The sequence below is a fragment of the Streptomyces sp. SPB162 genome (assembly GCF_029504575.1).
Classification (GTDB): domain Bacteria; phylum Actinomycetota; class Actinomycetes; order Streptomycetales; family Streptomycetaceae; genus Actinacidiphila.
Window position 1 is genome coordinate 4,139,290 of the sequence record NZ_JAQFII010000001.1, and the last position, 56,328, is coordinate 4,195,617.

General features: G+C 70.9%; 55 protein-coding genes, 1 tRNA gene and 3 pseudogenes (2 of these 59 cut by a window edge). 29 read left to right on the plus strand and 30 right to left on the minus strand.

The genetic code is table 11. The features are described 5' to 3' along the window. Positions 1-142 carry the 5' end (the start) of a DUF5949 family protein gene (locus tag M2266_RS18870; protein ID WP_277439242.1) on the minus strand. 362 nt of this gene lie to the left of the window's left edge, so the window shows 142 of its 504 coding nt (coding positions 1-142); its start codon is at positions 140-142; its stop codon lies off the left edge, out of view. A gap of 375 nt (positions 143-517) precedes the next feature. On the opposite strand from M2266_RS18870, the gene M2266_RS18875 reads away from it, so the two are divergent. Then, positions 518-778: a chaplin gene (locus M2266_RS18875; protein WP_277441262.1), complete on the plus strand. Its 261-nt coding sequence runs from the start codon at positions 518-520 to the stop codon at positions 776-778. A 172-nt stretch (positions 779-950) separates the two neighbouring features. Here the strand turns inward: M2266_RS18875 and M2266_RS18880 are convergent. Beyond that, positions 951-1,821, minus strand: a pseudogene (locus M2266_RS18880) (tyrosinase family protein). Positions 1,822-1,840: 19 nt separating this feature from the next. Continuing rightward, positions 1,841-2,314: a tyrosinase family oxidase copper chaperone gene (locus tag M2266_RS18885; RefSeq protein WP_277439243.1), complete on the minus strand. Its 474-nt coding sequence runs from the start codon at positions 2,312-2,314 to the stop codon at positions 1,841-1,843. A gap of 608 nt (positions 2,315-2,922) precedes the next feature. Between M2266_RS18885 and M2266_RS18890 the strand changes: the two genes are divergently transcribed. The 3 genes from M2266_RS18890 to M2266_RS18900 all read left to right on the plus strand — a co-directional run bounded on the left by M2266_RS18890 (position 2,923) and on the right by M2266_RS18900 (position 5,852). Continuing rightward, positions 2,923-4,164: a glycosyl hydrolase gene (locus M2266_RS18890; protein WP_346780948.1), complete on the plus strand. Its 1,242-nt coding sequence runs from the start codon at positions 2,923-2,925 to the stop codon at positions 4,162-4,164. 150 nt (positions 4,165-4,314) lie between these two features. Then, entirely contained in the window at positions 4,315-4,728 is a 414-nt protein-coding gene (locus tag M2266_RS18895) for a rodlin (protein ID WP_277439245.1), read from the plus strand. 296 nt (positions 4,729-5,024) lie between these two features. Further along, positions 5,025-5,852, plus strand: coding sequence for a hypothetical protein (locus M2266_RS18900; RefSeq protein WP_277439246.1), 828 nt, complete (start codon positions 5,025-5,027; stop codon positions 5,850-5,852). 64 nt (positions 5,853-5,916) lie between these two features. Here M2266_RS18900 and M2266_RS18905 read toward each other — a convergent pair whose 3' ends face one another. From M2266_RS18905 to M2266_RS18940, 8 genes are all read right to left on the minus strand, one after another. Further along, on the minus strand, positions 5,917-7,074 hold the full coding sequence (locus M2266_RS18905; protein WP_346780906.1) for a GNAT family N-acetyltransferase: 1,158 nt from the start codon (positions 7,072-7,074) through the stop codon (positions 5,917-5,919). Beyond that, a complete protein-coding gene (locus M2266_RS18910) occupies positions 7,071-7,733 on the minus strand; it encodes a lipopolysaccharide biosynthesis protein (RefSeq protein WP_277439247.1) in 663 nt (220 codons plus the stop codon). The genes M2266_RS18905 and M2266_RS18910 overlap by 4 nt, the downstream gene beginning before the upstream one ends. Before the next feature lie 26 nt (positions 7,734-7,759). Further along, complete coding sequence (locus M2266_RS18915; RefSeq protein WP_277439248.1) at positions 7,760-8,875, minus strand: glycosyltransferase; 1,116 nt, start codon at positions 8,873-8,875, stop codon at positions 7,760-7,762. Continuing rightward, positions 8,872-9,684: a polysaccharide deacetylase family protein gene (locus M2266_RS18920; RefSeq protein ID WP_277441264.1), complete on the minus strand. Its 813-nt coding sequence runs from the start codon at positions 9,682-9,684 to the stop codon at positions 8,872-8,874. Before M2266_RS18920 ends, M2266_RS18915 begins: the two co-directional genes overlap by 4 nt. Before the next feature lie 85 nt (positions 9,685-9,769). Further along, positions 9,770-11,443, minus strand: a complete 1,674-nt coding sequence (locus M2266_RS18925; protein ID WP_277439249.1) for a lipid II flippase MurJ — start codon at positions 11,441-11,443, stop codon at positions 9,770-9,772. Then, complete coding sequence (locus tag M2266_RS18930) at positions 11,440-12,834, minus strand: O-antigen ligase family protein (RefSeq protein WP_277439250.1); 1,395 nt, start codon at positions 12,832-12,834, stop codon at positions 11,440-11,442. The genes M2266_RS18925 and M2266_RS18930 overlap by 4 nt, the downstream gene beginning before the upstream one ends. Before the next feature lie 2 nt (positions 12,835-12,836). Beyond that, positions 12,837-14,192: a sugar transferase gene (locus M2266_RS18935; RefSeq protein ID WP_277439251.1), complete on the minus strand. Its 1,356-nt coding sequence runs from the start codon at positions 14,190-14,192 to the stop codon at positions 12,837-12,839. 107 nt (positions 14,193-14,299) lie between these two features. Next, positions 14,300-15,484, minus strand: coding sequence for a glycosyltransferase family 4 protein (locus M2266_RS18940; protein WP_277439252.1), 1,185 nt, complete (start codon positions 15,482-15,484; stop codon positions 14,300-14,302). Between the two features lie 277 nt (positions 15,485-15,761). Between M2266_RS18940 and M2266_RS18945 the strand changes: the two genes are divergently transcribed. The 6 genes from M2266_RS18945 (at position 15,762) to M2266_RS18970 (ending at position 19,185) form a co-directional block, all read left to right on the plus strand. Further along, positions 15,762-16,001, plus strand: a complete 240-nt coding sequence (locus M2266_RS18945; protein ID WP_277439253.1) for a chaplin — start codon at positions 15,762-15,764, stop codon at positions 15,999-16,001. 113 nt (positions 16,002-16,114) lie between these two features. Then, positions 16,115-16,525: a rodlin gene (locus M2266_RS18950; RefSeq protein ID WP_277439254.1), complete on the plus strand. Its 411-nt coding sequence runs from the start codon at positions 16,115-16,117 to the stop codon at positions 16,523-16,525. 283 nt (positions 16,526-16,808) lie between these two features. Next, positions 16,809-17,045: a chaplin gene (locus M2266_RS18955; RefSeq protein WP_277439255.1), complete on the plus strand. Its 237-nt coding sequence runs from the start codon at positions 16,809-16,811 to the stop codon at positions 17,043-17,045. Positions 17,046-17,207: 162 nt separating this feature from the next. Then, positions 17,208-18,077 (plus strand): chaplin, encoded by an 870-nt coding sequence (locus M2266_RS18960; protein WP_346780907.1) that lies wholly within the window; start codon positions 17,208-17,210, stop codon positions 18,075-18,077. 245 nt (positions 18,078-18,322) lie between these two features. Beyond that, complete coding sequence (locus tag M2266_RS18965) at positions 18,323-18,661, plus strand: hypothetical protein (protein WP_277439257.1); 339 nt, start codon at positions 18,323-18,325, stop codon at positions 18,659-18,661. A 113-nt stretch (positions 18,662-18,774) separates the two neighbouring features. Next, positions 18,775-19,185: a rodlin gene (locus M2266_RS18970; RefSeq protein WP_277439258.1), complete on the plus strand. Its 411-nt coding sequence runs from the start codon at positions 18,775-18,777 to the stop codon at positions 19,183-19,185. Positions 19,186-19,260: 75 nt separating this feature from the next. Here M2266_RS18970 and M2266_RS18975 read toward each other — a convergent pair whose 3' ends face one another. Next, positions 19,261-19,713 (minus strand): hypothetical protein, encoded by a 453-nt coding sequence (locus M2266_RS18975; protein WP_277439259.1) that lies wholly within the window; start codon positions 19,711-19,713, stop codon positions 19,261-19,263. Continuing rightward, positions 19,710-20,189 (minus strand): hypothetical protein, encoded by a 480-nt coding sequence (locus M2266_RS18980; protein ID WP_277439260.1) that lies wholly within the window; start codon positions 20,187-20,189, stop codon positions 19,710-19,712. The genes M2266_RS18975 and M2266_RS18980 overlap by 4 nt, the downstream gene beginning before the upstream one ends. A gap of 39 nt (positions 20,190-20,228) precedes the next feature. Between M2266_RS18980 and M2266_RS18985 the strand changes: the two genes are divergently transcribed. From M2266_RS18985 to M2266_RS18995, 3 genes are all read left to right on the plus strand, one after another. Next, on the plus strand, positions 20,229-21,185 hold the full coding sequence (locus tag M2266_RS18985; RefSeq protein WP_277439261.1) for a WYL domain-containing protein: 957 nt from the start codon (positions 20,229-20,231) through the stop codon (positions 21,183-21,185). A 35-nt stretch (positions 21,186-21,220) separates the two neighbouring features. Then, positions 21,221-22,189 (plus strand): DUF389 domain-containing protein, encoded by a 969-nt coding sequence (locus tag M2266_RS18990; RefSeq protein WP_277439262.1) that lies wholly within the window; start codon positions 21,221-21,223, stop codon positions 22,187-22,189. Positions 22,190-22,369: 180 nt separating this feature from the next. After that, positions 22,370-24,421, plus strand: coding sequence for a glycosyl hydrolase family 28-related protein (locus M2266_RS18995; protein WP_277439263.1), 2,052 nt, complete (start codon positions 22,370-22,372; stop codon positions 24,419-24,421). 15 nt (positions 24,422-24,436) lie between these two features. On the opposite strand, the gene M2266_RS19000 is transcribed toward M2266_RS18995, so the two are convergent. Together M2266_RS19000 and M2266_RS19005 are read right to left on the minus strand one after the other, a co-directional pair. Next, positions 24,437-24,886, minus strand: coding sequence for a DUF4267 domain-containing protein (locus M2266_RS19000; protein WP_277439264.1), 450 nt, complete (start codon positions 24,884-24,886; stop codon positions 24,437-24,439). 28 nt (positions 24,887-24,914) lie between these two features. Next, complete coding sequence (locus tag M2266_RS19005; RefSeq protein ID WP_277439265.1) at positions 24,915-25,592, minus strand: hemerythrin domain-containing protein; 678 nt, start codon at positions 25,590-25,592, stop codon at positions 24,915-24,917. 119 nt (positions 25,593-25,711) lie between these two features. Between M2266_RS19005 and M2266_RS19010 the strand changes: the two genes are divergently transcribed. From M2266_RS19010 to M2266_RS19020, 3 genes are all read left to right on the plus strand, one after another. Next, entirely contained in the window at positions 25,712-29,059 is a 3,348-nt protein-coding gene (locus M2266_RS19010) for a BTAD domain-containing putative transcriptional regulator (RefSeq protein WP_277439266.1), read from the plus strand. Positions 29,060-29,110: 51 nt separating this feature from the next. Continuing rightward, positions 29,111-30,028, plus strand: coding sequence for a MurR/RpiR family transcriptional regulator (locus M2266_RS19015; RefSeq protein ID WP_277439267.1), 918 nt, complete (start codon positions 29,111-29,113; stop codon positions 30,026-30,028). Positions 30,029-30,314: 286 nt separating this feature from the next. Continuing rightward, positions 30,315-30,689, plus strand: coding sequence for a hypothetical protein (locus M2266_RS19020; RefSeq protein ID WP_277439268.1), 375 nt, complete (start codon positions 30,315-30,317; stop codon positions 30,687-30,689). 237 nt (positions 30,690-30,926) lie between these two features. Here M2266_RS19020 and M2266_RS19025 read toward each other — a convergent pair whose 3' ends face one another. Next, on the minus strand, positions 30,927-31,094 hold the full coding sequence (locus M2266_RS19025) for a hydrophobic protein (RefSeq protein WP_269274751.1): 168 nt from the start codon (positions 31,092-31,094) through the stop codon (positions 30,927-30,929). Between the two features lie 895 nt (positions 31,095-31,989). Between M2266_RS19025 and M2266_RS19030 the strand changes: the two genes are divergently transcribed. Then, positions 31,990-32,385 (plus strand): hypothetical protein, encoded by a 396-nt coding sequence (locus M2266_RS19030; protein WP_277439269.1) that lies wholly within the window; start codon positions 31,990-31,992, stop codon positions 32,383-32,385. Positions 32,386-32,491: 106 nt separating this feature from the next. Here the strand turns inward: M2266_RS19030 and M2266_RS19035 are convergent, their stop codons facing one another. Next, positions 32,492-32,911 (minus strand): hypothetical protein, encoded by a 420-nt coding sequence (locus M2266_RS19035; RefSeq protein WP_277439270.1) that lies wholly within the window; start codon positions 32,909-32,911, stop codon positions 32,492-32,494. Positions 32,912-33,287: 376 nt separating this feature from the next. Between M2266_RS19035 and M2266_RS19040 the strand changes: the two genes are divergently transcribed. Continuing rightward, the gene (locus M2266_RS19040; protein ID WP_277439271.1) at positions 33,288-35,570 is read left to right on the plus strand and encodes a hypothetical protein; all 2,283 of its coding nucleotides are present in this window, start codon (positions 33,288-33,290) and stop codon (positions 35,568-35,570) included. Between the two features lie 674 nt (positions 35,571-36,244). On the opposite strand, the gene M2266_RS19045 is transcribed toward M2266_RS19040, so the two are convergent. Next, positions 36,245-36,679: a hypothetical protein gene (locus M2266_RS19045; RefSeq protein WP_277439272.1), complete on the minus strand. Its 435-nt coding sequence runs from the start codon at positions 36,677-36,679 to the stop codon at positions 36,245-36,247. A 51-nt stretch (positions 36,680-36,730) separates the two neighbouring features. On the opposite strand from M2266_RS19045, the gene M2266_RS19050 reads away from it, so the two are divergent. Beyond that, positions 36,731-37,648, plus strand: coding sequence for a tyrosine-type recombinase/integrase (locus tag M2266_RS19050; protein ID WP_277439273.1), 918 nt, complete (start codon positions 36,731-36,733; stop codon positions 37,646-37,648). 51 nt (positions 37,649-37,699) lie between these two features. On the opposite strand, the gene M2266_RS19055 is transcribed toward M2266_RS19050, so the two are convergent. Next, positions 37,700-37,773: transfer RNA gene (locus M2266_RS19055), tRNA-Gly, on the minus strand. A 464-nt stretch (positions 37,774-38,237) separates the two neighbouring features. Here M2266_RS19055 and dcd point away from each other — a divergent pair. From dcd to M2266_RS32375, 4 genes and pseudogenes are all read left to right on the plus strand, one after another. Then, positions 38,238-38,813 carry a dCTP deaminase gene (dcd, locus tag M2266_RS19060; RefSeq protein ID WP_138351324.1) on the plus strand — a complete coding sequence of 192 codons (576 nt, stop codon included), beginning with the start codon at positions 38,238-38,240 and terminating at the stop codon, positions 38,811-38,813. 1 nt (position 38,814) lies between these two features. Continuing rightward, positions 38,815-38,907, plus strand: a pseudogene (locus M2266_RS19065) (phosphoribosyltransferase); the annotation flags it as partial. Between the two features lie 8 nt (positions 38,908-38,915). Continuing rightward, positions 38,916-39,301, plus strand: a pseudogene (locus M2266_RS19070) (NUDIX domain-containing protein). Between the two features lie 130 nt (positions 39,302-39,431). Continuing rightward, positions 39,432-39,794: a hypothetical protein gene (locus tag M2266_RS32375; protein WP_346780908.1), complete on the plus strand. Its 363-nt coding sequence runs from the start codon at positions 39,432-39,434 to the stop codon at positions 39,792-39,794. 420 nt (positions 39,795-40,214) lie between these two features. Here the strand turns inward: M2266_RS32375 and M2266_RS19080 are convergent, their stop codons facing one another. Then, positions 40,215-40,541 carry a hypothetical protein gene (locus M2266_RS19080; RefSeq protein ID WP_277441431.1) on the minus strand — a complete coding sequence of 109 codons (327 nt, stop codon included), beginning with the start codon at positions 40,539-40,541 and terminating at the stop codon, positions 40,215-40,217. Between M2266_RS19080 and M2266_RS19085 the strand changes: the two genes are divergently transcribed. Further along, positions 40,435-41,703 (plus strand): ice-binding family protein, encoded by a 1,269-nt coding sequence (locus M2266_RS19085; RefSeq protein ID WP_277441265.1) that lies wholly within the window; start codon positions 40,435-40,437, stop codon positions 41,701-41,703. The two genes, M2266_RS19080 and M2266_RS19085, sit on opposite strands and share 107 nt — an antisense overlap. A 159-nt stretch (positions 41,704-41,862) precedes the next feature. Here M2266_RS19085 and M2266_RS19090 read toward each other — a convergent pair whose 3' ends face one another. Then, positions 41,863-42,840 (minus strand): Yip1 family protein, encoded by a 978-nt coding sequence (locus tag M2266_RS19090; RefSeq protein WP_277439274.1) that lies wholly within the window; start codon positions 42,838-42,840, stop codon positions 41,863-41,865. A gap of 146 nt (positions 42,841-42,986) precedes the next feature. Here M2266_RS19090 and M2266_RS19095 point away from each other — a divergent pair, with 146 nt between their 5' ends. Next, entirely contained in the window at positions 42,987-43,775 is a 789-nt protein-coding gene (locus M2266_RS19095; protein WP_277439275.1) for a thioredoxin domain-containing protein, read from the plus strand. Positions 43,776-43,846: 71 nt separating this feature from the next. Here the strand turns inward: M2266_RS19095 and M2266_RS19100 are convergent, their stop codons facing one another. Continuing rightward, the gene (locus M2266_RS19100; protein ID WP_277439276.1) at positions 43,847-46,117 is read right to left on the minus strand and encodes a (Fe-S)-binding protein; all 2,271 of its coding nucleotides are present in this window, start codon (positions 46,115-46,117) and stop codon (positions 43,847-43,849) included. A 343-nt stretch (positions 46,118-46,460) separates the two neighbouring features. Between M2266_RS19100 and dnaK the strand changes: the two genes are divergently transcribed. From dnaK to M2266_RS19120, 4 genes are read left to right on the plus strand one after another with little or no spacing between them, the layout of a single operon-like run. Beyond that, positions 46,461-48,317 (plus strand): molecular chaperone DnaK, encoded by a 1,857-nt coding sequence (gene dnaK, locus M2266_RS19105; RefSeq protein WP_277439277.1) that lies wholly within the window; start codon positions 46,461-46,463, stop codon positions 48,315-48,317. Continuing rightward, positions 48,314-48,979: a nucleotide exchange factor GrpE gene (gene grpE, locus M2266_RS19110; protein ID WP_277439278.1), complete on the plus strand. Its 666-nt coding sequence runs from the start codon at positions 48,314-48,316 to the stop codon at positions 48,977-48,979. The genes dnaK and grpE overlap by 4 nt, the downstream gene beginning before the upstream one ends. Positions 48,980-49,009: 30 nt before the next feature. Next, positions 49,010-50,209: a molecular chaperone DnaJ gene (gene dnaJ, locus M2266_RS19115; protein ID WP_277439279.1), complete on the plus strand. Its 1,200-nt coding sequence runs from the start codon at positions 49,010-49,012 to the stop codon at positions 50,207-50,209. 1 nt (position 50,210) lies between these two features. Further along, positions 50,211-50,663: a helix-turn-helix transcriptional regulator gene (locus M2266_RS19120; RefSeq protein WP_277439280.1), complete on the plus strand. Its 453-nt coding sequence runs from the start codon at positions 50,211-50,213 to the stop codon at positions 50,661-50,663. Positions 50,664-50,723: 60 nt separating this feature from the next. Here M2266_RS19120 and M2266_RS19125 read toward each other — a convergent pair whose 3' ends face one another. The 8 genes in view from M2266_RS19125 to M2266_RS19160 are tightly spaced (at most 49 nt apart) and all read right to left on the minus strand, a layout consistent with a single transcriptional unit that may run on beyond the window. After that, complete coding sequence (locus M2266_RS19125; protein ID WP_269268973.1) at positions 50,724-50,981, minus strand: hypothetical protein; 258 nt, start codon at positions 50,979-50,981, stop codon at positions 50,724-50,726. Further along, on the minus strand, positions 50,978-51,193 hold the full coding sequence (locus M2266_RS19130; RefSeq protein ID WP_277439281.1) for a hypothetical protein: 216 nt from the start codon (positions 51,191-51,193) through the stop codon (positions 50,978-50,980). The genes M2266_RS19125 and M2266_RS19130 overlap by 4 nt, the downstream gene beginning before the upstream one ends. Before the next feature lie 49 nt (positions 51,194-51,242). Further along, positions 51,243-52,109, minus strand: coding sequence for a peptidoglycan-binding protein (locus M2266_RS19135; protein ID WP_277439282.1), 867 nt, complete (start codon positions 52,107-52,109; stop codon positions 51,243-51,245). A 12-nt stretch (positions 52,110-52,121) separates the two neighbouring features. Further along, positions 52,122-52,343, minus strand: coding sequence for a hypothetical protein (locus M2266_RS19140; RefSeq protein ID WP_277439283.1), 222 nt, complete (start codon positions 52,341-52,343; stop codon positions 52,122-52,124). 48 nt (positions 52,344-52,391) lie between these two features. Then, positions 52,392-53,006: a hypothetical protein gene (locus tag M2266_RS19145; protein ID WP_277439284.1), complete on the minus strand. Its 615-nt coding sequence runs from the start codon at positions 53,004-53,006 to the stop codon at positions 52,392-52,394. Further along, entirely contained in the window at positions 53,006-55,402 is a 2,397-nt protein-coding gene (locus tag M2266_RS19150; protein WP_277439285.1) for a hypothetical protein, read from the minus strand. Before M2266_RS19150 ends, M2266_RS19145 begins: the two co-directional genes overlap by 1 nt. After that, positions 55,389-56,240: a hypothetical protein gene (locus M2266_RS19155; RefSeq protein ID WP_277439286.1), complete on the minus strand. Its 852-nt coding sequence runs from the start codon at positions 56,238-56,240 to the stop codon at positions 55,389-55,391. The genes M2266_RS19150 and M2266_RS19155 overlap by 14 nt, the downstream gene beginning before the upstream one ends. Before the next feature lie 4 nt (positions 56,241-56,244). After that, positions 56,245-56,328, minus strand: partial view of a hypothetical protein gene (locus tag M2266_RS19160; protein ID WP_277439287.1) — the 3' portion only. The gene runs 1,035 nt beyond the window's last position; the window shows 84 of its 1,119 coding nt (coding positions 1,036-1,119); its start codon lies off the right edge, out of view; the stop codon is at positions 56,245-56,247.

Below are 56,328 nucleotides of genomic sequence, written 5' to 3' on the forward strand. Positions count from 1 at the left end.
CCGCGACGTCGCCGAGGGAGTAGGCCAGGAGGAACGCGATGTCCCGTTCGTCCTCGATGTGCACGCCGGCCCAGGGGATCACCGCGAGGGTGCCCATCTGGCTCTGACGCGTGATGTCCGGAGCGGTACTGGTCTGACTCATGGCAACGGACTGTAACGGCGGTCCGGCCCGACCCGTCCCGCATGTCACCTGACCGAGCGAGTCCGGGGCCGTAAACCCACCGAACGAGGTCTTGTCGATCGCACATGCGATACGACGGTATGTCGGAACAAAGGTGTCGTTACCGCTCCACCGCCCGTGTCCGGCCAGGACGGCGGTCGTTGGACAGGGCGCATCACCCCCGCGCAAAGGCTCCGGAGCGTCCAAGCTTCGGGGCCTTTGGCGTCGGGCCGTCCTCACCGGCGGTGACGTTCATCAGTTCAGCTCAACCTGCGTGACCATGCGGCGTTCACCCGCGTTGCGCAGGCGTCAATGCCGCAGGATCTGCGGCCGGGTTTCATCATCAAGGAGATTTCGATGTCGCGTATCGCCAAGGCAGCAGCCATCACCGCCGCGGCCGGTGCCGTTCTGGCCGGAGGCGCCGGCATTGCCGCCGCCGACGCCGACGCCCAGGGTGCTGCGATCGGTTCCCCCGGCGTTCTGTCCGGCAACCTCATCCAGGTCCCCGTTCACGTGCCGGTCAACATCTGCGGTAACACCATCAACGTGGTCGGTCTCCTGAACCCGGCGTTCGGCAACCACTGCGAGAACGTCTCGGGCGGCCACGAGGCCTGGTAGTCCCGGCTCCCCAGCTGAGGGGCCGCCGGACGGGCCGGGCGGGACGACGTACGACCGTCCTGACACCCGTCCGTCCAGCGGCTCGGGGCGAATGCCCCATCCAAGAGTGCGGCCTCCCGCGATGCTTTCGCGGGAGGCCGCAGTCGTCTGTCCGCTGCCGGTCCGGAGCGGGTCAGTTCTCCTCGTAGCGGTAGATGTTCTGCAGGTTCATGACCTCGGACGGCTTGGTCCGCCACGGCGGCATGGGCTCGTTGAAGCTGATGACGCGGCCGTGCTCCGGGTCGGAGGCGTTCAGCGGCCGGGTCGGCAGATAGCCCGACTTCGGGTGCAGGCGCTGCCAGCGCAGCCAGATGAGGTCGATGAAGGCGTGGTGCAGCCAGAAGACCGGGTCGTTGGGTGAGGTGGCGCCGGTCATGTGGCCGCCGATCCACTGGTGCACCCGGTTGTGCAGCGACCCGCCCTGCGCCTCGCCGACCGTCCACCCCTCCAGCCTGTTGCGGAACCCGCGGGTACTGGCGGTGGAGTTCCACGGGGCGGCGTCGTAGAGCGGGTCCGCGATCACCTTGGCGAGTTCCGCCTTCGTGGGCAGCCCGATCGGGCGGTCCGGGCGGCCGAACTGCCGTGTCAGGTACCTCTCCTCCGTCACACCGACGGAGATCCGCCAGTTGCCGCGGGAGTAGGCGAAGGGGCCGGTCATGACCTGGCCGTCGGACGTGCGGCCGTCGCCGCCCAGGACAGTCGGACGCCCAGATCGAGGAGGATTTCGAGTTGTCCCGCGTCCAGTCCCAGTAGGGCAGGGTGACGCTCGGCTCCACGGACTGCAGCCGGCGTTCGAACTCCAGGAGGAGCCGGCGGTGCCACGGGAAGAACGTGGGCGCCATGTGGCCGACCCGGAGCCCGGTGTCCCCGTCGGAGACGTAGTACTGACCGTGTATCCGGACGAATTCGTCGTAGATGCCCTTGCTCTTCAGTTTCAGGACCGCGCGGACGAAGTTCGCCCGCTGGGCGCTGGTCAGGTTCTTCTGGTTCTGGCGGATGTACACCGTCTCGGCCCTTTCGCGGTCAGTGCTGGTAGGAGCCGCCGGCGAGCGACAGCTTGGCCGCGCCGATCACGTCGACCGCGCCGCGGGCCGTGTCGAGCGGGGTGACGTACGGCTGGTAGTGGTTGGCCACGCTCACGTAAGTGCCGTCCGCGCGCCGCATGACGTGCAGGAGGCGGCCGTCGATGAGGATGACGACGGGCGATCCGTCGGCCTCGGACCCGTCGGCCGTGCCGGTGGGCACGCCCTGGATGCGACGCCCGCGGTAGATCTCGTCGAAGCCCCCGGCAGCCGGTCCGGCCGGGGCGTTGCCGGCGGCGGGCCGGCCCGCCTTGGACCGTTCGTCCCCCGGCTCGTCGGCCGTGACGATCGGGTACAGCACCGCGGTCGTGCCGGTGACGGCGACGGCGGCGGTGAACGCCGCCCGGAGCACCCGGCGGCGGGTGTGGGCGGACGGGGATGCTTTTCGGCCGCCGCTTTTCTCGGCCTCGTTCATACTCGGCTCCTTTCGGTATTGGCCGGTACGGCCGGACCTGTGAGGAGCGGCGGTATCGCGACGCGTTCGCCCGGAAGGGCGTTGCCGACTGTCCGTCAGCTATGCACCATCATCCTGGGCGCGGCGAGATGCGCTCGCTGATCTCGGCAGCCGGAGTACAGAACTCCATTCGTGCGAGTGGCGTTTGTCCCGGACCCGTGACGAACGGACGTCCGACGCACACCGGTGCACGTCAAGCGGTGACGCAGCATTCACCCGATCTGACGATCCGACGGATTCCGCGACGATCGCGCTCCCCGCCCGATTCCTAATGGACTATCAGAAGAGGCCCGCGCACCCGACTTCTCATACTTTCTGAATTACCGTCCGGAGATTGTGCTCCGTGAGGGAACGTCGCCAGAGGAGCAGCTATGGCCCACCGACGCCACGGGCTGACCGGTGCATGGGTCGGAGCGGTCACCGCCGGCCTGCTCATGCTCGGGATGCCTCACACCGCCGTCGACGAACTGAGCACCGCGGCCGCCGCCACCGATCCGGTTCCGCCGTCACCGGCGGCCGGACCGCCGGGGTCGGTGGCGCGTCCCGCGGCCACCACCGGACACACGCCGATGGGGGCCTTCACGTCCTCCGGCGCTGACGGCGTGCGGCGCATCGCCGACCTCCGGCAGTGGCTGGGCGGCACCGACCTCACGGTGGGCCACACGTACCTCCCCGGTGAGAGCTGGCGCGACATCGAGGGCGATCCGGGGCTCATCCAGCCGTGGGCCCAGTGGAAGAAGGAGCGACCGGACCGGCTCTTCGTCCTCAACGTGCCGATGCAGGAGCGCAACGAGCAGCACGTCTCCGACAGCCAGGTGCGGTCGCTGCTGCGCTCCGGTGCGGCGGGCCGGTTCGACGGCCACTTCACGGAGCTGGCGCGGCGGCTGGTCGCGCTGGGTGTTCCCGACACCGTCGTCGTGCTGGGCTGGGAGATGAACGGCACCACGTACACACACCGCTGCGGTCCGGATCCGGCGTCCTGGAAGACGTACTGGAACCGCGTCGTGACGGCGATGCGCAGCGTTCCCGGCCAGCGGTTCCGGTTCGACTTCGCGCCGAACCGCGGTCAGGACGCGATCGGCTGGACGTCGTGCTACCCGGGCGACGACGTCGTGGACATCATTGGCATGGACTCCTACGACCAGCCGCCGGGGGACTCCTTCTACGATCAGGTGGAGGAGCCGTTCGGCCTCCAGGCGCAGGTGGACTTCGCGGCCGCGCACAACAAGTCGATCTCGTATCCGGAGTGGGGGCTCTTCCGGAACGGCGACAACCCGGACTACATGCGGATGATGTTGCAGTGGATCACCGATCACCGGGCGGTCTACCAGACCCTCACCGACTACTGCCCGCACGGCGTGTGGCAGTGCGACGACAACCCCAAGTCGTCGAGGGTCTTCCGCTCGAAGAACTTCGCCCAGGTCGAGCCGGTGCCGGTGCCCTCTCCTGTGCCGACGCCGAGTGAGACGCCTGCGCCGGGCCAGGCGCCTGCGCCGGGCGAGACGCCGGCGCCCGCGCCGAGTGAGATGCCCACGCCTACGCCCACGCCGGGTGAGACGCCCGCGCCGGGCGGGACGCTCACCCCCGTGCCGGCTCCGAGTCCCGGCCCGGACACGGGCACCGCGGCCCCCGCCCCGACGGTCATGGTGCCGGTCCCGGTCGGATTCTTCCGGCCCGCTCCGACGCTCGGCTCCCCGCCGGCGCCTGTCGAGCGCTGCCTGCCGCTCGACCTGGGAGAGGAGTACAAGAGCCGGTTCGGCCTTTCGCAACTGTGTTTCCGTGTCGAATGGCAGGTCCCCAAGAAGAGTTGACCGGAAAGCGACGCGCCCGGCGGTACGCCGCCGGGCACCCGTATGGAAATCCGGTTGGGCCAGTGGAGTGAAATCGCGGAACCAAACCGGAGATGGACAGTTGATCAGTTCGATTCACTGACAGGAACATCGTTTCAAGAAGGGCGAACCGTGCTTAAGAAGTTCATGGCCAGCGCAGCAGTTGCCGTTTCCATCGTCGGTCTCTCCGCCATGGCTGCCCCGCAGGCGCTGGCCATCGGCGACGACGGCGCTGCCTCCACGGTGAACGGCAACGGCTCCGAGTCGAACTACGGCAACACCCACACCGACGGCACGATGAGCCCGCAGGTCGGTCTCGTCCAGGGCTCGCTCAACAAGCCCTGCATCGGTCTGCCGATCAAGGCCAACGTCGGTTCGCTCATCGGCCTCATCCCGATCACGGTCCAGGACGTCAACGTCCTGTCGTCGCCGCAGAACCAGCAGTGCACGGAGAACTCGTCCCAGATCAAGGGCGACGAGCCGCTGTCGCACATCCTGGACCAGATCCCGGTCCTCTCGGGCAACGGCGTCGGCAACGACAACTGACACCCGACACCTCATCGCACGACGGTGGCCGCGTACTCCGTACGCGGCCACCGTCGCGTTCTTCGCCGGCCCCCCGCCCTCCCAGGGCACCCGGTTGGCGCACGGGGCGCACAACGGTCCCCCGGCGGCGGCTGCCGGCGGTGACTGCGGTGCGGTCAGGGCCCGTTCGGACGCGCTCGCCGTCCCAACGGGGAGCACGACACGCGGGTGCGCTCAGTTGACAGGTTGCGGGGCCACCGTTCGCTTTCGACGGTTGGGGAGTACACCCGCCTGTTCAGCGAAGGGACACCCACTCCATGCCCACCCACCGGACGACCGGCGTAATCGTCTCGACCGCCCTCGTCGGCGCACTCGCATTCGGCACCACGGGAGCGGCGTTCGCGTCCTCCGACACCGATCCCAGCGGCGCCGGTCACAGCGCGCCGGTGGCGACCGACGCGACCACCCTCCTCGCCCAAGCCACGACCCTCGGCCGGCTGGGAGCGGTCCTGACGCCGGTGACAGACGCGGTCAAGGCCGTCCTCGTGGCACCCGGCAACAAGCTGTCGACCGCCGACGCCACGAAGGACGCCGACGCGGTCAAGGCGGCGATCACGGCCATGCTCGCGGCGATGCCGGCGATGCCGGCGATGCCGGGCGCCCCCGCCGCCCCCGCCGCGCCCGCCCTCCCGGCCGCCCCCGCCCTCCCGGCCGCCCCCGCAGCGCCCGGCGCGCCCGCCGCCCCGGTGCTGCCTGCCGCCCCCACGCTGCCCAAGGCTCCGGTGCTGCCCAAGGCCCCGGTGCTGCCCAAGGCTCCCGCGCGGCCCGGCATGCTGACGCGCGGCATCAGCGTCAGGGGCGCCTCCGCACGTGCCGACCTCACGGGCGACGCGCTGGCCGGTCTGCAGAAGACGGTCACCGATCTGCTGCAGTCCTCCTCGACGGGCGACGCGACGGGGGCTCTCGGGAAGGTGGTCAAGGTCGTGACCGACCTGGTCAACGTCCTGGTCTCGGCGCTGCTCGGCGGCGCGCTGCCGACCGCGGACATGGCGGGGCTGCCGCAGCTCCCGGCCCTCCCGGCGCAGGTCCCGGCTCCGGCGGCGCAGGCTCCGGCCCCGGCACCGGCCCACGGCCTCGCCGGCTGACGCGTTCGGGACCCTGACGACCTGCGGAGCGCGGATGGACGCGCGCCGCAGGTCGTGGTCGTTCTCAGACCCGCTTCGCCCGCCAGGTGTTCAGCCGGGAGCGCCAGGCCCGTACGGCCGGCAGATGGCGGCGTACGACCGCGGCCGCCCGGTCGCGGAGCGCGGTCCGCGCCAGCTGGAGCAACAGGGCGGGGGCGAACAGCGGCGACGTCATCAGCAGCCGCTGATTGGCGACGAGGTCGGGGCACCAGGGGAGCTTGTTCGCCTCGTTGCCGCGCAGCAGGCTCAGCGCACCGCCGCCGCCCGAAGCGGTCGCGTGGCCGGCGCCGTTCCTGATCAGCATGGTGGTGAGATCGGCCTTGGTGGCGCGTAGCCGGGGGTCGGCGCCGAAGAGGTAGCCGCCGACCAGTCGCGGCGAGAGCAGCTTGAGGTCCGACGCCAGCACCTCGCCGTTCAGCCGGTACTCGGTGATGACGGCGTCGCCGCCGGACACCATGTGCTGCCCGGCCCGCTTGAGGTGCGCGGCGAACCGCGGCCTCGCGTGCTCCGGGGTGACCCCGCGCCCCTCCCACTGCAGGATGTGCAGGCGCAGCAGGTTCTCGACGGCGGTGGGCACCTCGTGCACGGGGACGACGCGCTCCTCGATGCCCAGCGCGTCGAGTTTGCGCACGTAGGACCGGGTGCGCTGGCCGCGGGAGGTGGACATCCGGGTGATCAGTTCGGGCAGCGGGACGCCCGGCAGCTCCATGCAGACGGAGTCCTTCAGCCGCCGCTTCGGTCCCCGCCAGCTGTCGTAGAGGCGCTCGGCGGCAGCGCCGGGCCGCACCTCGCGCAGGTCGATCAGGGCGCCGCGGGCCGCCTGGCGCAGGCCCACGGCCATCGCTGTGACGGCGGCTTCGGTGGCGTGGTCGTCGAGCAGCACGTCGGAGAAGTCGGTGATCTCGCCGCCCAGCGGCACCAGGACGGGCAGCGGTCGGTGGGCGAGCATCAGCGGGGCGGCGCCGATGAGTTCCCCGTCCTTCCGGACCAGCAGGACCCGCAGGCGTCCGGTCCGCCCGTACGACGCCCACCAGGAGTGCAGCCAGGAGTGGCTCTGGAACGGCGTGGCCGTCCGGCAGTGCCGGTGCAGCCGCCCCCACTCCTCACGCAGGGCCTCGAACTGCCGCGGGTCGCGGCACATCGTCACCGAGCGGACGGACGCGAGGTCGCCGCCGGTCGTCACGCCATCTCCCTGACGGGCGGGTGGATGCCCTGGGCGGGCGCGGGCACGGCGGCGTGGCCGGCCGCCCGGCGACCGCGGTTGCCGGGGCGGACCAGCAGGACCAGCGCGCCGAGCAGGCCGCCCGCGCTGCCGCCCACGGCGCCGGACAGCGCCGTCGAGGACGAGGCCGGGGAGAGGGGAACGGCGGCCGGGGAGAACATCAGCAGCCGGACCCCGGTGTTGACGGCGTTCCGGTTGCCGGTGACCGTCAGGGAGTTCGCGACCGCGTTGGCGATGTCCGAGGCGTCGCGGGCCCGGGTCCCGGTGCCGGTGATCGAGATCATCGGAGCATCGGGCGAGGTGGCCACCTGCACACTCTCGCGCAGTTCGGCGAGGGGGACGCCCGCGTCCTTCTGCGCGTCGGCCAGCACCGTGGACGCGGTGACGACGCGGCCGTAGGCCTGCGCGAAGCCGAGTGCGGTGGCCGGGTCGGAATGCTGCGGGACGACGATGACGTAGCTGGTCGCGGAGTACTGCGGCGGGGTGGCCAGGCCGTAGCCCAGGCCGCCGGCCAGCCCGAGGCCGACGCACAGCGGCAGCGGCCACCAGCGCGGCAGCCGCCGCGCCGCGTCCCGCAGCCGGCTCGGCGCGCCGGGGGCGTGGGTTCGGGTCTCGTCCATGGATTCGCTCCTTCTGTGGGCTCTGGTCAGGGCCGGGCGGCCGCGAGGGCGTACAGCGCGGCCAGCCGGCCGGCGGTGCCGGCGATGTCGTAGTGGCCGACGGCGGCGGGCACCTCGAACCGGTGCTGCCCGGCCTCCTGGTGCTGGCGCAGCGCGGCGGTGAGCGCCTCGGCGGCGGTGCCGATCCGCCGGGCCCCGGGCGCGTCCGCCGCCGGCAGGTCGTCGATGGCCGGGCAGGTGACGTACAGGACGGGCAGTCCGGCCGCGAGGGCCTCCAGCACGGCGAGCCCGAAGGTCTCCTCGCGCGAGGCGGAGACGAAGAGGTCGACGGCGGCCAGCAGCGCGGGCAGCGCCGGCGCCGTGCCGGGACCGTCCCCGCCGCCGGTCTCGCCCAGCAGGTGGATCCGGTCGGCCGCGCCGAGCCCGGCGGCCAGCTCCAGCAGGGCGTCGCGTTCGGGTCCCGCGCCGGCCAGCAGCAGGTGGGCGCCGGGGCGCCCGGCGACCGCGCGCACCAGCAGGTCGAACCGCTTGCCGGGCACCAGCCGCCCCACGCCGCCCACGACGAAGGCGTCCCGCGGTAGTCCGAGGCGGCTCCTCGTGGCCGCCCGGACCGCCGCGTCGAACCGGAACGCCCCGGCGTCGATGCCGTTGGGCACCGTGTGGATCCGCGGCCCGGGGATGCCCCAGGCGCGTAGCCGCTCGGCGACGGTGTCCGAGACCGCGACGGTGGCGCTGCCGAGCTTCTCGGTGCCCCGGTACAGGGCACGGGTGCCGCGGGTGAGGGGGCGGCCCTCGATGGTGGTGGCGCCGAGGGAGTGCTCGGTGGCGACCACGGTGCGCACCCCGGCCAGCCGGGCGGCGATCCGGCCGTAGACGCAGGCCCGGTAGAGATGGGTGTGGACGAGGTCGTAGCGGCCGGCGCGGATCAGCCGGGTGAGCCGGGGCAGTGCGGTGAGGTCCCGGTTCCCGGTCATCCCCAGATGGGTGACGGGTGTGCCGTCGGCGCGGATGCCGTCGGCGACCGGACCGGGGTGGGTGAGGGTGATGACCTCGCAGGACACCGGCAGATGCCGCAGCAGCAGCCGCAACTGCTGCTCGGCCCCGCCGATGTCGAGCCCCGTGATGATGTGCAGGACCTTCATCGGCCGTCCTGCTCGCTCCGGGGCTCCGGGGGGACCGGTGAGCCCGCGGCGGGGCGGCCGGGCGCACGGCCCCCGGCGCCGGGGGCCGCCTCGCGGGCGTACGGCAGCGCGGCGTGGCCGGAGTCGAACGGCAGCGGGCGCCGGCGCAGCAGGTGCCGCAGGCGCTTGAGGTCCAGGCGCGCGTCGGTGTCCCGCTCCCCGACGTAGGCGCGGGGCAGTGCGTGCGTCCCGGTCAGCGGGCCGGCCGCCACCGCGCAGCCGTACCCGTATCCGGCCGCGGCCACGGCGTTGACGACGCGCGCGTCCACCTTGCCGTACGGATAGCAGAACCCCGCGGGGGCCTTCCCGGTGATCTCCTGGAGCCGGTCGCGGCTGCCGCGCACCTCGCCGGCCAGCACACCGTCGGCGGTCTGCGTCAGATCCTGGTGGACGAGGCCGTGGGAGCCGATCTCCATACCGGCGGCCGCCGCGGCGCGGATGCCCTCCTCGGTCAGCAGCGTCTTGCGCGGGCCGAGTTCGTCCCACTCGTTGTCGCCGCCGAGCCTGCCGGGCAGCACGAAGACGGTGGCGGAGTGCCCGTACCGGAGCAGCAGCGGCACCGCGTGTTCCACGAAGTCCGCGTAGCCGTCGTCGAAGGTCAGCCCGACCAGCCGGTTGCCGCGGCCGTCAGCGCGGGCGCGCAGCAGTTCCGCGACGCCCACCCCGGTCAGGCCGCGGCGGTTGAGCCACGTCAGCTGCCGTTCGAGCCGGTCGGGGCTGACTGTGACCAGGTACGGATCGTCGGCGCACGCCCCGACGGAGTGGTACATCAGCACCCACGGCGCTGTCCGGCCGCCCCGTCTGGACAGGGTGTCGCGGGCGGCCGGACGGCGCAGGACGCGGACGGGTGCGGTGTCAGCGGGCATGGGGCAGCTTCCGTTTCACGGTGGCGAGCAGGTGCGGGATTTCCGGCACCCGTACGGCGGCGGCGGTCGCGGTGGCGACCGCCGGCACCACGAGACAGCAGACGGTGAGGGACGGCACCGGTCCCGGCAGCAGGCGCGTGGTCGCCCAGCCGGCCGCGCACGCGGCCGTGGCGGCGATGACGAGCCGGCCGAGCCCCGCCGCGACCGTGCGGGCCCTGACGGCGATCACCTGCGTGCCGAGCCCGCGCAGCAGCAGCACGGCGGTGGCCGTGATGCCCGCGGCGTTGGCGCCGGCGATGCCGTAGATGCCCCAGTACCCGACGGTGACGGCCCCCGCGACGACGGTGATCAGCAGCCCCGCGCCCATGGCGGCGGCCGGGTACCAGGTGGGCCGGGCGGCCGAGAAGAACGGCCGGACCAGGGCGCCCACCATGCTCTGGCCGAGCAGGCCCAGCGCGTAGACCCGCATGACGGACGCGGTCGCGGCGGTGTCCACGGCGTCGAAGGCGCCGCGCTGGAACAGCACGTGGACGATCTGCGGCGCGCAGGCGATGACGAAGGCGGTGCCCAGCAGCACCACCATGCCGGCCAGTGTCAGATCGCGTTCGACCCGGAGCCGGGCCTTCTCCGGCTCGCCGTCGGCCAGCGCCCGCGCGACCACCGGGAAGGTGACCGTGACGATCATCAAGGAGAGCACCATCGGCAGTTGGGCGACCTTCTGCGCGTAGTTCAGGTGCGAGATGGCGCCCGCGGGGAGCGGGGCGGCGAGGAAGCGCTCGATCAACACTTGCGCCTGGCGGCAGAGGGTGAAGACGATGACAGGGGCGAGCAGCGCGAGGCCGAGGGGCGCCGGGGCGCCGGCCGGTTCGGCGGATCGTCGCGGACCGGTGCCGCACGGGGGCACCCGGCGCAGGAACGACGGGAGTTGGACGAGCACCATCAGCAGGCCGCCGACCGCCACGCCCGCGGCGGCGGCGCGCACGCCCCAGCGGGCGTGGAGCAGCAGCAGGGTGGCCACGATGCCGATGTTGTAGACGACGTAGACGGCCGCCGGAGGGACGAACCGGCGGTGGGCGCGCAGCGCGGCGCTGAAGTACCCGGTGAGGCCGAACGTCAGGACGGTGGCGGCGGTCAGCCGGGTGCAGTCGACCGCGAGCGCGGAGTCCCGCAGGCCGGGGGCCAGGACGCCGACGATCGCGGGCGCTCCCAGTTCGAGCAGCACCATCACGGTGGCCAGGGCGAGCAGCAACCGGGGCAGCGTGGCCGCCAGCAGCGCCCGCACGGGGTCGGGACCCTGTCCCGCCCCGGTGCCGCGCCGGGCCAGGGCCAGGCTGAACGCCGGGATCAGCAGCAGGGCCATCGCGTCCTCGATGAGGACGGTGGCGGACAGTTCCGGCACGGTCCAGGCGACCAGGAACGCGTCGGTGGCGGGCCCCGCGCCGAAGAGGTGGGCGATCGTCTGGTCGCGCACCAGGCCCAGCAGCGAGCCGAGCGCGGTGAGCGCGGCGGTGACTGCCGCCGCCCGCGCCAGCACCCGCCCCAGGCCGGATGGTCGGGGTTGCTCCGCCGGCCGGGCATCGTCCGGCGCGGCGGAAGGAGCGGGGACGACGGCGGACCGCTCGGGTCGAACCGGCGGTTCCGGCGGCGCGGAGGTGTCCGTCATCGGGCGACCTCCGGCCCGCCCGCGGTGCCGTCCGCCGGGCGCAGCGCCCAGGCGGCGGCCAGCCCGAAGAGCATGGCCGTCAGCACGGTCGACGGGCCGCCGATGTCCGCGTACAGGAAGTCGACGCACTGCCAGAGCAGCAGCCCGGTCGCGATCAGCCCGCACTCGGCGCCGCGGCCCGCGCGCCGGGCGCCGGCCAGCCGGCCCAGCCCGCACGCCAGCAGCGCCGCCCAGCTGCCGACGATCAGGGTGATCCCGATCAGCCCCTGTTCGCTGAGGATGAGCAGGTACATGTTGTGCGGTGACAGCAGGGGTTCGCGCGCGAATCCCTGGCCGGCGCCGTCGGTGTCGCTGCCGGACGACAGGTCGAGCGCGGCGTGGCCGTCACGGTGCGCCGGGAAGCCTTTGAGGCCGACGCCGGTGGCCGGCCGTTCGCGCCACATCCCGGTGGCGGCGGCCCACAGGCCGTACCGGTCGGTGACCGACGAGTCGGGCGCGTCGGTCACCTGGGTGATGCTGGCGACCCGGTCGCTGATCAGCTGCGAGCCCACCCCCGCGCCGCCGACCAGCACCACGCCCGCGGCCGCCGTCACCGCGAAGATCCGTACCGCCTGTCGCCGCCCGGCCAGCACGGTCATCACCGAGCACGCCAGCACGGTGGCGATCCAGGTGCCGCGGCTGAAGGACAGCACCAGCGGGACCACGAGCGCGGCCGCGCAGCCCAGCGCGGCCGGCCGCAGCAGCCGGGGGGCGCCGGGCGCGGCCGGCGCGAGAGCCAGCCCGACGGCGATCACCAGCCCGTAGGCGACGACGGTGGCCATGCCCATCACGTCCGAAGGACCGAACGTGCCGACGGCGCGGATGTTCTCGCCGACGTACGAGGCGCCGGTGCCCGTCGCGTACTGGTAGACCCCGATCGCGCCCTGCACCAGGGCGAGCAGGACGACGGATCCGGCCACCACCAGGAAGTCCCGCCGGGTGCGCAGCAGCAGCACCAGCGCGGTCGGCACGAGGACGAAGACCTGCAGGTACCGCACGAATCCGGCGACAGCCTCCGCCGGGTCCGCGGCGGTCACCGTGGCCACCGCGATCGCGACGACGGGCGCGCCCAGGACGAGGGCGGCCGCCGCGGTCAGCGGGCGCGTCCGCGCGCGCAGCGCCCGCAGCGCGCAGAAGGCGACCAGTACGGCGGAGGCCGCGTCGGCGGGGGTCAGCTTCCCGGAGGCGCTCACGTCCCCCGCGCCGATGGGGGCCGCGAGCAGCAGCACCGTCGCCACCGCCGGCAGCAGCGGGGCCGCCCGGACCCATCGGCGGGTGGCGCGGCCGGCCGGCGGACGGGTGGCGTGTGCGTGCCGTACGGGGCGGGGGGCGGTGTCCGGCAGGACGGTCATGGTCAGCTCCCCCCGAACCGGAAGAGGGCCGTCGCGGTGCGCAGCAGGATGCGGACGTCCTGCCAGAGCGTCCAGCTCTCGATGTAGTGGTTGTCGAAGCGGGCCCGGTCCTCGATGGAGGTGTCGCCGCGCAGCCCGTGGATCTGCGCGAGTCCCGTGATGCCCACGGGCATCCGGTGTCGGTCCTTGTATCCGGGGTAGGTCTGGGCGAACTGGTGGACGAAGTAGGGGCGTTCGGGCCGGGGGCCGACCAGGCTCATGTCACCGCGCAGGACGTTCCACAGCTGCGGCAACTCGTCCAGCGAGGTACGGCGCAGGAAGTGGCCGACGGCGCTCATCCGCCGGTCGTGTGAGACGTTCCACCGGGTGGCCGACTCGCGCTCGTCGCTCGGCCGCAGGGTGCGGAACTTCAGCAGCGTGAACGGCCGGCCGTCCAGCCCGACGCGCTCCTGCCGGAAGAGCACCCCGGGCCCGTCGGACAACCGGACGGCCAGCGCGCTGAGCGCCAGGATCGGCGCCGCGGGGAGCAGTGCGAGGAAGGCGAGCAGGGCGTCCAGCACGCGCTTGGCCACCAGTCCGGCGCCGGGGCGCGGGTAGGGGTCGAGGCGGGCGCAGGCGAAGCCCCACAGATGGCCGGCCGCCGGCCGCCCCGCGGTCCTGGAGCCCGGCCCCGACGTCACCTGCCACAGGCAGCAGCCCCGTGCGGCGAGCAGCCGGACCAGTTCCGCGGCCGCCGGATTGCCCGCGGGCGCGCCGGCGAACACGGCGTAGCGCACCGAGTTCTGGATGATCGCCCGGTGGATGTCGCCGATGGAGCGGAGCACGGGCAGCGACGAGTCCGCGCCCGGGGTGTCGTACGGGAGCACCACGCCGATCGGCCGCATCCCGTACTCGGGGTGCTCGTACAGCACTTCGGCCACGTCCCGGACGACGGGACCGGCGCCGATCAGCAGGGTCGAGCACGGGTGGCGCCCCGCCGACCAGCGCTGGAACCGGTAGACCACCGCGCGGGCGGCGCAGGCCAGCAGGCCGGTCGCGGCGATCGTGGTGAGCAGCACGGGCCAGCCGGGGGAGTGCGCCGGGCGGACGGCGGCGAGGGTGGTGGCCGAGGCGCACCAGGCGAGGGCCGAGCAGCCCAGCAGGCCGGGCAGTTCGTCGAGCGCCGCCGGGTCGAGGCCCGTGCGGTAGAGCCCGGCGTAGGCGTGCAGGAGCGTCAGGCACACCAGGAGCGGGCCGAGCAGCGGCAGCGGGCAACCCGGGCGGACGGCCAGCACTCCGGCGGCGGCCAGGCAGTCGGTGGCGAGGAGGGGGACGACCGCGCGGTGGCGGACCGCGACCCGCGCGCGGTGTCGCCCCACGACGGCTCTGGAGGGCCCCCGGGGCCGCGAGATCGGGGCGGTGGCGGGCGCGACCGTGGTCTGTCGCACGTTCCGGGCTGGGTGGGGCGCGCTTGCGCTCTCCGTCGTCATCGCGTGATGCGTTCCCTGCACTCGGGTCGCGACGGATCGAGCAGGTCGCGGTAGAGGTCCGCGACCGATGCCGTCGTCCGCCGCACGTCGTATGTCGTGCGCACGTGGTCCACGGCCCGGCGGGCGGCGGTGGCGCGGACAACGGGGTCGGTGAGCAGGCCGAGGAGGGCGTGGGCGAGGGCGTCCGGGTCCTCCGGTGGCACCAGGCAGAGGCCCTCCTGACCGGGCGGCAGGCTCTCCCGGGCGCCGTCGACGTCGGTCATCACCACGGGGCGGCCGCACGCCATCGCCTCCAGCGGGGCCAGCGCCATCCCCTCCCACCGGGACGGCTGGACCACCACGTCGGCGGCCCGGTACCAGGGGACGGCGTCGCGGGTGGCCCCGGCGAACAGCACCCCCTCCGGGGCGCCCCGCAGGAGCCGGTCGCGGTCGGGTCCTTCCCCGACCAGGACCAACCGGGCGCCGGGCAGCCGGGCGGTGACCTTGGGCCAGGACCGCAGCAGCAGGTCCTGGCCCTTCTGCGGGCAGAGCCGGCCCACGCAGACCACCAGGCGGTCGGCGGGACCCAGGTCGGAGAGGGCGGGCAGTGAGCCGCGCGGATCGCCTGGCGGGTCCGACGGGCCGCCGTCCGGAGTGAAACGGTCCAGGTCGACGCCGTTGGGGATGACGGCCCAGCGGGCATCGATCCCGGCGCGCTCCCCGGTCCGCCGTTCGCTCTCGCTGACACAGAGCACCCGCGTGGCCCAGCGCGCGGCCCACCGCTCCCAGCGCAGGGCGGCGTACGCGGTCGCGCCGTCGACCGCCTCGAAGGACCAGGCGTGCGGCTGGAACACCGTCGGGACCCGGCCGCGCACGGCCAGCCGTCCGGCCAGTCCCGCCTTGGCGCTGTGGGCGTGGAGCAGGTCGGGACGCACCTCGCGGACCACCCGGCGGGCGCGCCGGGTCTCGCCCGGCAGGTCCGGACCGGGGGAACGGCCGGCCGCCCAGGGCACCACCTCGGCGCCGACCTCGGCCGCGTCGCCGGCCAGGACGCCGCCGGGAGGGCAGGCCACGACCGCGCGGACCCCGTCACGTACCTGGGCCCGCACCAGGTCGGTGACGACGCGGGCGACCCCGCCGTCGACGGGCTGAACCAGGTGAAGCACCGTCAGCCGGCCCGGGTCCTGCTGGTGTTGCGGCATCGCGCGCCGTTACCTCTCTCCGCGAATGAAGAATCGGATGTGTGCTGCCTGCCGTGCCCGCCGCCGCAGCGGTCTGTCCCGCTATAACGAGGGGTATGCCGGGCAGGTAATCCTTGATTAACCAACGCGCTGTGTTGACGCACGGGTGTTGACGTACAGATGACCGGTGCTTCACCCCCCGGTGGAGACACCCTCCGGTGCACTCATGCGTTGATAGTTCCGTTGGCCCATCCGGGCTAACGCCGACGCATATCCGCCACCAGGAAAAGGTGCTCCCTTGTCACGTTTCGCCAAAGCCACTGTTCTCGCCGCTTTCGCCGGTGCCGCTGTCGTCGGCGCGTCCGGTATCGCTTTCGCGGACTCCGGTGCCGAGGGTTCCGCCGTGGAGTCGCCCGGCATCGGTTCCGGAAATCAGATCCAGGTTCCGGTCGACGTGCCCATCAACCTGTGCGGCAACTCCGTCAACGTGATCGGCCTGCTCAACCCGGTATTCGGAAATTCCTGCGACAACTGCTGACCGACCGGCCCCGCCGTCACCATTCGGGTGAACGGCCATAACCCGAGCCCGCACCGAACGGTTGGTCAGTCCGACCCGGTACCTGGGGCAATCTCGCACAAGAAGGAATACTCGTGATCAAGAAGTTCCTCGCCACGGCTGCGGTGGCTGTCTCCGTCGTCGGCGTCTCCGCCGCGGTGGCCGCGCCCGCGATGGCGATCGGCGACTCGGGTGGCGCCAGTACCACCAACGGCAACGGTGCCCGCCAGTCCTACGGCAACACCTACACCAGCGGCTACATGAGCCCGTCGTTCGCGCTCGTCCAGGGTTCCCTGAACAAGCCGTGCATCGCCCTTCCGGCGAAGGCCAACGTCGGTTCGCTCATCGGCCTGGTGCCGATCACGGTCCAGGACATCAACGTCCTGTCGTCGCCGCAGAACCAGCAGTGCACCGAGAACTCCTCCCAGATCAAGGGCGACGAGCCGCTGTCGCACATCCTGGACCAGATCCCGGTCCTCTCCGGCAACGGCGCCCACAACGGCTGACCCGTATCGCCCGAGGCCCTGGCCGCCGGTGACCACCGGCGGCCAGGGCCGTTTTGTGCTGCCGTAATTCAGGCCCGGAGCCCTATTCAGTACAGCAATTGTGAATTGCGGGGCCGCAGTTACGGCATTCGAGTGGATGATCACGGCGGGTGCGTACGGAGGGTTTCTCCGGGCATCGGCGGTCGTTACCCCGGTGGTAGCGGTGTCACGAGGGGCAGGAATTCCCCCGGGCAGCACGAACGTCGTGACTGCGATCGGCGCCGCTGCGGAAAGGGAGTTCAACGTGAAGTACTCGAAGATCGCCGCACTCGCCGCGGGAACGCTGATGATCACGGGTGGTGCCGTTGCCCCCGCTTTCGCCGACGCCGGGGCCCAGGCCGAGGTCTCACACTCCCCGGGTGTCCTGTCGGGCAACAGCATTCAGATCCCGATCCACATCCCCGTCAACGTGTGCGGCAACACGATCGACATCATCGCTCTGCTGAACCCGGCGTTCGGCAACGCCTGCACCAACGAATGACGTTGGTCATCGGCCCGTGAGGGCGCCCGTCGCGGCCTCGGAGCGCTCGCCTGTGCTCCGGGGCCGCTCACGGTTTCGGCGCGCGGGAGACCTTCCGCGCGTTTCGTGCACCACCCATGGCAGGGAAGAGAGTCGATGCGACAGGCCTTGAGCAGGAGTCTGATGACCGTCGCCGCGGCGAGCGGAGTGCTCGCCATGGCCGGCGGCTACGCGCACGCGGACGCGGAAGCCGGGACGACCACGTCGAACTCGCCGGGCGTGCTGTCCGGCGACAGCGTCCAGGTTCCGGTGGACGTGCCGGTGAACCTCTGCGGCAACTCGGTGAACGCCGTCGCGCTGCTGAACCCGGCGATGGGGAACGGCTGCGCCAACGAGTCCGCGCCGGAACACCAGCGGCACGCCCCGGCGCGGGAGCGGCACCTTCCGGCACCCGCGCGGCACGCGGGGGCTTCCGGGCACGGGGGCGGCCACCACGAAGGCGGCCACCAGGAGAACGGCCACCACGAAGGCGGCCCCCAGGAGAACGGCCACTACGGGACCAGCCACCAGAGCGCGCAGCACGTTGGGCAGCACAGCGGCGGCCACCAGGGCATGCGGCACGACGCCGACGCCACGACCGCGGGCTCGCCCGGTGTGGGGTCGGGCAACAACGTCCGGGTCCCTGTCGAGACCCCGGTCAACGTCTGCGGCAACACCGCGGACCTGGTGGGGCTGCTGAACCCGGCCATGGGCAACGACTGTGGCGGGGAGCCGGTTGCAGCGCCGCCGACGGGCCCGACGCCGCCGCCGGTCCACCACACCCCGCCGCCGTCGACGCACGTCACTCCGCCGCCGCTGGAGCACGTCACTCCGCCGCCGGTGGAGCACGTCGCACCGCCGCAGCACGCGGCCGCGGTCCGGCCCGTCCTCTCGGAGGGCGTGCAACTCGCCCGTACGGGTGCGGAGGGCCTCGGAACGGCGGGGGCCGTCAGTGCCGGGCTGCTGCTGAGTGGAGCGATGCTCTACCGCCGATCGCGCGCCGCACGGGTCTGATCGAATTGTTCTGTTGACGCGGTGGGAAAGGGGGCCCACCGCGGGCAGGCCGCACATTTCGCCTGGCGCAAAAAAGCTCCGCTGTTTCCGCTTTCGGGTGATTGCCGATGAAGAATCATTCCGCGGAGTTTCCGTTGCGCGGTGGAGTCGTTATCCAGAGGACTACGGCGTCATGAGCCACTCCTCGCTCACCCGGCCGCAATCCCCGTGCCCGGGTGCCGACGCCGCTATTGAAAGGGTTGACAGTGAAGTACTCCAAGGTTGCTGTGGTCGTCGCCGGTTCCGTGATGGCCATGGGTGCCGCCGCGCCGGCCTTCGCCGCCGACGCGGCCCCGGCGATGCCGACCAGCATCAACGGCGGCGTCGACCAGCTCTTCGCGGCGCAGCCGGTGGCGCAGGCGGGCAACGCCTACCTCGGCCCCGTGGTGGACGTGGCGAAGCGGGTCAGCGACAAGCTCAAGACGGACACCACCGCGGGCACGCTGCTGGGCCAGGTGACCGACGCCACCAAGGACCTGACGCCGACGCTGGCCGGCGTCGCCAAGGGGACGTCGCTGCTCGGTGGTCTGCCCATCGGGCACTGAACTTCACTGTCCGGGCGATTTCCGCCAATGGGATGAAGCACCGGAACCAAACCCGCCCTCGACGGTTGATCCCTCGCCCCACCCAGGGCATCCCCGCACTCGAAGGACTGATCATGATCAAGAAGTTCCTGGCCGGTGCCGCCCTGGCGGCTTCCGTCGTCGCGGTCGGCGCCGCCTCGGCCCCGCAGGCCATGGCCATCGGTGACGACTCGGGCTTCGACACCGTGAACGGCAACGGGTCGGAGCAGTCCTTCGGCAACACGCACACCGGTGGCACGCAGAGCGCGCAGATCGGCCTCGTCCAGGGCACGCTCAACAAGCTGTGCGTCGGCCTTCCGGCGAAGGCCAACGTCGGTTCGCTCGTCGGCCTCGTCCCGATCACGGTCCAGGACATCAACGTCCTGTCGTCGCCGCAGAACCAGCAGTGCACCGAGAACTCCACCCAGGGCAAGGGCGACGAGCCGCTGTCGCACATCCTGGACCAGATCCCGGTCCTCTCCGGCAACGGCGCCGACAACGGCTGACGTGCCACTCCGGGTCGCCGGGACCTCTCCTTCCGGCGACCCGGCCCCCACGTTCGGGAGCCGTCGTCACAGCTGTCAGCGGCGGGTGAACTCCATGATCCAGTTGGTCACCCAGGTCTTCTCCCCGTCCACCGAGAAGGCCTGCTCCCAGCGCGCGGAGTCCTCCGTGATCCCCGACCAGACGAACCGGGCCCTGATCTCCCTACCGGCGTGGGTGTCGTCCCCGTAGAACTCGCCGACGCCGTCCTGCCCGAACCTCCCGATGACCGGCGGGAAGAGCGTCCCGGTGCGCTTGCTCGCCCAGTACAGCGACCACTCCTCGCGCTCCGGGTCGTACAGGCGCAGGGTCAGCCCGGCGAACTCCTTGGTCGGGAAGATGATCTCGTCGAGGTTCGCGCCGCCCTCGAAGTGCCGCGAGGCGTGGCTGACGGCAGGGAACTCCTCCCACTCGCTGGTCCCGTCGAGGAAGTCCGTCCGCCACCGGTTGGCGACGTCCCAGCTGCCGACGAGGAAGTCGAAGTCGTTCATGAGCGGTCTCCTGTGGTGCCCTCGGGGAGCGAGTCGGCGAGATAGGCGGCGAGGTCAGGGCGGTCGGGCGCGAGCATGTGGCGTACCCAGGCGTCCCGTTCGTGCAGGATCGGCGGCAGCTCCCAGACGCAGCCGATCAGCTTCGGCTCCAGCCGGACGAAGTGCGCGGGGTCGTCGTCCGGGCAGCCCAGCACCGGCTGGCCGCCCGCGGCCCCGGCGAAGTACAGGGCGTTGTCCCAGGCCCAGCTGTACGCGTTGAGGTACGCCCCGTCGTCCCCACCCCTGTGGAGGACGACGAAGGTCGCCCCGGGCGTGCCGTCCGGCTCGGGCAGCAACTCGGGGAGGATCGCGTACGCGGCCTTCTCGACCTCGGGCTCGATCCCCGCGGGGTCGGCGGTGACGTGGTAGCGCTTGACGGAACGGCCCGCCACCTCGACCGGTGGCAGCACCCTCAGCAGTTTCTCCTGGAAAGCCATGGCTGGACCGTAGGACCGCTTCACTGACACCTTGTGTCAGTGAAGTCCAGCCGTCTGCTCTCCGTCCTCCTGCTGCTCCAGACCCGGGGCCGGATGACCGCCGCCCAGCTCGCGCGGGAGCTGGAGGTGTCGGTGCGCACCGTCTACCGGGACGTCGACGCGCTGCACGCGGCGGGCGTCCCGCTCTACGGCGACGCCGGGCACGCCGGCGGCTACCAGCTCCTCGCCGGCTACCGCACCCGGCTGACCGGACTGAGCGCGGGCGAGGCGGAGGCGCTCTTCCTCTCCGGCATCCCGGGACCCGCCGCCGAGCTGGGGCTGGGCTCCGCCCTCGCGGGCGCCCAGCTCAAACTGCGCGCGGCGCTCCCGCCCGAGCTGCGCGCCCAGGCCGAACGCATGCGGTCCAGATTCCATCTCGACGCGCCCGGCTGGTACGCGGACGACGACGAGATCCCGCACCTGCCGCAGGTCGCGGACGCGGTGTGGCACAGCCGGGTGCTCGACGTCCGCTACCGCCGCTGGAAGGCGCCGACCGATGTCGACCGACGGCTGGAGCCGTACGGACTGGTGCTCAAGGCGGGCCGCTGGTACCTCGTCGCCGGACCGGGACCGTACACCTACCGCGTCGACCAGATCCTCGGACTCACCGCGCTCGACGAGGAGTTCCAGCCGCCGGAGGACTTCGACCTGGCGGGGTACTGGCAGCGCTACCAGGCGGACTTCCATGCCCGCCTGCATCAGGGCGAGGCGCTGGTCCGGCTCGCACCGGGCGCCGCGGCCCGGCTCACCGGGGCCGCCGCCCGTGCCCTGGCCGTCAACGGGACCCCGGAACCGGACGGCTGGACCCGCGCGGTGCTGCCGATCGAATCCCTCGACCACGCCCACGGCACGTTCCTCGCCCTCGGCGCCGACATCGAGGTCCTCGGCCCCCCGGAGCTGCGCTCCCGCCTGGCCGGGACCGTTCGCACACTGGCGGCCCGCTACGCCTCCGCCTGACGGGAACCCGGCGGGAGCGCGGGCACAATGACCTCGTGCTGCATGTACGAGTGATCTGTCCCGCGGAACGCACCGACGAGGTGCTGAGGATCGCCACCGACTGCCCCGCGGTCGTCAATGTGATCCGACTGCCCGGCGCCGCGTACGAGCCCCGGGGTGACTTCGTCGAGTTCGACGTGGCCAGGGAGGCGGCCAACGGCGTGCTCGAGCAGTTGCGGGCGCTGGGGTTGAAGGACAGCGGCGGGATCACCGTCGAGGAGCTCTACCTGTCGATCTCCACCGCCGCGGAGAAGGCCGAGGAGATCGCGCCGGGAGATTCCGACGACGCCGTCGTCTGGGAACAACTGGCCGCGCGCACCTCCGCCGAGGCCCGGCTCACCTGGGCGTTCCTGGCCTTCCTCGCGCTCGCGACGCAGATCGCGGCGATCGGCGCACTGCTCGACCAGCCGATCCTGATCGTCGGCGCGATGGTGCTGGGTCCCGAGTTCGGGCCGGTGGCGGCCGTCTGTTTCGGTGTACTGCGGGGCAACCTGCGGTTGATCGGCGCGGCCGTGCGCACGCTCGCCATCGGGTTCACCGTCGCCATCGGAATCACTCTGGGCTGTGCGGTCGCGGGCCGGCTGCTGGGCTGGATCACTCCGGACATGCTGGACGACCGACCGCTGACGAACTTCATCGTCCACCCCGACAAGTGGTCGTTCATCGTCGCGCTCCTCGCCGGCGTCGCGGGAATCCTGTCGATGACCGCCGGCAAGTCCTCGGCCCTGGTGGGCGTCTTCATCTCGGTCACCACCGTGCCGGCGGCGGGCAACATCGCGGTCGCGATCGCCCTCGCCCACTGGCACGAGGTCGCCGCCTCGTTCCAGCAGCTCGGGCTGAACCTCGCCGGGATGCTCCTCGCCGGCATCGTCACGCTCTTCCTGCAGCGCTTCCTCTGGAACCGCTACGGCCTGCACACCAGCGGTCGTCCCGGCGGCGTGAACGCAATGAAGCGTGCTGACTGACGCAAGACAGCGACGAACTGCCGCATCTGGAGGGCACGTCAGCGGAAATATTCTGTAGGAACCTTGTGGAACGGGGAGTGCGGTCCTACTGTCGCCTCACCCTCATGGCACCGCTTCGCCTTGCGGGTCTCAGGCGCGCCCTCCCGAGCGGCGCGCCCTCCCGAGAGAAACGAGCTGGCGATGTCACCGAACATCACAGGTGCTGGGGCGAAGTGGTCGCTCGGACCGCGGCGAAGAGCCGCGGTCGCGGTCGCGTCGGTGACCGCGGCGGCCCTCGGGCTCGGCGTCCTGGCCGGTGGGACAGCGTCGGCGCGACCCGCCGCGAGCAGTGGTCCCGGCCCGGTGGTGACGCGTGCCGCGCTCGATCCGGCGCTGGTCGCCGGCCGGGGCGCGAACGTGGGATTCGCCGAGCAGGAGGCGGAGAACGCCGCGACGAACGGCACGGTCATCGGCCCTGACCGCACCGCGTACACGCTGCCGGCGGAGGCCTCGGGTCGTAAAGCGGTCTCGCTGACGCCCGGCCAGTACGTCGAGTTCACGCTGCCGGCCGCCGCCGACGCGATCACCGTGCGCTACAGCATCCCGGACGCCCCCGGAGGCGGCGGGATCACGGCGCCGCTCGATGTCACGGTGAACGGCGGGAACCGGAGGACGGCCACCCTGACGTCGCAATACGCCTGGCTGTACAACCAGTATCCGTTCTCGAACGACCCGAACGCCGGGCTGCTGCACCCCGACTACTGGGTCACCGAGTGCGCCTGCGTGCCCGCCGCCACGACGCCCGCCCCGGTGTTCGCGACGCCTTTCCGCCCGAACCACTTCTACGATGAGCGGCGCCTGCCGCTCGGCGGGAAGTACCGCGCGGGCGACAAGGTGCGGCTCACCGTTCCGGCCGGGAGCAGGGCCTCGGCCACCACCATCGACCTGCTCGACTCCCAACTCGTCGGCGCGCCGCACGTCGCCGTCGTCGCGGCGAACGTGCTGGCGTTCGGCGCGGACCCGTCGGGCCGGCGTGACGCGGCCGACGCGATCGACCGGGCGATCGCCTTCGCGAAGCGGACGCACCTCAAGGTGTACATCCCGCAGGGCACGTACCAGGTGAACCGCCACATCATCGTCGACGACGTGACGATCGAGGGCGCGGGCAGCTGGTACACGATCATCAAGGGCCACCAGGTGGACCCGGGCCGGTCCCACACCGGCGTCGGCTTCTACGGCAAGGACGCGGCCGCCGGCGGCAGCACCGGCGTCCACCTCTCCGGCTTCGCCATCGAGGGCGACGTGCGGGACCGGGTCGACACCGACCAGGTCAACGGCATCGGCGGAGCGCTCAGCGACTCAACGATCGACGGGCTCTACGTCCACCACACCAAGGTGGGCATGTGGTTCGACGGGCCGATGACGAACCTGCGGATCACGAACAACGTCATCGCCGACCAGATCGCCGACGGCCTCAACTTCCACACGGGCGTCACGCACTCGCTCGTGGCGAACAACGTCGTCCGCAACTCGGGTGACGACGGCCTCGCCATGTGGTCGGAGAAGACCGGGAACGCGGACAACACGTTCGACCACAACACGGTCCAGACCCCGGTGCTCGCCAACGGCATCGCGATCTACGGCGGTACCGACAACACGGTCTCGAACAACCTGATCGCGGACCCGATCCGCGAGGGCAGCGCCCTCCAGGTCGGTTCGCGCTTCGGTTCCGAGGCGTTCACCGGGCATCTGTGGATCACCGACAACACCACGGTCCGCGCCGGCACGTACGAGCTGAACTGGAACATCGGGCTCGGGGCGATCTGGTTCTTCGCGCTGGAGAAGAACATCGACGCGGACGTCCGGGTGACCGGGGACCACTTCCTCGACAACACCTACAACGCGATCATGCTGGTCTCGGACTGGCCGGTGAAGGACCTGTACTCGATCACGAACGTCCACTTCAAGGACGTCAGGGTCGACGGCACGGGCACGTCGGTGGTCAGTGGACGAGCGGCGGGGTCCTCGACCTTCGAGAACGTCGACGCCCGCAACGTCGGCGCGGTCGGCGTCAACAACTGCGGCTCGTTCCACTTCACCCCCGCGGGCTCGGAGTTCGCCCTGACCGATCTCGGTGGCAACGACGGTGGTGGCACGACCGGCCCCTGGCTCGCCCCCTGGGAGCTGCCCAACACCATCACCTGCGACGACCGTCCGCCGGTGGTGACGCCGCCGGCGCCGTCCGCGTGGTGACGGGTCCACCGCGAGTCACCGCTTGAGGGCCGGGTCGGCCGGCCGGGAAGCCTCCCGGCCGGCCGACCCGGCGACCGTCGGGGCGCGGCGCTCGCCGAGCAGCAGCCCGGCGGTCACGGCGACCCCGACGGCGGTGAGGCCGTGGATCCCGTACGCGGTGCCGGCCGGGCCGCCGTGGCTCAGCACGATCACCATGTCGCCCACGGGGATGAACGCCATCGCCAGCATCGCCCAGCCCAGCGCCTTGCGGTGCCCGGTCAGCAGCAGTGCGAAGAGGATCAGCCCCGTGCCGATGTCCCGCACGCCCTTGACGGCGAGGAACGCCGTGCCCTCCTCCCGCGGCCAGGTCGGGACGCCGAACGCGGCCGCCGACGCCTGGGGGGCGAGCAGGAAGCGGAGCCCGATGAAGAGGATGAACAGGCCGCCCACGAAGGCGAGGCCGGTGGTGAAGTTCTTGCGGTTCATGGCAGATCTCCTCTGAGAGTGGCTGTCTTCAGCGGTCGGTGCTGCGGATGCGGCGCATCCTGCGGGTGTACGCGGGGCGGCCGACGGCGTACCAGAGCAGCCGGGCCGGCAGCGGCATCGCGTCGAGGATGGTGGCGCGCTCGGTCGTGTCGGCCTCTTCGAGGACCATGCCGAGGAAGAACAGCAGCTTGGGCTTGGGGGTGCTCTCCAGGAAGTGCTCGCCCAGCAGGTTCCACTCCGCCACGGACAGGTGCCGCTCCGCGAGCGGGAGCAGTGACTCCTCCTCCTCGTCCAGGTGCTCGACGAGGACCACGCGGTGCTCGGTGAGCGCGGCCACCAGCGCGTCGCGCTCCGCCTCGCCCGCCGCGGCCTCCCAGCCGGGCAGTGCCGCCTCGGCCCGTGCCAGCGTCGAGGCGACCCCTTCGTGCTGGGCCTCCATCCGCAGGACGAGGTCCGTCTCGAGGTCGACCCGGGCCAGCAGCGGCGGCCAGAGGTGGTCGTCCTCGCCGTGGTGGTGGTTGGACAGACCGAGCAGGTAGTCGCGGAAGTGCCCGGCGAGCACCCGGGCCCGTGCGGTGTCGCCCGGGGTGACGGCCGCGATGAGCTCCGCGAGGAGCCGTGACTCCCGGCGCAGTCCGCGGTGGATGACCACCATTCCGTGGGTGTCGGGGCGGGCGCCGGCTTGGGGTGATGCGTTCGTCGTCATGGGGGGAAGCCTCGTCGGGGGCTCCTGGAGGGGACTTGGAACGGGACTTGGAACGGGACGTGGAACGGACTTGGAATTCCCGTACGGCAAGATCGGCGGCCGTTTACGATGTGCGCGACATGGTGTGCGTACGCGTGCTCGGTTCCTTCGGAGCCGAGCGGGACGGGGAGCCCGTTCCGCTCGGCGGCCGCAGGCAGCGGTCGGTCCTCGCGCTGCTGGTGGCGGCGCGCGGGCAGGTCGTCCCCGTGGACCGGATGGTCGAGGACCTCTGGCAGGACGCGGCGCCCGCCCAGGCGGTGACCTCGCTGCAGGCATACGTGTCGAACCTGCGCCGGCTCCTCGAGCCCGGCCGGGCCCCGCGTACCCCGGCGAAGCTGCTGGTCAGCGCCCCGCCCGGCTATGCGTTACGGCTGCCGGAGCACGCGGTCGACGCCTGGCGCTTCGAGCGGCTGCTGCACGACGCCCGCGAACTGCTCACCACTGGGCCGCGGGACGCGAACCGGCTGCTGGACGAGGCGCTGTCCCTCTGGCAGGGCCCGGCGTACGCCGAGACGGCCGACGAACCGTGGGCCCGGGCCGAGACCGCGCGCCTGGAGGAGCTCCGCAGGAGCGCCCGTGAACTCCGCGTCGCCGCGGGGCTGCGCTCCGGCGCCGCCGCGAAGGCCGTCCCCGAGGCCGAACTGCTCACCCGTGAAGAGCCGTTGCGCGAGGAGGGCTGGCGGCTGCACGCGCTGGCGCTCTGGGCGGTGGGCCGGCAGGCCGACGCGCTGGCCACCCTCCGGCGGGCCCGCGCGGTCCTCGCCGCCGAGGTGGGCCTGGATCCCGGTGTGGCCCTGACCGCGCTCGAGGAGGCCGTCCTCGCGCAGCGGGTGGAGGTGCTGCGCGCCGCGACGGACACGCCGCCGAGTGCGCTCGGCGGGCCGCGTCCGCCGGCGGCCACGGGGCAACGCGCACCTGAAGCGGACCTGTTCGTCGGTCGCGACTCCGAACTGATGCTGCTCACAGCCGCCGCGGAGCGGGCGATCAGCGCTGGTCCGGGCATCGCGCTGGTAACCGGTGAGGCCGGTATGGGCAAGTCGGCGCTGCTGGAACGGTTGGGGCACCGGCTGCGCCGCGACGGCTGGCTCGTCGCACTCGGCCGCACCACCGACGCCGAGGGCGCGCCGCCCGCCTGGGCCTGGGTCGAAGCGCTGCGGTACGTCGCCGCCGAGCTCCCGCCGCCTCCCGGGACGGCCGCCGCGCTGGCCCCGCTGCTGTCGGACGCACCGGTCACCGGACCCGTCGCCCAGGAGGACGCCGCCGTGGGCCGGTTCCGGCTGCACCGGGCGGTCCGTACGTGGCTGGCGACGGTGGCGGCCGTGCGGCCGGTGGCCGTCCTGCTGGACGACCTGCACTGGGCCGACGCCGAGACGCTCGCGATGCTGGCGGGCCTGGTCGACCTGGAGCAGGGCACCAGCGTCCTGTTCGTGGCCGCTTACCGGCCGGACGAGGCCGGAGGGCCGCTCGCCGACGGTCTGGCCGCGCTGGCGCGGCGGTCGCCGCTGCGGATCCCGCTGCGCGGACTGCCCGGACCGGCCGTCGCGGAGGTGGTCGGGGCGGTGACCGGCGCCGCGGGCGGGGGGCCGGTGGACGCCGAAACGGTCGCGGCGCTCGCCGAACGCACCGGAGGCAACCCCTTCTACGTCCGCGAGAGCGCCCGGCTGCTGGGGAGCGAGGGCGCGCTGGTGGCGCTGTCCGACGTACCGGAAGGGGTGCGGGACGTGCTGCGTCGCCGGCTGGGACGTCTTCCCGAGGCGGCGGTGGCCCTGCTGCGGCTGGCCGCCGTGGCGGGGCGCGAAGCGGACGTCGAGGTACTGGTCGCCGCCGCGGACGCCGGCGAGGACGGCGTTCTGGGCGCGTTGGAGACCGGACTCGTCGCGGGGCTCCTCACCGAACCCGCCCCGGGACGCGTCCGGTTCGTGCACGCGCTGGTCAGGGACACACTGTTGGCCGACCTGAGCCGGCTGCGCGCCACCCGCATGCACGGCAGGATCGCGGCGAGCCTGGAGCTGCTCGCCCCGGACGACGTCTCCGCGCTGGCCCACCACTACGCGCGAGCGGCGTCCTCGACCACGGCGGCGAAGGCCGTCGACTTCTGCGTGCGCGCGGCCGTTCTCGCCGAGGACCGTTACGCCCACGACGTCGCCGCCGTCCTGCTCGGGCAGGCGTTGGAGTGCCTCGAGCGCGTGCCCGCGGGCGGCACCGGGGACCGGGACGGCGAGCGGGTCGAGCTGCTCGGCAGGCTGCTGCGCGCCCAGGTACGGGCCGGGGCGATCATGGAAGCGCGAGCGATCCGCCGGACGGCCGTCGATCTCGCCACCGCCGCGGACCGCGACGACCTGCTGATCCGCGCGTTCACCGCGTGGACCGAGCCGACGCCCTGGCAGAGCCGCCCGTACGGCATGGTCGACGAACCGGTCATCGCCGGGCTCGGCCGGTTGCTGGAGCGGTCCGACCTGGAGCCCGCGGTGCGCTGCCGGCTGCTGGACGCGTACTGCGCCGAGCTCTCCGACGGCCAGGACCCCCGGGCGCGGGCCGCGGCCGAGGAGGCGGCGGTGATCGCGGAGGGCCTGACGGACCCCGTGCTGCTGGCGCAGGCCCTCGGGACGCTCGCCCGCGAGCTGGACACCGAGCTGGAGTGGCGGGAACGGGCGGCGCTGGGAGAGCGGATCGAGCGGATCGGCGGTGCGCACGACCTGCCGATCCACCGCTGGTACGGGCTGTGCCTCCGGTCGATCGCGGCGGCGGTCGAGGGCGACGTCGCCGGCGCGTACCGGCTCACCGAGCAGTGCCTGGAAGTGGCGCGCGCCTACCGGATGCCGGAAGCCGTCGCGGTCGGCGAGACCGTGCAGGCGACGTTCGCGCACATCGAGGGCAGAGTGGCGGACGCCGAACGGCTGTACGCCGAGGCGGCCGCCTCGATGGGCCGCCAGGGCTCCCCGCACGCTGCCGGCTACCTGCTGATCGCCATCGCGACGATCAGGGCGGGCCAGGGGCGGCTGGGTGAGTGCGTAGAGCAGGCGCGCCGGATGTACGACGACTACGGCCCGATGGCCTGCGACCTGCTCGCCGCGGCCCTGGCCGCCGCCGGGCTGCCGGCCGAGGCCCGGCAGGTGCTGGCGCAGGCCCCGCCGATCCGGCGGGACTACTTCTTCAAGCTCTTCGCGACCTTCCGGGTGACGGCGATGGTGGCGCTCGGCGAGAAGGAGGGCGCGGAGGAGCTGTACGCGGCGCTGCTCCCGTACCGCCACGCACCCCCGCCCACCGCGGGCTGCACCGTGGCGATCCAACCCGTCGCGTACACGCTCGGCGAACTCGCCGGGCTCCTCGGCCGCGAGGAGGAGGCCGCCGGGCACTTCGCCCGCGCGGACGCCATCGCGGATCGGTGGAACACCACGTTGGGGCGGTTTCGCCCGCCCGATCGATGACGGGAGGTGGGCTATGTTGAGCGGGAGCGGCAGGAAAAAGGAGGCGCACCGGTGCCATCGGGGCAGCAGGCACGGGCACAGGCGGCTGCGATCACGCCGGGTGGGCAGCCCCAGGACCAGGAGCGCGCCCCCGCGGACCGCGTCCACGCGCTGTTCAACGGCCACCGCCTCTCACCCGGGCAGCGCCGTATCGCCCAGTACCTGATCGACCACCTCACCGAAGCGGCCTTCCTCTCCATCACGGAGTTGGCCGAGCGGGTGGGCGTCAGCCAGCCGTCGGTGACCCGCTTCGCCGCCTCCCTCGGCTTCAGCGGCTACCCCGCCCTGCGGGACGTCCTGCAGCCGATCGCGCTGAGCGCGGTCGCGGCGTCTCCGGAGAGCCGCGAGCAGGTCCGCCGGAACGAACTGCAGGCGGCGGTCGACGCCGAGATCGAGAACCTGGAGAACGTCCGCCGGCTGCTCGCCGACACCGACCAGGTGCTGGACATCGGCCGTGAGCTGGCCCACTCCGTCCCGCTGACCGTTCTCGGCCTGCGGATCTCGGCGCCGCTGGTGGAGTACTTCGCCTACGCCGCCCGGCGGATCCACCCCGATGTGCGGGTGGTGACCCGTGGCGGCAGCGTCGCCTTCGACGCGCTGCTGCAGTCGCGGGCGGCGGGCGGGGCGTGGGTGCTGGCGTTCGCCATGCCCCGGCACGCGAAGGAGACCCTCGCGGCGCTGCGGGCCGCCCGCAGCGCCGGGCTGCGCATCGCGCTGATCACGGATCTCACCCTGGGGCCGCTCGTCGACGAGGCGGACGTGGTGCTGACCGCGGGCACCGGATCCCGGCTGGTCTTCGACTCGTACGCGGCGCCGGGCATGCTGTCCGCGGCCCTGCTGCAGGCCATGGCCGACGCCGATCCCGGGCGGACGCAGGCACGGCTCGAGGGGTACGAGCAGGTAGCGGATCAGCACGGCTTCTTCCTCTAGGAGCCGGCCCCGCAAGGGTATGAAACTTTTCATACCCTTGCGTACTCGACGGTATATATGTTTACTGCAAGCGGCGCCTGAGCCCACCGGACGCCATTGGAGAGTGTGACCCGCCCTCCCGACGGAACACCCGGGCCGACGCTCCCTCCTCGTGGCGCGCCCGGGGTGTTCAGCAAACCGGGCGCTCGCTTGCTGCGGCGCGCCCTCGGCAGCCTCGGTCAACCCCTGGGCCGGGGCTGCCAACACCCTCTCGATCAGAGTTCGGCACTTCTCGGAAGCGATGAGCATGTCCCAGACGACCCTCACCACGCTCAGCCCGGACTGGCCCTGCCAGGTCAAGTCACCCGGGAACCCCGACTGGGAACGCACGGCCACCCGCTGGCTGCGCGACCTGCTGCCGGCGCGCTACTCGGCGTACTCCACCCTCACCCGCCACCCGGCCATCCTCGCCCGCCACGCACAGCTCCAGCTGCAGTACAAGATGCGCGCGGTCCAGGTGGCGATGTGCACCAGCCGGGCGGAGCTGCCCACGATGGGCATGGTGGAGGCGGTCATCGAGAACACGATCCGGCTGTACGCCGTAGAGCTGGAACAGCTCAGCCGCCTCGCCCGCGGAGTCCGCCTCGTCACGGAGGCGCTCACCAACCAGCGCCGCCGCTGACCCTCGGAGGCGCTCCCCGGTCGCGCGGAGGCGTCCGGGGGCGGGGCGGGGAACTGGAGGTTCGCGTGCATGGGTCACGCGCCCGCGCTGCCCCCGGACACCAGCCCCCTACCCACCCTGTTCTCGGCTGACCCATCAGGGGGGCCCGCCGGCGGGCGGGCGTGCCTGAGGCCCGGCGGGTTTCCCGCCGGGCCTCAGTTCTGACGTATTCAGCTGTGTGTCGCGTGTGTGTCGCGGCTACCAGCGATACCAGCGGTTGCGGCCGCCGGAATGCGTGCCCCGCATGACGAAGCCGAGCAGCCAGACGACCAGCACCACGACCGCGACCCACCAAAGGATCTTGAGCGCGAAGCCGGCGCCGAACAGAATCAGCGCGAGCAGTAGAACCAGAAGCAGTGGACCCATGGTTATCAACCTCCTGACCAGCGGATGCCCGGTCATGCGCGGGTCATGCATCCCACATCCGAACCTGGTCAGGAAGCGGGTCGGGTCGGTCCCGTGGTCGGTGGCGCGGCCGGTGCCATGGTCAGGGGGAAACGCGTGGAGGGGCCCCGGAGCCGTACCTGGCTTCCGGGGCCCCTTGGGGCGGATTCAAACACCATCTACATCTACCGGCTTCTGCGTGCCGGTCCTGCCGTGTTCGCACTGCCACGTCGGGGGATCGCGGCGTGCGGGGATCTTGAATGCTTGACCGGGGACCACCTTCCAATCCGGGGCCTTGCGAGTGCCCGCACACACCTGCTGTGCGGACGATCCTGATGGTGTTGCTCCGAACCTTTCCTGCTCGTACCTGAACGAAGAGAAGTACTGACCTGCTGGTACTTCAGATACTGCGGTCCTGCCACTACGACCTGCGCGGCGGCCCCTTCCGGGCCACCCGACCCGGCAATCAACCCTGCGGCCCTCCCGCGTGAAGCGGCCGCCGAATTCCACTGCCGTGCCGTACCGACCTCCTGGTGCGCGCGCCCGCAGCCGGCGCCTTCACCGAGAGACCTGCTCTCGCTGCTGCCCTTCCGTCACGGCGGCCCCTGTGCGGGCCACCCGGCCCGGCAATCAACCCTGCGGCCCTCGTGCACTTGACCGGCCGCCGGATTCCATCACCGTGCCTACACGCTGCGCGGCAGTTCGTGTCTGCCGCGCCCTGCTGTCTTCTTGGCTACGACAGGAACACTACCCACACCCCGGGGCGAATGTCTACTGCACTCAAGATAGATTTTCGTGACAGGGAGAGGAAGGCATACTGCTCCCGTCCAGAACGGCCAGAGAGTGCGTCAGAGCCCGGAAGGGGCAGGAGAAGGGCATGCGAACCGACCGTTCCCGGGTCCCGGAGACCGATATCTGCGACCTGTGCGCCCGACGGCTCACCGACGGATGCCGGCTCGGCCTGGTCCAGGACTCCTCCGCGATCCACACCCGCACCCCGGCGCGCGACGGCAGGCGACTGGTCGTCGCCTGCTCCCCCGAGCACCTGGCCGTTCTGCAACAGGAGTACCGAGCCCGCCCGTACGTGCCCGAGGAACTGTGGGCCGGCCAGATCGACCGCGCCCAGGCGCTCCAGCCCCCACCGCCCACCCGCGAGGCACTGGCGGCGGCCACCGGCCTGAGCCCCCTGGAGATCCAGCGCGCCCTGGCCTGGAAGAAACACCGCAACTGGCAACTACGGGACGAGGACCCACGGACCCCGGAAGTCGGCTGAAGGTCCCCGAGGGGGCAGTGGCGTCGTGGTCAGGAGCTGCCGGCGGTGCCGCGCCGCCAGTCGTCGAACTCCGCCACGACGTTCCGAAGGCGCCACTGGGGGCTCTTCACGAACATGCCGCGGAGTTCGAGGACACGGGGACCGTGGCCGGAAGGTAGTCGTCGTCCTCGTAGAGGTCCTCATGGTCCGGATCCTCCATGGGATCACCGGGAACCCCCACGAAGGGGCCCTCCCACACGTCGGGGTCGGTCGGGGAGCCGGGGTTGTGCTTCCAGACGCCGCCGGCGCGCACGCAGACCTCGCCGAGGTACCACGCGGGTACGGTCACCCGCGGGGTGCGCTGAGCGGCTTGCACGTCATCCCAGGAGGAGAACTGAGCCCTGATCACCGTCTCGAGGCTGTCCACCGAGTCCGGGGAGAAGTCCCAGACGCCGGGGTGGGCGGCGGCCCACTGAGGGAACGCCGCTTCCTGCTCCTGTAGCCAGGCCGTGAGCCGGGGGTGGTTCGTCCATTGCCGCTCGGTCATGGTCCAAACCCTAAAGGGTGTTGCGCAAGTCCCGCCTGGCCCGCGACGCCTGGCCCGCACGCCTGCTGCGTTGTCGGGCTCGTCCAGGTACGTCCGGTACGAGGACGACCCTCCGCCGTGCAGTCGCCCGCACCCGACGCCGCGGACCCCGCCCTCACGGGCGACGGCGCTCCTTTCGCAACACCCTTTAGGTGAGTGCGTAAGGGTCCTGTGGAGAACGGGAGTTGGGGGACGGCGCGCCGGGAAATCTGTGGGGCTCCTGTGCGTCGGGGGGCTAGCGTGGGCCACTTGTGCGGCGCCACTGACCACGGGGGCCCCTGGCGTCGCCGCGCTCTCTTCCTCACCGGATCTGGGCTCCCTGGGAAGACACATTCACGTGAATCATCCGATAACCACACGCCACCGCGTATGGGCACGGGCCGCGGTCGCTCTCGCGACCGTCGGCATCCTCTCCGTCAGCGGCCTGCCGCAACTTCAGGGCACCGCCGACGCGGCGGGCAAGGCGCAGCGATGCGACGAGAAGTTCAACCTGACCGGCAAGCCGACGGATGCGGGCAAGTTGCCCTGGGCGAACGGGGACGCGAAACGTCCCGAGGCCGACTGGGACTCCTACGACTTCCCGAATCAGCGCCAGGCGATGGACGGCCTCACCCTGCCGGACGATCCGGCGGAGCAGGCAAAGATCCTCAACAAGCTCGAAGGGTCCTACAAGAACTACCCGGAGGGCACCCCCGACCGGGTCTTCGCCACCTACAAGGACTATCTGGGGCGCAACGGCGGAACGGACACCAAGTACGGGGGCTTCAGCAACTGGCTGAACGAGGCGTACATCGAGGTCTACGGGCGCAACCCGCGTGGCGAGGCCTATCACGCCAAGGTCGTCAAGGACCTGGGACTGACCGGACCTGACTGGATCTGCGAGGAGACGGTCAAGGTTCGCGACCCGCAGACCGGCAAGCCCTACGAGCGGCGCTTCGACGCGTTCAACCGGCGGACCAAAGAGGCGGTGGAGATCAAGTCCGGCGGCAATCACGACACCACCCAGGCCCCGAAGGACCGCGCGTTCCTGAGGGACCCGCAGTACAAGGACTACAAGCTCCGGTACGCCTTCGGCCAGCCGCAGACCAAGGACACCCTCCGGTACACGCAGAGCCTCAAGGAGATCGGCGGGGCGGGCCGGGTGACGACGTACGAGCACGTCGCCACCCCGACGGCGAAGTTCGAGCCGGGCAAGTACACCGCCCAGGACACCAGGAACAGCATCGGCCGCGGTTCCGACGTCATCCGGCAGTCGCCCGCGACGCCCGGCGACATGAAGCGTCAGTTGGACCGCATCCGCGCGGGCGACCCCAACGGCCTGCGCGTACGCGGCCCCGGTGGCGTCGACTTCTCCACCCTCGAACTCCGCTACGTGGGCAAGCCGGTCAAGGGCCAAGGCCTGAACTACTCGTTCGCCGCGAACAAGGTCGACGAGTCCGACGGCCTCGGCTACGGCGGCCGGGAGAAGGCCGAGCTCATCTCCGACAGCTTCTTCACCTGGCTCGCTCTGACGCCGGACAAGTTCTGGGTCAACCTCAACCCGGACCAGCCCGACAGGATCATGGACAAGACGTTCGGCGCGACCGACGCCGGCCGCGTCCTGCTCCAGGCGGACCTGGAGATGAAGCACGACTACGCCAAGGACATGGACCCCCGCACCGGGGTCGGCAAGCAGCTCTGGGACAAGCTCCAGTCGGAGAACATCCCCTGCACCCACGGCGTACGGAACTGGATCGTCCCCAAGCCGGCGGAGGTCCGTGAACAGGACGGCGGCCTCTACATCCTCGACGCCCCGCTGAAGGTCAACTCGGTCCCGCAGGACTTCACGACCCCGAGCCCGAACGGCCAGTGCAACCTCACCGAGGCCCAGCACAAGCGGGTGCAGCAGCTCATGGACTCGGTGATCGTCCCGGACATCGAGAAGAAGGTGAACACGGACGCCAAGTACGCCGACCTGCGCAGCGTCTACAACGCGCGCGTCGCGGCCGAGTGGATCCGCCAGCAGGACGCGAAGTCGCCGACGGACTACCACGCGACCGTCAACAGCAACAAGGTGGGCAACTGGCCGCTGCGCGGGAAGAACGCTTCCTGGACCCCGGAGCAGACCTACAAGGACTACGTGAAGTCCTTCACCCAGGGCGACTACAGCTACCCGTGCGAGAAGGCCGGCCAGAACTCCGTCTGCGTCATGGGAGGCGTCGACTTCTCCAAGTCGCCGAAGCAGAACATCAGCCCGGCCCGGTTCACCGCCGAGCACAAGAACCTGCCCCGCACCACCGACATCTCGGTGAAGTCGATGACGGACGACGCCGAGAACAAGGCCCTGCTCGCCCTCGGCGGCAACACGGCCGCCCACACCGGCACCGGCCCGACGCCGACGCCCACCCCGACGCCGACCCACACCGGTCAGCCGTCCACCCCTCCGGCCGGCCACACTCCCAGCCCCGGGCACACCGCCCAGGGAGGCAACGCCGCGCCGCCGAGTGACCACCACGGCGGAGGCGGCCTGGCGAACACCGGCACCCAAATCGCCGGGATCGCCGGCACGGCCCTCGCGCTCCTCACGGCCGGCGCAGGCCTCGTCTGGTGGCGCCGCCACAAGACCGCCACCGCCGGCTAAGAGCTGTCCCGTCATCCCTGGTGGATCAGCGCGCGGCGTCAGATGCGGTGCATCAGACGGCGGAGGGGCGCCCGCATACTGGATGTATTCGGGCATTCCGACAACGAAGCGAGGTGCCGTAGCTGACGTCGGGCGCCCGCCAGGGAATACGGGACAGCCTTAGCACCATCTGACGGCTGACACGGCCCGAGGCCGAAAGGGCGCCCCCTGACAGGGGCGCCCTTTTGCTGCTGCGGCCTGCCGGCCGGCACGGCCGTGGTGCGAAACCCAACACGGTCCCGCTGTCAGTGCGAGCGGCTAGGGTCGACGTCGCACGGTCGGTGGCGAGGAATCCAGCTCTGGAGAACAGCTTCATCCCTGACACTGTCTGGGGGCGGCCCGGGTATCCAGCCCGTGGCCCAACCAACGATCAGGCTTCGTTGATGGCTCAGCGTGACCTGACTGCGCCGACCGCCGCGCACAGCACTACTCCATGTTCACCACGGAGGTCTTGAAAACCGTCGTGGCAGCGATGTCACCGTGAGTTCGAATCTCACATCCTCCGCAGCCAGAGGTATTACGAGGTCCCCGGACCAGGACATCGGTCGGGGACCGCTCTCATGCGCGCTCTCTGCTGGTGACCGTGGTTCCCCGTTCTGTCGGGCACGGATCGGGCACGGCGCCTTCTGATCAGCTCACGGCTGCGGCGAGCTGGCAGCGATCTCAAATCCGGAGGACTCGTCCCACGGAACCGCCTTCCAGATGCTGACCGCTGCGGCCCATATTCGATTCACCAGGGGCCAGTCGGGGTTGTCTCCGCCGAGGGTGACGCTGGCCAGCAGGTCGCATCCCCAGATGCCCTGCTCATCGTTGGGCGACGCGGCGATCACCGACTCTGCGATCTCTGCAACGCCCACGTGTACTTCAAGCATGAGCAAGTCCGAGACGGACCAGTCGCTGGTACTGCTCTTAGTGCCGAGTTTGAACGCGGCCACCGAATCATCGAAGGGGCCCAGTGACTCGCCTACCAGAGGTTCGCCGGTCTCGAGCAGATAGTCCAGCAGGCGATCAAGTGCCTCGTCTCCTCTCGCTTCTCCCGAGCGGCAGAAAAAGCTGAGCTGGTAGGCCATGATTCCCCCGTCGTCCGACGATTGCCCGCGCATCGTAGTCTCAGCTCCATAGTGCTGAACGACCGGTGGCGAGAGCTGTACGGCCGACTGCTGCGGCTGCACATCCTGCCGACCTTCCAGGCCTGGGAACCGGACGAGATCACGCCGCCCTGGATCCGGACCTGGAGGGCCGAACGGCTGGAGGTCACGGGGGCAACGACGGTGGCCACGTCGTACCGGCTGGTGAAAGCCATCCTGGAGACGGCGACCGAAGACGAACTGATTCGCCGTAATCCCCGCCGCATCCGGGGTGCGGGCAAGGAGTCGGCGCAGGAACGACCGATCGCGACCGTTGACCAGGTCGATGCCCTGGCCGAGGCGATCGGGCCGCGCTGGCGGCTGATGGTCTACCTCGCGGCCTACAGCCCTTTGCGTCCGGAGGAACAAGCACCCTTGCGCCGGCCGGACGCGGATCCCGAGACGATGACACTCACGGTGAAGCAGGCCGCACCGGAGCTGACGACCGGACGGCGGGTGCTGGGCGACACGAAGTCGGACGCGGGTCGGCGCGTCGTGGTCCTGCCGCGGTTCCTGCTTGGCGACCTGGTGCGGCATCTGGAGTGGTTCGCCGAGAAGGGACCGAACGGGCTGCTGTTCGTCGGCGAGAAGGGGAAGCCGTTCCGCCGCTCCTCCTTCGGCCGGAAGTGGCGCAAGGCGCGGACTGCGGTCGGCCTGCCGGACACCTTCCGGTTCTACGACCTGCGCCACACCGGGCACACGCTCTTGACACAGTCGGACGCCACGCTGAAAGACACGATGGTGCGCGCCGGCCAGTCCTCCGAGCGGGCAGCGATGATCTACCAGCATTCGGACCGGGAACGTCGGATCGAGGTGGCGGACGGGATCGACGCTCGGGTGCGAGCCAAGAGGAGAGCCGCCGCGGCTGATCCCGAGCGGCCATCGGGCACGCAACGGGCACGAAACGCCTAGCGCGGTCTAGACAACAAAGAAGGCCCCGGTTGATGACCTGGGCCTTTGTTGTGGAGCGAGTGACGGGAATCGAACCCGCGCTCTGAGCTTGGGAAGCTCATGTTCTACCATTAAACTACACTCGCGCGGCACGCCGGTTGGGGCGTGGCACCGTCGCATACTGTACCGCATCGTTGGCCCTGGGCGTGTTCTGCCTGGGGCCTTCGTGGTGTCGGGGGGTCGGATCCCGGGGTGGGGATGCGGCTGTGGGGGGCGGGTGTTGGGGCGTAGCGTGGGGGGCGGAGCGGCGTGTGGAAGATGGCCCGTCTTATCCCCTAATGTGGCTTTTGTCGTCCACGAAGGTTGGGGAAGGGAAACGATGGAGCGCACCGTCGTTCGTTGTGCCGAGGGGCACGTATTCAGCACCGCGACGTTCCCGCTGCAGAATCTGGGAGTCGGCCGGCTGGGTCCCGGGCGGTTGTTGAGGTGTCCGCGCTGTGCGCGGTTGCGGCATGCGGTGCCGGTGGAGCAGGTGAAGTAGCGCGCGTGGTGCCACGCGGCTCCGGTCAGGATTGGGCCGGGGCCGCGTCGTCCGCGTAACCTTCGGGACGTGCTTCTCTCAGACAAGGACATCAGGGCCGAGATCGACAGCGGACGGGTGCGGGTCGACCCCTTCGACGAGTCGATGGTGCAGCCGTCCAGCATCGACGTGCGGCTGGACCGGCTCTTCCGCGTGTTCGAGAACCACCGGTACCCGCACATCGACCCGGCGGTGGAGCAGAGCGATCTGACCCGGCTCGTCGAGCCGGAGGGCGACGAGCCGTTCATCCTGCATCCCGGTGAGTTCGTGCTCGCGTCGACCTACGAGGTCATCTCGCTTCCCGACGACCTCGCGTCGCGCCTGGAGGGGAAGAGCTCGCTGGGCCGGCTGGGACTGGTGACGCACTCGACGGCCGGGTTCATCGACCCCGGCTTCTCGGGGCACGTGACGCTGGAGCTGTCGAACCTGGCGACGCTGCCGATCAAGCTGTGGCCGGGGATGAAGATCGGCCAGTTGTGCCTGTTCCGCCTGACGTCGCCGGCCGAGCACCCGTACGGCTCGGAGCGGTACGGATCGCGCTACCAGGGACAGCGGGGGCCGACGGCCTCGCGGTCGTTCATGAACTTTCACCGGACGCAGGTCTGACATCGCACCCGTACGGGAGAACCTGACATGCGAGGGCTTCGGGCACGCCGTCCGTGAGCTGGCGCAGACGATCGCCGACGACGGGCAGCCCGAAACCAATGGGTGAATCTGTTCCTCGTCGACGTTGAGCAGCCGGACGGTCGGCGTTGGGAACACCATGTGGTGCGGAGGCGGCAGCTGGCGGTGGCTGCCGTGGTGAACGACATGCGCGAGCTATTGATGATGTGGCGGCATCGCTTCATCGCGGACTCCTGGGCGTGGGAGCTGCCCGTGGGTCTCATCGAGGAGGGCGAGACCCCGGATGAGGCGGCTGCGCGAGAGCCGCTGGGGCGACGCGTATGGGGCCGCCCACGGAGAAGAACGCATCTGACCGGATCGCGTGGATTCCTCTCGATCGGGTGCGTGGCATGATCGACCGCCGCGAGATCGTTGGTGGCGGCTCGCTCGTGGGCCTGCTGTATGTGCTCATGGATGAGGCCATCCGATGACCTTCAGCGGAGCATTTCTCTGAAACGCATCCTGCCGGTAAGGCTCCAGTTGCCCGTAAAAGCCGCGCAGATATCCGCGCACGCGCTCGGAGCTGATCGCCGGTGTTGTCTCTAACGCGGCGGTGGCGGTGTGGCACGCCTGGTCGAGCTTTCCGTGTTGGAGCCGGGTCCGTGCCAACCAAAAGGTATGGAAGGCACGGCCTGGCTGATTGTTCGTGTCCTTGTGCCGCATGGCCTGGGCGATCGGTTGCTCTGCGGCGTCGGATTCTCCGAGCCGGCCACGGGCGATACCGGCGTCCACGATGAGCTTGGGCTCGTTGAAATACTGCGCCCACGGTGGGTCGTCGTCGGCACCGGAGATCTGCTCGAACTGCCGGTGGCTTCGGCGATGGCCTGGTGGGTGGCGGTGTGGTCGCTCGCTGTGGCGTGGGCGAAGGCTACGCGCAGGGAAAGCATGGACATCACCCGTGGAGTGCCGAGCGTCGGCGCGTAGCCCTCGACCTCGGCGGCCTGGTGCTCGATGTCCATCACGACATCACGCGACAGAACACCTCGGCACTGACGCACTCCGCACCGGATATCAGCGGCACCTGTGGAGCCGCCCCCAGACGCCGGCCCGATCCTGGGATTACCCAACCCCACGCTCCCCGCGGCAGGATGAGCCCCGGGTGGATCAGCCCTTAGGTCGTTAGAGCGCAGCCCTGGTCATGCCACATCGCCGATGGTGTGACCAGGACTCCTTGCCGTCCGTCGAAAGCCGACTCTCCGGGGCTGATGGGGCCGTGAGTGGTCTCGTGACGGGAACTGCGCTCATCTTTAGAGATATTCATCTTTTCATCGGACGACGCCGGCGAATGGGTGGAATTCCAGGGGCACCCTAATGCGGCATATACCAACTCGATATGAGCTCGTACTATTCCAGCGACAAGAGAGGGCGCTTTCGCGTGACGAAGAGTGCCCACACGCCGCTGCCCCACATAGGAGTTGGCCTGTCGATGACATTGAGTACCCCTGTAGTTCCCAATGCGCGTGCGATCTCGGCCTGGATCGCGGCTTTGATTGCGGCGACCATGGCCGCTGTGATGGTCGCCATGGCGTCGAGTCCAGCCCATGCCATCGCAACGCCCGTACCGCTGGCGACGGCGGACAGTTTCGCGGTGTTGGCCGGTGAGTCGGTCACCAACACCGGTCCTTCGGTGATCACCGGAGACCTCGGGGTGAGTCCGGGTACGTCGATCACCGGTTTCCCGCCTGGTTTGGTGAACGGAGCTCAGCACTCGGCTGACGGGGTTGCGCTCCAGGCCAAGAGCGACCTGGTCGCGGCGTACAACAACGCCGCAGGGCAGGCCACGAACGGTGCTCTACCCCCGGACGCCGGAGGTCTGACGCTGGTACCGGGCGTCTACACCGCCTCCTCCACCCTGGGCCTGACGGGCACTCTGACCCTGGATGCCCAGGGCGACCCGAATGCCGTTTGGGTGTTCCAGGTCGGCTCGGGTCTGACGACGGCTTCCGCCAGCCGGGTGCTCCTCGTCAATGGTGCCGCGCCGTGCAACGTGTTCTGGCAGGTCGGAAGTTCGGCCATCCTCGGCACCAACTCCACCTTCGTGGGTACCATCCTGGCGCTGACGTCGATCAATGCCACCACGGGTGCGAGCATCGATGGCCGGGCCCTGGCGCGTAACGGCTCGGTGACGCTGGACGACAACAGAATCACCCGGGCGACGTGTGCGGCCGGCGGCACCACGGGTGGCGTGATCACTGGTGGCACCGGCCTGATCGCCGGCACTACCACCGGTGGCACTACTGGTGGCACCGCAACCGGTGGAACGACCACGGGCGGGCTGATCTCCGGGGTGACAACGGGTGGCACCAACGGCGGCCTGCTCGGAGGTGTCCTGACGGCTGGTGCCATCGGTGGCACTCCCGGCGGTCTCATCGCCGGAACCACTGGCAGTTCGACGACGGGTGCCACCAGCGGCTACCCGGGCGGTGGCAACGGCGGTGGCAACGGCGGAGGCAACGGCGGAGGCAACGGCGGTGGTCACGGCGGCTATCCGGGCGGTGGCAACGGCGGTGGCAACGGCGGCTATCCGGGCGGGGACCACGGCGGTGGCAACGGCGGGGACCACGGCGGTGGCAACGGCGGGGACCACGGCGGTGGCAACGGCGGGGACCACGGCGGTTATCCGGGCGGAGAGCACGGCGGTGGCAACGGCGGTGGCAACGGCGGGGACCACGGCGGTTATCCGGGCGGAGAGCACGGTGGAGAAACTGGTGGTTACCCCGGCGGTGACAACAGCGGAGACCACGGTGGTCATGGCTACGGTGACCAGCCTCAAGGTCACGGCGACCAGGGCCAGCCTCACGACGTGCACGGCGGCTACGGCTCTGATCACTAAAGGAAACACGCCGACTACGTGTAGCTCCGGGGTGGTGAGGGGCAAACCAAGCGATGCCCATCAGCCCTGCAGAGGCGCGAAGTTGTAGCTAAACCCGTACCCCAAAAGTAAGGGGCGCCCTCCATCGGAGGGCGCCCCTTACTCGTTCTGCTGATCGGGTCAAATCACCGGGAGCTTGAAGAGGACCAGCAGCGCGACCAGTTGGATCGAGGCCGCGCCGAGTGCCTTGGGCCACGGCAGGTCGTGGGACTTGCCGACCATGGACGTGAGCAGGGCCGCGCAGGCGAGCCAGGTGGCCCAGCCGAGGATCTGGACGAAACCGTTGGCGCTGCCCAGGAATATCGCGAAGAGCAGCCGCGGCGCGTCGGTGAGCGACGAGACGAGCATGGCCAGGCCGACGGTGGGGGCCCAGGAGCCGTCGCCGCCCAGCTGGCGGGCCAGCGCGTGCGTCACGGTGCCCAGCATCAGGGCGCTGAGCGTGACGGCGACGCCTGTGCTGATCACCCACGGGACGCTGGACGACACTGTCGCGTTGAGGACGTCCTCGCGGGCCGCGTCGAAACCGAAGACCGCGAGCAGGCCGTAGAGGAACGTGACGGTCAGCGCCGGGCCCCAGACCGGGTAGTCCCGCATCTGCCAGAAGGTGTGGCCGGGACGCAGGGCGATGCCGCTGATCAGCTGCTTCCAGTGCAGCCGGGGGCCGGAGGGCGGCGCCGTGGTCTGCCCCGCCCGGTACGTGGCGATGTTGTCGCCGCCGGGGCCCTCCGGGCCGGTGTGGGGCCCGTACTGGTCGGGGGAGCCGGGGAGGGTGAAGGCGCGGGTGTGGCCCGGGTTGTCGTTGTACGCCGGGGCCGGCGCGCTGCCGGGCGTGGGCTCGCCGAAGTACTCGGGCTCGCCGGACGGGCCGCCGGGGTAACCCCCGCCGTACCCGTTGCCGTGCCCGCCTCCGTAGCCCTGCGGATGACCCTGGGGTTGTCCGTAGTTCTGTGGCCCACTGTGCGGGGGTGCCTGCTGCCCGCCGTGGTCCCGTCCGCGTCGATTCCTGAATCCAGCCACGTCATCGAACGTACCAATTTCCGCTGGGCGCTGGGCCGGGAGGCCCCTTCCGCACGGGGCTTTGCGTCCAACCTGTGACACGTGACGCGCGGACCTTTTGGCCGGATTAAGAAGGTTTCATGCGGCTTGCGCAGGGACCGGTGGGGCCGATGGGAACTTAGGGTCATGGGAGCGGCCGAACATCTTGAGTTCCGGGCCACCACCGTCAGATCCGAAGGAGCCGTTCCATGGCCGTACGTACCGCTCGTCACGTCAGAAGCGCGGGAATCGCGGCCGTCGCCGCCGCGGTGCTCGCGATGACGGCGGCCGGGTGCGGCTCGTCGGGGTCGGGCTCCGGGTCGGGCTCCGACTCCAACCCGTTCGCGAAGGCGCGGACCGGGGCCAGGACCGGCGGGGCCGAAGCCGGCAGCGGCGCCAAGGGGGCCGCCGGCGCGGCCACGCTCTCGCAGCTGCCCGCGCGGATGGCCGCGGACGGTACGGCCGTCGTCGTCGGCGACCCCGCGGCGCCGCACACGGTGAAGGTCTACGAGGACCCGCGCTGCCCGTACTGCAAGCGCTTCGAGCAGGGCGGCGGCACGGCGCTGGCGAAGCTGGTGAAGGACGGCAAGGTCAAGGTCGAGTACACGATCGCGTCCTTCCTCGACTCGAACTTCGGCGGCAGCAGTTCGCTGAAGGCGGCGAACGCGCTGCGCGCGGCCGTCGACGCGGGGAAGTTCGCCGAGTTCCACTCGGCGATCTTCGAGAACCAGCCCGAGGAGCCCGAGGACGGCTTCACCGATGCCTTCCTGCTCAAGATCGCCGACACGGTGCCGGGCCTGAATGGCACGGCCTTCCAGAAGGCTGTCAAGGATCAGTCCTACAAGGGGTGGGTGAAGTCATCCGAGAAGGCCTTCGAGGCGTCGGGTTCGCAGGGCACGCCGACGGTCCTGGTGAACGGCAAGAAGGTGTCGCCGGGTGACGCCGTGTACGACGCGGACGCGTTCACCCAGGCACTCAAGGAGCTCGGCGTCAGCTGACGCCGGGAACCGAACGCGCCGACGGCCTGCCCCCGAGCAAAGGGGCAGGCCGTCGGCGCGTGACGTGACCGTCAGGAGGTGCTGGCAGCCTCCGCGGGCTCCTCGGCGTCTACCGGTCCCGCGGGGGCCTTGACCGACTGCAGCAGCAGCTGCGAGACGTCCACGACCTGCAGGTTCTCCTTCGCCTTACCGTCGTTCTTCTTGCCGTTGACGGAGTCGGAGAGCATCACCAGGCAGAACGGGCAGGCGGTGGAGACGATGTCCGGGTTGAGGGACAGCGCCTCGTCCACGCGCTCGTTGTTGATGCGCTTGCCGATCCGCTCCTCCATCCACATGCGGGCGCCGCCGGCGCCGCAGCAGAAGCCGCGCTCCTTGTGTCGGTGCATCTCCTCGTTGCGGAGACCGGGCACCGCCTTGATGATGTCGCGCGGCGGCGTGTAGACCTTGTTGTGTCGGCCCAGGTAGCAGGGGTCGTGGTACGTGATCAGGCCCTCGACCGGGGTGACCGGGACGAGCTTGCCCTCGTCCACCAGGTGCTGCAGCAGCTGGGTGTGGTGGATGACCTCGTACTCGCCGCCGAGCTGCGGGTACTCGTTCGCGATGGTGTTGAAGCAGTGCGGACAGGTCGCGACGATCTTCTTCTTGGCCTTCTCGACGACGACGCCTTCTTCCCCTCCCTCACCTGGGGCGGACTCACCGAACGCCATGTTCAGCATCTCGACGTTCTGCTGGCCGAGCTGCTGGAAGAGGAACTCGTTGCCCAGGCGGCGGGCGGAGTCGCCCGTGCAGTTCTCCTCGCCGCCCATGATGGCGAAGGAGACACCGGCGATGTGCAGGAGCTCGGCGAAGGCCTTGGTGGTCTTCTTCGCGCGGTCCTCCAGGGAGCCCGCGCAGCCGACCCAGTACAGGTACTCGGTCTCGGAGAGGTCCTCGATGTCCTGGCCCACGACCGGGACCTCGAAGTCGACCTCCTTGACCCAGGCCAGCCGCTGCTTCTTCGCCAGGCCCCAGGGATTGCCCTTCTTCTCCAGGTTCTTGAGCATCGTCCCGGCCTCGCTCGGGAACGCGGACTCGATCATCACCTGGTAGCGCCGCATGTCGACGATGTGGTCGATGTGCTCGATGTCGACCGGGCACTGCTCGACGCAGGCGCCGCAGGTGGTGCAGGACCACAGGACGTCCGGGTCGATGACGCCGTTCTCCTCGGCGGTGCCGATGAGCGGGCGCTCGGCCTCCGCCAGGGCGGCGGCCGGTACGTTCGCCAGCTGCTCCGGCGTCGCCTTCTCGTTGCCCTCGGCGTCCTTGCCGCCACCCGCGAGCAGGTACGGCGCCTTGGCGTGCGCGTGGTCGCGCAGCGACATGATCAGGAGCTTGGGGGAGAGCGGCTTGCCGGTGTTCCAGGCGGGGCACTGCGACTGGCAGCGGCCGCACTCGGTGCAGGTGGAGAAGTCGAGCAGGCCCTTCCAGGAGAAGTGCTCGATCTGCGAGACGCCGAACTGGTCGTCCTCGCCCGGGTCTTCGAAGTCGATCGGCACGCCGCCCGACGCCATCGGCTGCAGCGCGCCGAGCGCCACGTCCCCGTCCGCCTCGCGCTTGAACCAGATGTTGGGGAAGGCGAGGAAGCGGTGCCAGGCGACACCCATGTCCGTCTTCAGCGCGACCGTGATCATCCAGATGAAGGACGTGCCGATCTTGATCATCGCGGTGAGGTAGATCAGGTTCTGCAGGGTGCTGACGTCCGTGCCCCGGAAGGCGGCGACCAGGGGGTACGAGGCGAAGTACGCGGCCTCGTAGCCGTGGACGCCGGCGAGGGCGCCCTCCAGGCCGCGCAGGGTCATGATCGCGAGACCGATGATGAGGATGACGGCCTCGACGAAGTACGCCTGGCCGAAATTGGAGCCCGCGAACCGGGACTTGCGGCCGGCCCGGGTCGGCAGCGAGAGCTGCCGGATGACGATCAGCGTGAGGATGCCGAGCGTCGTCATCAGCCCGATGAACTCGACGAAGATCTCGTACGGCAGCCAGTGGCCGATGATCGGCAGCACCCAGTCGGCCTGGAAGAGCTGGCCGAACGCGTTGACCAGGGTCGCCACGAGCGAGAAGAACCCGACGGCGACGAACCAGTGGGCGACGCCGACGATGCCCCAGCGGTTCATCCGGGTGTGCCCGAGGAACTCCTTGGCCACGGTGACGGTGCGCTGCACGGGCTCATCGGTGCGGGTGCCGGCGGGTACGTTCTGGCCGAGCTTCACGAAGTGGTAGATCTGCGCGATGGCTCGGCCGAACAGTGCCGCGCCGACCGCGGCGAGTACCAGCGACACAAGGATCGCGGCGAGTTGCATTTCGGGGCTCCTCGGGCCTGCGAGAGCGGGGATTACTAAGCGGTAACTTATCCAGTCTCCCGCTGAGATTACCCGGGATGGGTGGCCGCATACAGCTGCCCAGCCGGTGATCTGTGTCGCTGTGTCACCGATGGCCCATCCGGGCCTACTGAGGGCCGGTCGCGTAGATCCATTCTGGCCCCAGCCCTCGAAGGAAAGCCCAGGTCAGGGCCCTGAAAGTGCCGCTGTGAGCGATCAAACAGTCGAAGAGTTGAGCCCCCTCCACTCAGCTCTGTTGACAGGTTTCGCTCTCTGATGCACGCTTGAGCCAGTTCCACTCAAGTCGGTAGCTGGAGGATTCACCATGGCACGTGCGGTCGGCATCGACCTGGGCACGACTAATTCCGTCGTCAGCGTTCTCGAAGGCGGCGAGCCCACCGTCATCACCAACGCAGAGGGCGCCAGGACCACGCCGTCCGTCGTCGCCTTCGCCAAGAACGGCGAGGTGCTCGTCGGCGAGGTCGCCAAGCGCCAGGCAGTCACGAACGTCGACAGGACGGTCCGGTCGGTCAAGCGCCACATGGGCACCGACTGGAAGATCAACGTTGACGGCAAGGACTTCAACCCGCAGCAGATGAGCGCCTTCATCCTGCAGAAGCTGAAGCGCGACGCCGAGGCCTACCTCGGGGAGAAGGTCCAGGACGCGGTCATCACCGTCCCGGCCTACTTCAACGACTCCGAGCGCCAGGCGACCAAGGAGGCCGGTGAGATCGCGGGCCTCAACGTCCTGCGCATCGTCAACGAGCCGACGGCCGCCGCCCTCGCCTACGGCCTCGACAAGGACGACCAGACCATCCTCGTCTTCGACCTCGGTGGCGGCACCTTCGACGTCTCGCTGCTCGAGATCGGCGACGGCGTCGTCGAGGTGAAGGCCACCAACGGTGACAACCACCTCGGTGGTGACGACTGGGACCAGCGGGTCGTCGACTACCTGGTGAAGCAGTTCGCCAACGGTCACGGCGTGGACCTCTCCAAGGACAAGATGGCCCTCCAGCGCCTCCGCGAGGCCGCTGAGAAGGCGAAGATCGAGCTGTCCTCGTCCACCGAGACCTCGATCAACCTGCCGTACATCACGGCGTCCGCCGAGGGCCCGCTGCACCTGGACGAGAAGCTCACCCGCGCCCAGTTCCAGCAGCTCACCGCGGACCTCCTGGACCGCTGCAAGAACCCGTTCAACAACGTCATCAAGGACGCCGGCATCCAGCTGTCCGAGATCGACCACGTCGTTCTGGTCGGTGGCTCCACCCGTATGCCCGCCGTCGCCGAGCTCGTCAAGGAGCTGACCGGCGGCCAGGACGCCAACAAGGGCGTGAACCCGGACGAGGTCGTCGCCATCGGCGCCGCACTGCAGGCCGGTGTCCTGAAGGGCGAGGTCAAGGACGTCCTGCTGCTCGACGTCACCCCGCTGTCCCTGGGTATCGAAACCAAGGGCGGCATCATGACGAAGCTCATCGAGCGCAACACCACGATCCCGACCAAGCGCTCCGAGATCTTCACGACGGCCGAGGACAACCAGCCGTCCGTGCAGATCCAGGTCTACCAGGGCGAGCGCGAGATCGCCGCGTACAACAAGAAGCTCGGGATGTTCGAGCTGACCGGTCTGCCGCCGGCCCCGCGCGGGATGCCGCAGATCGAGGTCACCTTCGACATCGACGCGAACGGCATCATGCACGTCGGCGCCAAGGACCTCGGCACCGGCAAGGAGCAGCGCATGACCGTCACCGGTGGCTCCGCGCTGCCGAAGGACGACATCGACCGCATGATGCGCGAGTCCGAGCAGTACGCGGAGGAGGACCACAAGCGCCGCGAGGCCGCCGAGACCCGCAACCAGGCAGAACAGCTCGTCTACCAGACGGAGAAGTTCATCGCCGACAACACGGACAAGCTCCCGGCGGACGTGAAGGAAGAGGTCGAGACGACCGTCGCGGACCTCAAGGAAGCGCTCAAGGGCGAGGACGTCGCCGCGATCCGCGAGGCCACCGAGAAGGTCGCCGCCACCAGCCAGAAGCTCGGCACGGCGCTGTACGCCAACGCCCAGGCCGAAGGCGCCGGCGCCGCCGGTCCCGAGGACGCCGCGGGTGCCGGCCAGGCCCAGGCCGACGACGACGTCGTCGACGCCGAGATCGTGGACGAGGACAAGCCGAAGGACGGTGCCGCGTGACGGAGGAGTCGAAGGGCTTCGACAAGGAGCCCGACGTCCCCTCCGATGCCGCGGAGTCCGAGAGCGCGACGCCCGACAACGAAGCGGCGAAGGCCGCCGGTTCCGCCCCTGAGGCGGAGCCGGCGGCCCCGGCCGAGGACGCGAATCAGATCACCGGCCTGAAGGCCCAGCTGGACCAGTCCCGCAGCGCGCTCACCGAGCGCACCGCGGACCTCCAGCGGCTCCAGGCGGAGTACCAGAACTACCGGCGCCGGGTGGACCGGGACCGCATCGCGGTCAAGGAGGTCGCTGTCGCGAACCTGCTGACCGAGCTGCTCCCGGTACTCGACGACATCGGCCGCGCGCGGGATCATGGCGAACTGGTCGGCGGCTTCAAGTCCGTCGGCGAGTCGTTGGAGACCGTGGTGGCCAAGCTGGGCCTGCAGCAGTTCGGCAAGGAGGGTGAGCCCTTCGACCCGCTGGTGCACGAGGCCCTCATGCACAGTTACTCGCCGGATGTCACGCAGACCACCTGCGTGCAGATCCTGCAGCCCGGCTACCGGATCGGTGAACGGACCATCCGCCCGGCCCGCGTCGCCGTCGCCGAGCCCCAGCCGGGCGCGGCGGGCAAGGGCGAGGACGAGTCGTCTGACGAGGAGAGCGGTGGCCCGGACGAGGGCTGACGCGACACACGGGAAGGAGGGACGGCGAGGATGAGCATCAGCAGGGACTTGTACGAGAAGGACCTCTACAAGGTCCTCGGCGTCCCGAAGGACGCGACCGAGGCGGAGATCAAGAAGGCGTACCGGAAACTCGCCCGCGAGTTCCACCCGGACGCCAACAAGGGCGACGCCAAGGCCGAGGAGCGCTTCAAGGAAATCTCCGAGGCCAACGACGTCCTGTCCGACGCCAAGCGCCGCAAGGAGTACGACGAGGGCCGCGCGCTGTTCGGCAACGGCGGGCTGCGCAGCGGTCCGGGCGGCGCCGGCGGCCAGGGCGGTTTCGGCTTCGACCTGGGCGACCTCTTCGGAGGCGCCCAGGGCGGCGGCCAGCAGACCGGCCAGGCGGGCGGTTTCGGCGGCGGTCTCGGTGATGTCTTCGGCGGTCTGTTCAACCGGGGTGCCGGTGGTACCGGCACCCGCGTCCAGCCGCGCCGCGGCCAGGACATTGAGTCCGAGGTGACGCTCAGCTTCACCGAGGCGGTGGACGGGGCGACGGTCCCGCTCCGGATGTCCAGCCAGGCGCCGTGCAAGGTCTGCTCCGGCACCGGCGACAAGAACGGCACCCCCAGGGTCTGCCCGACATGCGTCGGCACCGGCCAGGTCTCGCGCGGCGGCGGTGGCGGCTTCTCGCTCACCGACCCGTGCGTGGACTGCAAGGGCCGCGGGCTCATCGCCCAGGACCCCTGCGACGTCTGCAAGGGCAGCGGGCGCGCCCGCAGCTCCCGCACCATGCAGGTCAGGATCCCCGCGGGGGTCACCGACAACCAGCGGATCCGGCTGCGCGGCAAGGGTGCGCCGGGCGAGCGCGGCGGCCCGGCCGGCGATCTGTACGTCGTCGTCCATGTCGCCAAGCACCCCGTGTTCGGACGCAAGGACGACAACCTCACCGTCACCGTCCCGGTCTCCTATCCGGAGGCGGCGCTCGGCGGCGAGATCAAGGTACCGACGCTCGGCGGTCCACCGGTCACCCTGAAGCTGCCCCCGGGCACGCCGAACGGGCGTACTCTGCGGGCCCGCGGCAAGGGCGCCCTGCGCAAGGACGGCAGCCGCGGCGACCTGCTGGTCACCGTGGAGGTCGCGGTACCGGAGACGACCGAGGGCAAGGCGCTCGACGCGCTGGAGTCCTACCGGGAGGCCACGGCGGAGTTCGACCCGCGGGCGGAACTCTTCAAGGCCGCGAAGGGAGCCTGACATGGACGGCATGCGTGGCGGTCGGATGCGTCATCCGTACCAGTTGACCGAGGAGTCACCGGTCTACGTCATCTCGGTGGCGGCCCAGCTCTCCGGGTTGCACCCGCAGACGTTGCGCCAGTACGACCGTCTCGGCCTGGTATCACCCGACCGCACCGCCGGCCGTGGCCGTCGCTACTCGGCCCGCGACATCGAGCAGCTGCGCGAGGTGCAGCGGCTGTCGCAGGACGAGGGCATCAACCTCGCCGGCATCAAGCGCATCATCGAACTGGAGAACCAGGTGGCCGCGCTCCAGGCGCGCGTCGCCGAGCTCGCGGCAGCCGCCGAAGGCATGTCGGCCGCCATCCAGCAGCGTGAGGCCGCCGTGCACGCCTCCTACCGCCGCGACCTGGTCCCGTACCAGGAGCGCCAGACCACCGCGCTGGTCGTCTGGCGCCCCAAGCGGAACGACTGACCACGCACGAGGAAGCCCGGCACCCTCGGGGGGTGCCGGGCTTCCGCGCGTACCGGCGAGTCAGAGGCCGCGTGCCTGCCACAGCGCCACGCCGAGCGCGGCGCAGGAGGTCAGGGCCGCCACCGACGGCAGCGGCCAGCGGGACCGCTCCAGCCGGTCGAGACGCTGCTCGTGCTCGGCGAGCGCCTTGTCGGCCTGGTCGGCGCGCTGCAGCAGGAGCGCAAGGTCACCCCGGGTGGTGGCGAACCCGACGTCGACCGACCGGCGCAGCCGCTCCAGTTCGACCGCGACCCCCAGGCTCTCCAACTCCCGTGTCACGGTCGTCCCTCCCTCCGCAGCCAGGACGGCAACAGTCGCTCCACGGCCGGCACCGACATCAGCCGGCTGAGCACGGCAGCCCCGGCGACGGCCGCCGCGAGGACCGGCACGTCGGCCACCCCCGGATCGTCGGCGAGCATCGGCAGCGCGGCGAGCAGCGCGAACGCGGCCTGTACGGCGGTGCGCAGTGGTCTGCGCAGGGAATCCCTCATGTGCGTTCAACCTCTTCCTCCGTCAACGGGCGCGCCCGTCGGGGCGTTCTCAGGTGTGCGGGACACGCAACCGGTCCCAACTGGCCCGCCCCGGAATGCCGTCGGCGTCGCCACCGCGGTAGCCGAGCTTGCGCTGCCAGGCGGCGTACGACTCCTGGTCGGCCCCCGTCCACACCGGGCCCGGCCCCTGGACGTACCGGCCGCACCCTTCGGCGACCAGCCGCCGTCCGACGGCGGTGACCAGCGGGCCGGTTCGCCCCGGGGTGAAGAATCCGGCGCCGGGGAACGGCTCGTAGGCCGGTTGTGGCGCCGGCTGCGGGGAGGGCCCGGGGCGGGCGCCGAGCCGCGCGGTGACGCGGTCGCGCATGGCCGGCATGGAGAACGACGGGTCGTCCTTGCGCCGCGTCCACTCCTTGTGGCCGATCACGCTCGCCCCGTGCCAGCCGTGCGCGCGGCAGATCGCGGCCGACACCCGCTCGGCGGCGTCCAGTTGGGCCGGCGGGTACGGATCGCGGCCGTCACCGCGGTTCTCGATCTCGAAGCCGTAGAAGTGGACGTTGCCGTCGACGGCGTCGGGACCCGGCCGGGCGGGCTGCGCGGATTCGCTGACGACCGCGTCGTACGCGGCCTGGGAGCCGCGGCCCGCGTGGTTGGTGCGGCCGTAGCCGACGAGGTGCACCCGGCCGTCCTTGGCGATCACTCCGATGCACAGGGGCCCCGGCAGTTCGGGGTAGCCCGTGCGGCAGAAGTCGATGCTGTCGGTGCCCGCGGTGTGATGCAGCATCACACCGTTGACCGGGCCCCAGGCGCCGATGTGGTTGCGGTTGTGGGTGGACCAGCTGTCGTGCTCGGTGACCTGGACGCCCTCGGCGCGCAGCGCGCGCAGGAAGCCGTCCGCGGACAGGGGAGTCGTCATGGGAACGCCTCCTCAGGCGGCCGGAGAGCCGAAGCCGAACGGCTCGGCGCTGAGAACGGGGACCGCGGCGCCGTCGTCACCGGTGCCGGCCGGCGCACCGGCACCGATCTGCACGGGGTCGCGCAGCAGCAGGTAGCGGGAGAGCTGCGTGGCGACCGTGTCGGCGAGCTGACGCAGCTGGTCGTCGGTGAGGGTGACGGAGGTGGCGGGGGTCTGCGGGATGGAATCGGGCATGGCGGAACTCCTCACGGGAGCGGGCGAAAGTGGACGGAGGCCTCGGACTCAGTCGAGGAAGAAGAACGATCCGTCGGGAAAACCGACGTAGGTGTATCCGGCGACGGTGTTCTGGCCGAGGTTGCGGACCAGCCCGGCGGGAGTGATCTCCAGCCGGGTGGTGCCCTCCTGGTTGTAGTTGGCGGTGACGACGTCCGAGCAGATGGCGGCGATGCCGGCGATGGCGGCGGGCCGGGCGCCGGCCGGCAGGGTCAGCAGGGTCGACGCGCGGGGGATGACGCCGGCCGTCGCGGGCGAGAGCCAGCCGCGCAGGTGCACTTGGTTGTCGATCTTCCGGTACTGCGGCACGGGGTAGCCGGTCTGGCCGGTGATTCCGGCCACGAAGCCGGTGCCCGGCGTGAGCGTCTGCCAGCCGCTGTCGACGGGCTCGTGCACGTTCACCCAGCCGGTGCCGTTGTAGACGGTGAGCAGGGCGGGCGTGTTGAGCCAGGCGACCATGCCGGCCTGCGGCGCGGTCACCTTCGCCGTGCGGTCGGCGGCGTCCGCGAAGCGCAGTACCGCACGGCCGTCCAGCGCCGTGGCCAGGGACTGCAGGTGCGCCGGAATGTCGGCGGCGTCGGACGGTGCGGGGTAAGGGAGTTGGCAGAGCGGGGTCAGGTACATCAGAGGTACTCCTTGAGGGCGCGGTAGGAGGTGCCGGTCAGTTCCGACAGGGCCGCGTGCGCGCTCTTGATCTCGGCGTAGGTGCGCAGCCGGCTCGCGTCCGGGTCGGTGGGCGGGTCGGCGGCGAGCCACAGGTCGTAGGGCGTTCCGTTGTACGAGGTGCCGCGCAGGGTGAGCGTCTGCTGCACGGGTGTGCCGGGCACGGCGGAGGTGTGGATGCCGATCACGTAGGCGAGGGTGTCGAGTTCCGCGCCCGTGCCGTCCACGACCCGGACGACGTCCCCGAGCTGTACGCGCGGGTCGTACAGCACCTCGACCTCGGAGAGGGTCGGCACCGGGAAGCTGCCCACGTCCCGGAGGGTGTTCGCCAGCTTCTGCGCGGTGGCTCCGTCCTGGACCCATTCGGCACCCGTCGCGGTGTACTGCTGCAGGCCGTAGTACTTCTGGCTGTCGGTGTTCCAACTGGCGCGGCTGTACTGGGCGGGCGTGCCGTTCGCCTTGAGCGGGCCGACCACGATGGACGGCTTGCCGTCCTTGGTGGTCGTCCAGAGGGTCTTGGTGCCGCGGTTGGTGAAGCGCAGCACCATGTTGGTGGCGACCCGGCGGACCGAGACGAGCACGGCGCCCTTGACGGCCGCACCGCCGGACACGTCCTTCACGTAGGCGTCGCCGAAACGGACCCGGCTGCCGCCCGTGAGCGGGGCCGCGTCGTCGTACGGGACCGGAGGGCCGACCTCGAACCCCTCGTCGGGAACGGGGTAGGGGACGTCCACCGAGCGGCCCGGCGGGATCTGCAGCACGCCGTCGGGGTTGAACTCGTCGCTGTAGTCGTACCCCAGGGGCGACCAGTTCTGGTAGGGCTGCTCGCAGTAGTTGCGGCAGGCGTCCATCTCCTCGGAGACGGTCAGGGCCGCGATCTCCCGCAGGGACGTGACGGTCAGGTCGGGGGCGGTCGGTGGCCGCGACAGCCGCAGGTAGTTCCGCCAGCGGAAGACCCCGTACTCGTCGAACTCGGCGGTGGACATACTGACCCGCGCTATCTCGCTGATCGCCTCCCACTGGGAGCCGGACACCCGGGGAAGGGTGAGGAGCGGCAGCACGGGGTCGTCCAGCGCGACGGACTTCGTGATCACGCCGTGCGTCGCGAAGTCCGCGAAGGTGAAGGACGACGGGATGCGGGTGGTGATCTGGACGGCCTCGGTCGCCATGTCGGTGATCAGCTGCACGCTGCTGAGCTCGGCGTCCGGCTGCGTGGCCGACGGGTCGACGTAGGTGCTCGAGCTGCCCAGCAGCCGTACGCCGTCCGGACCGACGAGCATCGGCTGGACGGTCGGCATCGTGCCACCCGCCGCGGCGGCCGGCGTGACGAGCACGGCGAGGTGCCAGGCGCCCTTCAGACGGGCCAGCACGTCCCAGCGCCACAGGAAGTACCACCCGGTGCTGCCTTCGGTGCCCGACTCGAGGAAGACCTGGCCGGTCGAGAAGTCGAACTTGAACGAGAGGTAGCCCCACCCGGCACCCCGCCGGTCGAGCCGCAGCCGCAGCTCGACCACGTCGCCCGGACCGCTCCCACTGTTCACATGGGTCTCGACCAGCCAGCGGTCGGCGCTCGGTGTGAGCAGCCGGCTGCGCGGGACCCACGCCATCGACAGTCCCCGGGCCTTGGGCCGCAGCGCCATGGTGTAGGGCGCGCCCTCCCGGACGTAGGTGTACGCGTTGGGGTCGGGTACGGTCTCGGGCTGGCCGAAGGTGGAGTTCACCCCGCCGTGCAGGGAGGCGTACAGCACGGTGAACATGCTGGAGTCGCCCTGCCCGTTGGCGTCGAGCGCGTCGGCCTCCGGTGCGCGCGGCGGCTGGCAACTGGTCAACCCGCCCTGGCGCAGGAGCTCGTCCACGCACCAGACCTCGGAGGCGATCGGCCGCTTCCAGCCGAACCCGGCGTACGGGTTGTTGAACTGCGCCGGCCCGCGCAGCCGTTCCGCGCCGTCGAGCGCCGTGATGTGCACCGTGTCGCCGCCGGAGGCCGCGCTGCGGGAGCGGACCGTGCCGCGGAATACGGGCAGGTCCCGGCCGTCGAGCCCGGCCGCGTGCACCACCGTCTGGCCCGGCCGGACGACGTCGCCCTGGAGCCGGGGCGCCCAGGGGGAGTAGAGCCGCGGCGCGGAGTCCCGCTCCGTGCCGGAGATGTCCAGGTCCAGCTGGGCGGAGGAGCTGCCGGAGAAGGCGCGCATGGCAGCGGGCAGATCGGTGTTGTAGGAGCGTTCCACGGACCAGGACTGGAGCCGGCCGCCGGCCAGTTCACCGCCGAGGACCGCACCGCCGAGTCGGGTGTTGTGGCTGGGTATCCGCTCTCCGGCGGCGAGCGCCGCGGCGAGCTTCGGATCAGCGGATCGCACTGTTCACCTCCACCAGGTCGATCGAGATGTTGCGGTGCGGAAGGCGCGGCGCGGGGGTGTCGGTGTAGGAGGTGACACACATCGCGGGGCACCCGTCGCCCGGCGTACCGGCGATCGCCGGTCCGTCGACGGCCAGGCAGGCACCGTCGAGGCCCAGCAGGCCGGTGACCTCGCCCGGAACGCCGAGCAGCGTGACGAAGCACGCGCCGGCCGGGACATCCGCGGTGACGCTCCGGCCGGTCGCCTTCGAAGTGGACAGGTAGTCGCCCGACGGACCCTTCCAGTCCAGCTGCGCGGTGCAGCGGGCCTCGTTCCACCCGTTGGGCAGCTGCCAGGAGACCCGCATGCCGGCGGCCACCGGCCAGCCGGGCCAGGTGCCGTGCTGCCATCCGATGGTGTCGTCCACGGCCTTGGTGGACGCGATCCACCCGTTGCCCACGAACGGGGTGAACGTCACCGCGCCCTTGGCCGCGAACCAGGGCCTTTCGGACAGCGAGGGGCCGGAGCGGCCCGCCGCCTGCAACGCGCCCAGCAGGTTCGCCGCCGCCGGATCGATCAGCGCGACCGGGCCGGGCTCCAGGTTGTCCTTGGTCCAGGAGCCGAAACTGGTCACCCGGCGCGCCAGCTGATCCAGGTGCCGGGCGTCCTCCGGCAGCAGCCAGTCCCACGACAGCTTGGTGCGGCGCGGGGTGAAACGGGCCCGTGACAGCGTCACCGTGCCGTCCAGCGCGCGGAACTCCGTCACCCCGAGATCCGCGCTGCGGTCCCACGAACGAGCGGCCTGCGTGATCTCACGCAGGCCGCTCACAGGGGAACCGATCCATAGATTGCTGCTCATACGCTCACCTCCGTGCGAGCTGGCGCTGTCCGACGAGGACCGCGCGGGCGATGGTCTGTGAGTCGACCCGTACTTCGACGGGCCGTTC

Bases quoted from the DNA above. Each gene is read 5' to 3' on its own strand.
- M2266_RS19130 (WP_277439281.1), bottom strand. From the start codon at position 51,193: ATGAGGGATTCCCTGCGCAGACCACTGCGCACCGCCGTACAGGCCGCG.
- M2266_RS19025 (WP_269274751.1), bottom strand. From the start codon at position 31,094: ATGGGTCCACTGCTTCTGGTTCTACTGCTCGCGCTGATTCTGTTCGGC.
- M2266_RS18890 (WP_346780948.1), top strand. From the start codon at position 2,923: ATGGGGGCCTTCACGTCCTCCGGCGCTGACGGCGTGCGGCGCATCGCC.
- M2266_RS19145 (WP_277439284.1), bottom strand. From the start codon at position 53,006: ATGTACCTGACCCCGCTCTGCCAACTCCCTTACCCCGCACCGTCCGAC.
- M2266_RS19095 (WP_277439275.1), top strand. From the start codon at position 42,987: ATGGCCGTACGTACCGCTCGTCACGTCAGAAGCGCGGGAATCGCGGCC.
- M2266_RS19135 (WP_277439282.1), bottom strand. From the start codon at position 52,109: ATGACGACTCCCCTGTCCGCGGACGGCTTCCTGCGCGCGCTGCGCGCC.
- M2266_RS19140 (WP_277439283.1), bottom strand. From the start codon at position 52,343: ATGCCCGATTCCATCCCGCAGACCCCCGCCACCTCCGTCACCCTCACC.
- M2266_RS19000 (WP_277439264.1), bottom strand. From the start codon at position 24,886: ATGAACCGCAAGAACTTCACCACCGGCCTCGCCTTCGTGGGCGGCCTG.
- M2266_RS19030 (WP_277439269.1), top strand. From the start codon at position 31,990: ATGCGAACCGACCGTTCCCGGGTCCCGGAGACCGATATCTGCGACCTG.
- M2266_RS18970 (WP_277439258.1), top strand. From the start codon at position 18,775: ATGATCAAGAAGTTCCTGGCCGGTGCCGCCCTGGCGGCTTCCGTCGTC.
- dnaJ (WP_277439279.1), top strand. From the start codon at position 49,010: ATGAGCATCAGCAGGGACTTGTACGAGAAGGACCTCTACAAGGTCCTC.
- M2266_RS18885 (WP_277439243.1), bottom strand. From the start codon at position 2,314: ATGAACGAGGCCGAGAAAAGCGGCGGCCGAAAAGCATCCCCGTCCGCC.
- M2266_RS18995 (WP_277439263.1), top strand. From the start codon at position 22,370: ATGTCACCGAACATCACAGGTGCTGGGGCGAAGTGGTCGCTCGGACCG.
- M2266_RS19010 (WP_277439266.1), top strand. From the start codon at position 25,712: ATGGTGTGCGTACGCGTGCTCGGTTCCTTCGGAGCCGAGCGGGACGGG.
- M2266_RS18980 (WP_277439260.1), bottom strand. From the start codon at position 20,189: ATGGCTTTCCAGGAGAAACTGCTGAGGGTGCTGCCACCGGTCGAGGTG.
- M2266_RS19100 (WP_277439276.1), bottom strand. From the start codon at position 46,117: ATGCAACTCGCCGCGATCCTTGTGTCGCTGGTACTCGCCGCGGTCGGC.
- M2266_RS19020 (WP_277439268.1), top strand. From the start codon at position 30,315: ATGTCCCAGACGACCCTCACCACGCTCAGCCCGGACTGGCCCTGCCAG.
- M2266_RS18975 (WP_277439259.1), bottom strand. From the start codon at position 19,713: ATGAACGACTTCGACTTCCTCGTCGGCAGCTGGGACGTCGCCAACCGG.
- M2266_RS18910 (WP_277439247.1), bottom strand. From the start codon at position 7,733: ATGGACGAGACCCGAACCCACGCCCCCGGCGCGCCGAGCCGGCTGCGG.
- dnaK (WP_277439277.1), top strand. From the start codon at position 46,461: ATGGCACGTGCGGTCGGCATCGACCTGGGCACGACTAATTCCGTCGTC.
- M2266_RS19155 (WP_277439286.1), bottom strand. From the start codon at position 56,240: ATGAGCAGCAATCTATGGATCGGTTCCCCTGTGAGCGGCCTGCGTGAG.
- M2266_RS18900 (WP_277439246.1), top strand. From the start codon at position 5,025: ATGCCCACCCACCGGACGACCGGCGTAATCGTCTCGACCGCCCTCGTC.
- M2266_RS18960 (WP_346780907.1), top strand. From the start codon at position 17,208: ATGACCGTCGCCGCGGCGAGCGGAGTGCTCGCCATGGCCGGCGGCTAC.
- M2266_RS18920 (WP_277441264.1), bottom strand. From the start codon at position 9,684: ATGTACCACTCCGTCGGGGCGTGCGCCGACGATCCGTACCTGGTCACA.
- M2266_RS19045 (WP_277439272.1), bottom strand. From the start codon at position 36,679: ATGGCCTACCAGCTCAGCTTTTTCTGCCGCTCGGGAGAAGCGAGAGGA.
- M2266_RS19005 (WP_277439265.1), bottom strand. From the start codon at position 25,592: ATGACGACGAACGCATCACCCCAAGCCGGCGCCCGCCCCGACACCCAC.
- M2266_RS18875 (WP_277441262.1), top strand. From the start codon at position 518: ATGTCGCGTATCGCCAAGGCAGCAGCCATCACCGCCGCGGCCGGTGCC.
- M2266_RS19035 (WP_277439270.1), bottom strand. From the start codon at position 32,911: ATGACCGAGCGGCAATGGACGAACCACCCCCGGCTCACGGCCTGGCTA.
- M2266_RS18930 (WP_277439250.1), bottom strand. From the start codon at position 12,834: ATGACCGTCCTGCCGGACACCGCCCCCCGCCCCGTACGGCACGCACAC.
- M2266_RS19120 (WP_277439280.1), top strand. From the start codon at position 50,211: ATGGACGGCATGCGTGGCGGTCGGATGCGTCATCCGTACCAGTTGACC.
- M2266_RS18940 (WP_277439252.1), bottom strand. From the start codon at position 15,484: ATGCCGCAACACCAGCAGGACCCGGGCCGGCTGACGGTGCTTCACCTG.
- M2266_RS18925 (WP_277439249.1), bottom strand. From the start codon at position 11,443: ATGACGGACACCTCCGCGCCGCCGGAACCGCCGGTTCGACCCGAGCGG.
- M2266_RS18915 (WP_277439248.1), bottom strand. From the start codon at position 8,875: ATGAAGGTCCTGCACATCATCACGGGGCTCGACATCGGCGGGGCCGAG.